Genomic DNA, 46,330 nt, shown 5'->3' with positions numbered 1-46,330 from the left:
AGCCACTTTGCAAGCTTGCGTCGTTCGTCCAGCTTCAGGTGACAGTAGTGGGTTCCCATTCTTCATACTCCATGCAACTCTCTGTATTCGTACAGAATTTGCACTTCGTTTGTGAATCCACCCCCCCTGTGAGCTCACGGCGCGTAATATTTCTTATGTTAAATATTTCTGCTACGGGTTCGGCTATAAAAAAGGCGGGCTTTTTGTAGCCCGCCTTTCACATCTCAAGTCTGAAAAAGACTTAAGGCAGTGTTGTTGTTGTTGTGCCGGTGCCGCCGTCATCCAGAGCAGCTGCCAGAACAATCGCGCCAACGACTGCGCCGGCGACAACTGTGCCAACGGTCAGACCGCCAACCAGTGTGGTTGTGGTAACAGTTGTTGTTGTCGCTGTCGTTGTTGCAACAGCAGTTTCAGTTTGCGCAACAGCAGCAGTGGACGCCATGCCCAGAACAGCAGCGGATGCGATGCATTTTGCGAGTTTCATTTTTATCTTCCTTAATACCAATAGGATCCTGTCGTGACCTGTGAGGCGACCCTATCAAAGGACACCGGTCAGGTCAAAGGCTTACAGGGGCGACCCCTGCGTTGGATATAGTGCAGAAGGCCGCAGTGTCACATCTTTATCCCATAGGCTCCCGGAGCAGCGGGTTTTAAGGGCTCTCTAGCGGTGGTTGAGCACTTCGATCTCGGCGCGGCCGAATTTTTCCGAGATAAACTGGCGGGACTGGCGCACCTTCCCGCTGCCTGATTCGACCCAGTAAAAGTTCTCGAATGCCAGCTTTTTCCCGTCCAGCGCTTCGCCCTGACACCATTCCTTCACCTGCGTCACCCCGTAGCTGCGATCCAGTATGGTAACGGGACCATGGGCCGAGGAGGTCACAAGGCAGGACATTTCAACCGTGGCCAGTTGTTCGTCGCCATCAAGATAGCGGTAGGCGCGGGTGGATTTACCGGCCTTGATTGCAGCCGCCAGCCCGGGTGAGGATAATCCCATCAGGTCAACACCCAGACCCCGCGTTCCCACAAGAACGCCGCCGCGAAACAGCAGGGCAATGCCATCTCCGGTCATATAAGTGCTGTAAGCCCCCTGCCGATCCACTTCGGCAAGGGTCGACATCGCCCCTGTGCCTTCTATCCGCACCCGCAAAAGCGGAACGCCTGCAGCCTCCACATCCGCGCGGCTGACCTGCAATACGGCTTGCTGGCTCGCGGCGACTGCGGCTTTGTCGTTCATCGCCCGCTGGCCCAGCCGTTTGGTAATCTCGGTCAGTTCCAATGCGGATTTATCCGACCCGCAGGCCACCAGCACCAGCGCGAGTCCCACCCCGCAGACCAGCGGCCGCAGGGTTTTTACAGTCATGAAAGTCATCGCCAGACCCTTCCGAAGGTTTCAGAGACCGCGCGGCCGTCCGCTTTGGACACAATGCCGTAAAGCCGGTTTTCCACTTTCAGACGTGCCCCGCCGTCCCGTGTGAGCGGACGGATCTGCGTGTCGATGGTGTTGCGCGACGGGCGCCCGATGCCCCAGGAGAAGGGGATCGACAGGGTGATGCCCTTGTCAAAACTACCCTCGCCAAAGTCCTCAAACGGGATGTCGGTCAGGGTAAAGAAAGCCCCCACAACCCAGCCGTTGTTAAAGGTCCGGTTCAGCCCGAAAGTGGCACCAATATCGCCCGCCAGATAACGCCCCGCATCCAGCTGTGCGGTAAAGCCGTTGTCCATATCGTAATAGGCCGACACATGGCCCGTTAGCACATCATAGTCGCGAAACCCGAAGCGCTGCTCGAATTCCCGTTGCTTGACGTAGTTCAGTTCTGCCCCGAGCGCGAGCTTGCTGTTGGCCGGTTTCCACAGGATCTCTGACGAGACACCGCCATACATGAATTCCAGATAGCCCGCAGAAATCCGCCCGTAGACATCAGGGTGCAGTTTGAACAGATAATCCGCTGTCAGTCGCTCCAGCGCGGGGTCGCCCTCGCTGTAGTAACGCGCTGCATAGGACCGCACGCGGGGCACTTTGGGATTGGCACCACCAGCCCGTTTGATGTTCCCGAGGTTGCCCACAAGCGGTTTGTTTATCGATCCGCTCAGGGTGAAGCCGGGCGCGATGGTATAGCTGGCCTTGGCGCGCACGCCCAGATCAATACGGATCGGGGCATCCGGATCAAAGAAGCTGCTGCGCACGCTCGGGGTAATGCTCCATTTGAAACGGGGGTAGCGCCCGTCTTCATAGACCAGTCCTTCGGGCCGGCGGGCCGGACCGCTGGCGATCGTGCTGCGCTGGTGCAGTTTCTCCGCACCATAAGGGTCATAGGACAGGGATTCCACATCGCGCCGCTGCATCGTCACGCGTGTCACCGGCAGATCCTGTTCGACCAGCACGATATTGAAGGTTTCAATACTGCCCGGCAAACCGCGGGACAGGGCGCGTGCGGCACGGCCCACCGCTTCGGCGGGGGCGATGAATGTCTTGTTGAGCAGGTAAAGCGTGGCCGAGGTGGAAGTGACCTCAAGCCCCTCCATTTCAAGCTGGTTTGCCTCCAGCAGCGGGCGGACCTGCCCGCGAATGATCCGCGGCGAAGCCGGATCAGCCGACCAGTTGTCCGCATAGCGGGTCGCACCGCCCGTCAGGGGCTTGCGCACCAGCACCGGCAGCGGCGCGGATTCCAGACCGCTTGGCGCAGGGGGATCATTGGGATTGAAGCTGAGCGAGGCCATCAGCGCGAACTGGTTGCCGTTCAGATAATAAGCCCCGAATTTCACCGCTTCGTTGTAATCATACTCCAGACCGAAATTGGCCGAGGATTTCCGTTCGTAAACACCCTGATTGACCTCAACCGCATAGGCATCCGAGGAATATTCCGCTTTCAGGCGCAGACCCTCAATCGGCGTGTTCCATTCCAGACCGCCAAAGGGCTGCACCGGCCCGCGGAACCAGTTGCCCGCATCCGGCACCCCGCCCTTGCCGATGTTGATGGTGCGTCCGAGATACCCCTTGCGCCCGCCAAGCCGTCCCCAGCCAATGCCCGCAGTCGCTTTCAGGCTGGGATGCAGGGTCTTGGTGGCAACGATATATTCGCCCGAAAAGACCCCTGTGCCGGCAAAATCCTGCAAACCGATGGTCACGGCAGGCACAAAATCGCTCTCGTCAAAGACCCTGTAGCGGATGTCAAAACTGCGGTCATAGCGGGTGTCGCGCCCCACCGAGTTATAGCCGTCGATGGTGGAATAGCGGAACGAACCGGAAATCCGTGGCGTGATCTGGAAGGTCAGCGTGGTGCGCGTAGACCCGCTGTAACCTGCAACACTGGTGGTGATCTGGCCGGGTTTCTGATGCTCGGCACTGGGCATATCGATCAGACCGGAAGAGCCGAACAGGTTGGTGGAGGGTTCAGAAGCAACCTGCGCCAGTGCCGGAAACGCGACCACACCGGACAGGCCGACCCCCAGACACAGCACATTTGTCATCCGCATGATTGCCAACTTGCTGCTCACGTTATTTCCACCCTTTTTTTCTTACGAAGGCCCTGCGTTACCCGCTTTTACGCGCAGAGGACAACAGACTCAAAACAAATCTGCCGCACCTCTCTTAAACCTTGCAAGACAGGGAAAAACATCAGTTGACCTGATGCCCCAAGCCAGTATCTTGCCAAGCTGTTGCAAATAGGTGCCGTTCGCCTACCCCCACTTAAGGAAGAAACATGTCCCAACGACTGTTTTCCCCGATAAAAAAACTGATTTTACTGGGGGCCGTTTTGGGAATCGTGGTCGCTTGTTCGCTGCCGCGTGGCGCACCTTTGCAACGGGAATTGACCAAACAGAACAAAAACGAACCGGCAGAATTTGCGGTCTATCAGGTCACGAAAAACCTGCTGCCCCAGATTGAACGCTGGCCAAGCGATACCAGCGCAGAGCGGCACTGGCTGCGCGGCGGCGGGGCCACCAGCGTGGCGATTGCCCCCGGTGATATGGTCCGCCTGACGATCTGGGACAGTGAAGTGAACTCCCTTCTGACCAGTCCCGACCAGAAAAGCACAACGCTTGAAGATATGCTCGTGTCCCGCAGCGGCACGATCTTCATGCCCTACCTTGAGAAAATCCACATTGCAGGGCTTTCGGCGGATGCGGCACGCCAAAAAATCCAGCGCCAGATGGAACAGATCATTCCTTCGGCACAGGTCCAGCTGGCGGTCACACCGGGATCGCGCCATTCGGTGGATCTGGTGGGGGGCGTGTCCCAGCCGGGCAGCTATCCGCTGAATGATCCGGACGGGCGGATGACCGTGCTTGGCCTGATCTCACAGGGGGGCGGTGTTGCGGACGGGCTGGACAATCCGCAGGTCTCGCTGACAAGGGGCGGCAGGGTTTATCAGATCGCGCTGAAACGTCTTTACGAAAACCCGACCCTTGATACGGTTCTGCGCGGGCGCGACAAAGTGATTGTCTCCAGCGACGATCGGTTCTTCCGCTCGCTCGGGGCTTCGGCCACCGAAGCCATCGTACCCTTTGACCGCGAGGTGATTTCCGCCCTTGATGCCATGTCGATGATTGGCGGGCTGCGGGAAGGCCGTGCCGATCCCAAAGGCATCCTGATCCTGCGGGAATACCCTGCCTCTGCGGTGCGCAGCGGCGGGCCCGACCACCAGCGGGTGATCTTCTCAGTGGATCTGACCAAAGCAGACGGGCTGTTCAGTGCAGACCGGTTTCTGATCCACCCCGAAGACACTGTAATGGTCACAGAAAGCCCTGTTGTACTGGCAGAAACTATCATTGGCCTGTTCACCAGCACAATCCGCGCCGGCAACACGGCATTCTAGAAAAATTCCGGATCAGGCGGGCCTAGCCTGATCCAAGAAGGTCCCGTGTGATCCGCTCGAAAATAGCGGCCCCCAGCGGGATAATATCGTCGGGAAAGTCGTAATCGGGATTGTGCAACGCGGCATAATCCTCCCCCGGCCCAAGGCACAACATCGCCGCTTTTGCCCCCCAGCCAAAGACACCGAAATCCTCGGAGGCGCGCATCGGCAGTCCCTCCGGACCATGATCGACGCCAAGGGCCTCCATTGCAGCCGCGGCCACATCCACGGCGGCGGGATCGTTCACGGTCGCTGCAAAAGCATCACAGACCGCAAAATCCACCGAAAGGCCCGCCCGCGCCGCCGCGCCCTCTGCCAATGCGCGGGCCTGTGTCGCCATATCCGCCAATGCCGTGTCCTGCGTGGCCCGCAAGGTCACATGGATCAGCGCATCCGCAGGGGCGATGCCAAAGGTGGCTTCACCGATATTCACATGGGTCAGCGTGGCCAGCCGGAAACTATCGTCCAGATCCCCCCCCTGCCCCAAAGCATCAATCGCGGGGATCAGCTCTGCCACCGCCAGCGCGGGGGACACCCCGTCTTCGGGATTGGCCGCATGGGCGGTTTTGCCCTGCAAGCGGATCGCCAACCCCTGAGAGGCGCAATTCATCAGCCCGGCCCGTGTCGCAACTAAGCCGAAAGGCCGCCCCGGTTCCAGATGGATGGCAAAGGCCCAGTCGGGGCGGATCGGCCACCACCGCCCGCGCACCGGCGCCGTCTTCTTCGGAAGGCTGGAACATCAGAACCACACGGCCCCGCGCCACAGGATGGCGGGACAACAAACGCCCGAGCGCCAACAGAATGGTCATATGCCCGTCATGGCCGCACAGATGCCCCTTGCCCGGAACCTGTGACACCCACTCCAGATCGTTTATTTCCTGTATCGGTAATGCGTCGAGTTCGGCGCGAAACAGCACCGTTGGCCCCGCCACACCGCTGTCAAACGCCGCCGCCACCCCGTGGCCACCAAGACCTGTCAGAATGCGGCTGGGGGAAAGCGGCTCAAGCGCGGCCACAATCCGCGCCGCAGTTTCCCATTCCTCGCCAGAGATTTCAGGGTAACGGTGCAACAACCGGCGAAACGCGGTCAGTTCCACCAGATCGGAATTGCTCAGACCGGAATGCATCATGGGCTTCCTTTAATCGTCATCCTCGTCGCCGCCCATGTTTTCCTGATGGGCGGCAATGCCCTCTTCTACGTCATCGTAATAGGTCAGCTTGCCTTTTTCGAGCACGGCCACGGCTTCGCAGAAATTATGCACCGCCCCCATGGAGTGAGTGACAAAAATCGAACCGCTGGCGTTCATCCGTTCCATAAACACCGCGCGGCTTTTCTTTTTGAAATCCGCATCGCCAACGGCTGTGACTTCATCCACCAAATAGGTGTCAAACCGCACCCCCATAGAGACCCCGAAAGACAGGCGCGATTTCATCCCCGAGGAATAGGTGCGCACCGGCAGGTCGAAATGGGGGCCGAGTTCGGCAAAATCCCGCACGAAATCAATCAGACCGTCCGTATCCACACCGTAAACCCGCGCAATGAAGCGGATGTTCTGCGCGCCGGTCAGATCCTTGTGGAAACTGCCAGCAAAGCCCACCGGCCAGCTGAGCGTGCCGTCGATATGGATCTTGCCGCTGTCAGGGGCAAGAAACCCCGAGATCATCGCCAGTAGCGAGGATTTCCCCGCCCCGTTACGCCCGAGCAGAGCCACAGACACGCCTTTGGGAAAAACGATATTCATATCGTTTGCAATCACCTTGCGGCGGCCCCGCATGATGAAGGTTTTGTTCAGCCCCTCCAGACGGATCATCAGGACCTACCTGCGGTCTTTGATGGAATAGCCGATCAGGGTCAGGATCGACCAGGCCAAAAACAGCACCAGTGTCGTCATCACCCAGAGCATGATCCGTTCGGGATATTGCGCCTTTTCCGCACGGGTCGGCCCCACATAAGCCGCAAGATAGCGGCTCTGGCGGTTGGCTTCGATCACCGCGCCGTCATAGGCGGAACGGGCCGCAAGCCAGGCTTTCTCGGCAAACTCCCGATCCACGGTCAGTGCTTCAAACTGGGCCAGCAACGCGTTGAATTCTTCGGAATTACTGCCGCCACCGTCACCGCTCAGGCCAAAGGTCTGGCGTTCTTCGGCAATGCGTTTGCGGATCACCTCGATCTTGCGGGCGGCCTGCACCATACGGGGATCATTGTCCCGTGTGGTGTCGCGCAGGATGTCCTGATCAATCAATGCTGCCGCCAGTTGCGCCTGAAGCGTATTCAACAGCCCCATCTGCCCCTGCACATCCGCCGAAGGATCGACGATCTGGGTTTCATTGCGGAACCGTGTCAGCGCCTGACGGGCCGCTTTGAGCTGGTCTTCGGCGGTTTGCAGTTCCTCGCGGGCATAGCGCAGCGTGTCTTCCCGCGCCACCGCTGACAGCCGGTTGACCAGTACGGTGCTCTGGGCGAAAATCTCCTGGGCGATGTTATAAGCATCATCCGGATCAAAGGCCTGCACCCGCAATTCGATCAACTGGGTGTCCACATCATAATAGACCCGCACCATTCTGGACCAGTAGTCCAGCAGATCCTCGATCGTGCCATCCTGCTGGAAGGCAAAGACCGGATCATTCTGCGGTTTGGCATAAAGGCTGCGCAAATCCAGTTTCTGATCCACCAGAGAGACAAGCTGCTGGCTGCGGATGAATTCATACAGAATATCCGTATCCTTGGAGCCGCCACTGCCCAGTTGGATCGCCCCGCCCAGCACATCTGTCACGGCACTGGTGTCTTCGGTATGCACCACAAAGCCGATCCGCGAAGCATATTGATCCGCCGCCCGTTCGTAGAGATACCAAAAGACCCCGGCCGACGGCAGCACCACGAAAAACAGAAAGATCAGCAGAACGCCGTAATGGCGTTTCTTCATTCTGGCCCGCGGTGCAACATCCGCCACCACAACGGTGGGCGGGGCTTTTTGCACCTCGCGCAGTTCCTGCTTCAGTTTCTTGATCTGGCGCCGTTGTTTCTTGGGTTTGTTATTCCCGCCCCCGTTTTGATCGTCTGCGTTCTGATCATCCTGTGATGCATCGTCAGACTCTGCATCCCTGTTGTTCCGATCTTCCAAATGCCGCCCTCGCGCCCGCGTAAATTTATGTTTGATTGTTTACCTGTGCTTGGCCATAAACCCAAGTACGAATTCCGCCCCAAGCCCTGCCCTGATGGAATATATCCCCGCGCCATGTCCTCCAGTGAAATCCCCGCACCAGCCGCACCGCTCAAACCCCGCCGGCTGAAGACGCCCCGCACGATTCTGGCGTTGATCCTGCGCGAAATGTCGACCACCTACGGGCGCACGCCGGGGGGGTATTTCTGGGCGGTGATGGAGCCTGTGGCCGCGATCACCCTGATGACCTTCGTGTTTTCCGCCGCCCTGCGCAGCCCCTCGCTTGGCACCAGTTTCGGGCTGTTTTACGCCAGCGCGATGATGCCCTTTCAACTTTACATGCAGCTCTCGGGCAAACTGTCCAATGCGCTGAGCTTCTCCAAGCCGCTGCTACGCTATCCGGGCGTGCGCTATACGGATGCGATTATCGCGCGGTTCCTGTTGAATGTTGTGACCCAGATCGCCGTGTCCTATCTGCTGTTCTCTTTGATTATCATGCTGTTTCGGATTGAAACCATTCTCGATCTGCCCACCATCATCACCGCTTTTGCGCTGGCCGCGCTGCTCGGGCTTGGGGTGGGCTGTCTGAACTGCTACCTGATCACGCGGTTTCCCATGTGGGGCACACTCTGGAGCATTATCACCACGCCCATGTTCATTATGTCCTGCATCTTCTTCATAATGGAAGATATTCCGTCCCAGTTCCGCGACATCCTGTGGTTCAATCCGGTGGCCCATATCACTGGTCTGATGCGACGGGGATTTTATCCCACCTATGAAGCGAGTTATGTCTCGGTCCCTTATGTGCTATGCTTCGGACTGATCACGCTGGCGCTCGGCCTGTTGCTGCTGAACCGCTATCACCGTGATCTGTTGAACCTGTAACCCGATAATCCTGACCCCTTTTCCAGAGAGCAAGCTGTCATGTCTACCAAAGTTGTCTATATCGCAGGGGCCGGCCGCTCCGGCAGCACCTTCCTGTCCCAGTTGCTCTCCCAGAACGACGACTGTTTCAATCTCGGACAGATCCGCCACCTGCCGCTCGCCTTGAAACGCAACGAGACCTGTGCCTGCCATCAGCCGATACAGGAGTGCGCCTATTGGGGGCCGTTTGCGACCGAAATGACAGACCGGCACGGGGCCGATGTCTTTGAGCGTTTGAAAACCGGCGCTCCCGCTTTCAAAACCTTTGCCACACAGAACAGCGGCTGGGAAGACGCTGCGGTGCGGGATCTGATCCGGCAGGAAAACGCAGAATATCTGACCCTGCTTGGCGATCTCTATGCAACCGCCGCGCGGCAAGCGGGCGGGGCCGCGCTGATTGACAGTTCCAAAGCCCCCGATGTGGCGCTCTCTCTCAGCCTGATCCCCGAAATCTCGCTTTATACGCTGAACCTGCTGCGCGATCCCCGTGCGGTGAATGCCAGCTGGGCCAAACGGGTGCAAAAGAAAGAGACCCTGCAACAGCGGGCGCGCAACTGGAGCAACCGCGTGCGCCGGATGGAAGCCTTTCAACAGGGCAGCGATGCGCCTTTCCTGCAACTACGCTACGAAGACCTGGCCAGCACCCCGCGCCAGACAATCGAAGACATCCAGACCTGGGCCGGCTTGAAGGTGGGCACCGATTTCTTCACGTCGGAGACCGAGGCGGACATCTCTTGGGAACGCAATCACCTCTTCCCCCCTGCCAATGAAGAAGTGCTGGAAAAGCGGGCCACCCATATCGAAATCAGACCTTCCGAAAGCTGGAAATCCGACGAAAACGCCCCCTATCGCAAAATGGCCGAACGGATCAATTTCCCGCTGGCCAAAAAGGTGGGTTACACGAAGTAATACGGCGTTAGACGTTCCATTTCCTAACTATAGAATATGCAGAGTATGCCGCACTGGGCCGATGCGATGTGTTCGAACTATAAGGGTCTGATATCTAGGCCCGATAAGGTGGGGCGCCTCTAAGCTCCAAACCCGAGTGGTTTACGGGGGATTACTCCACCTCAACACACCCCGTCCCCATTTCGAAATGACGTTCAGCGTCCTGTTTTCAATCCAAATTAACCTTTGCTCCTTACATGGTTTCCACCAACAAGGAGCAACTTATGACGACACAAAACAATTCCAGAAATCTTGGGCAACAGGCCCGTAGCAACACTCTTCGCGAGATTGCAAAAATGAGTCTGATGGGGCTCGACAAACCGTATTACTCTTGTGTTCTACAACGCAGAGATAATACGAAACACCTCGTTTGGCAGGGCGTCATCCAACTGGACGGGTACTGTAAGAAAATACATGTCTCTGTCGCCAATAGACGACACAAAGACATAAATGGAAATTTACAGGATCAATATCAATGCCAGATTTCTGGCCTGAAACCACTTCTTAAAAGGTGTGATTTCGATCTGAAACTGTACACGGATGCCCCTTCGAGGCGGAAGAAAATTTCCGGTTATGTGGACCTCTCTGTTGCACGTTTAATTGTGACCCTCGTGCCCACTACTGACGTTTTTGACGAGCCCATCATCCTGTGTCTTCTTGAAGTCCGGCGTGACGTAGAAAACTTCGACGATGAGTAGTCCTCACCCTCCTTTGGAGGGTGAGGACTACGGCCCCCATCACCCACATTACTGCCCACGTCTCGAACAATGGCTCTACATCCGGATGCCTCATAGGCCCTGAATGTAGTCTCGATTTTATTAAGGAGTTCATTCCAATGACATTATTTCCCATAAGCCAAAGTGAACCGGAGGACATCTTCAAGTTCCTTGGTGCGGACCCTCCTTCCATACCAGAAGAACAGCCCCTCACGGTTCGCGACAGCTTCAAAGCCTACGAACTGGCTTGTCAGACCAGTGCCGTTTTTTCACCGGAAGACCTGGCCATTAGCGGAACCTGGCAAAAGTATGAGAGGCGCGCTGCAGCTCTCGCCCGTGCGCATCATAAGCGCGATCCTTTTGCAAAATTTCTTGAGCGGTTAAGGATGAATGACTGGCCAACACGTAACAGTCGTCAAGCAGACCGATCCGCACTCGTTCGGCTTGCGTCTCGTGACATATTACAATTCGCTCCAATCTATTGGAAGGAGAAGTTAACTAAATTAGAGAGGGATACAGGTACTTATAAGGCATTTGTCGAAGCCATCGAACGGTTCCATTCAGCTGATGTTTGCACACAGATCGAAAACGCGAACGCGCCTCTTTCCGAAGAAGATCGCCACCAATTTAAGATAGCTGTGCATTTTCTCCTTCAGGTGCCGCCCGACCCTTTCCATACAAAACTTTCACAACACCAAAGCCTCATTGATAAGCAAGCCGACCCCAAAACATCTCGTAAAGGGCACCGCTCCGTCAAAAACACATTAACCGCGCTCAACCAGCATGCTCGCCGCAAAATGAATGCCAGACCAGACTATGACTGGCGCAACCATTTCTGGATGACCACCTTAAGGGATTCCTACATTGATGATCATCGCCGCGCCTTTATTGCTGCTTTGATGCTCACGGGATGTCGTCCAGCGGAATTTTCGGAAGAGCTCGGCGTTGATCTTCTTCTTCAAAGCAGACCGGAGGGTAGCACATGTTTATCAATCACGATCGCAGGTGCAAAAACCATGCAGCCCATGACCGGGGAGCTAGCCGGAAAGGGCCAAAACTTTCGGAGCATAAAGTTTAACTGTGCCGCCCCCGAAGGCCAATGGCTCATGGACGCACTCAATCTAGCTGAACAACCACGCATGCGCCTCACCCTGCCCTCCCCGTCTCTCTCGGAAAGTGGCGCTCACCTGCCGACCACCGAGCGCCACCGCCGGATTTCGGCAAGTCTTGGCAAGTTGGTAACACGGATCGGGAAGGCCGCATTTCCACGTTTAAGACACAATGTAACCCCTTACGTGTTTCGACATGCCTTCGCCGCGGATATGAAAACTGCTGGCCATTTTGATTCGGAAATGATCGCCCAAGCTTTGGGGCATCAGAGCACCCGAACACAGGAAAGTTATGGCCTTGTAAGCGGCACACGCGGGCTCTCGACTGCTAGGGCTCAGCAAGTAATCAATGTTACAGCTACAAGCCCAATCCGCTATCCTGATCGAGACAATCACATGAACGGTTCTATTTGCAACGGGAAGATATAGAGAGCTCAATCTCTATAGGCTATTCAGGAAAGAAAGCGTCAACCAGGGGAGCGCCATTAAACCGCTACAGGTACAGAAGACGCGTTGACTTAATTCAAGCCGTCACTAATGTGGCTGTTACGTTATGACCGATGCTCCCTGGCCTGGCCTCGTCGCCTTGTTACAGCTCGGTCTTCTTCTTTCCAGAGATTGTGACCTGTTTGATACCCGTTGAGATATGGGTCCGTCCGCATGCGTTGAGGTGCTCCATTTTAACCGGCAGATCAGTCGGTTGTGTCGAACTCTGGAAACGATCTGCGCTTTTGGATTACCTTTTTCCTCGGCAAAAGGGAAATCTCATCCGGGGGGGCCATCATGCGCAAAGGCTCGGTAGAAATCCTGCCCTGTTGCCAGTCGGGGCTCCGCTGGCTGGGTGCCATCTTGGCCAGCCTGTGCTGACTTCTCTGTCGGGGTGTTCTTCGTCATTTTGGCGGCTCCAGGGTTTAAGCGAACCCCCACAGTGTACGTCTGAATAGGGTTCTTGGCAAAATGTATCCAAATCCACCGCCCCCTCGGGCCCAGCATTCAAACGGGTTGTTTCCAAAGTATGTTCATGCTTAAGTGGCCTTAGTCCACGGACTTAGGACAAATTGCGAGTGTATAATGAAAAGCCAGGACATCGTCATCCTGCTCAAACTGGCGAGCCTTCAGGAGGCTGAGAAGCTTGGCCAATCACTGGGCAAGGATGTCTACTCTGTGAGGGGATTAGGCGCGTCTCTTGGCATCAGCAAGTCGGAGGTAAGCACTTCGATCAACCGATGTTACGCCTCTGGCCTTGCCATCAAGGACCGCGAATTTGACAGGCCAAAGCCGAACCGACGTGATCTGTGCAATTTCATCAGTCACGGGCTGAAGTTTGTGTTTCCAGTCAAGCCGGGCGGTTTAACGCGGGGTCTCCCGACCGGCTTTGCCGCTCCCATGCTGGACAGCCTCCTGATTTCTGGTGGAGAGCATCTTTGTGTGTGGCCCTATGCCCATGGGAAAGATCTCGGGCAATCAGTTGAACCTCTTTTCAAGTCGGTCCCTTTTGCTGTGCAGGAGGACGAACGTCTGTACGAATATCTTGCCCTCATCGATGCCATGAGATTGGGCCGGCAGCGGGAATTCAAACTAGCCGCAGACCGTTTATCAGAGGAGATCTTGAGCCGATGACCAATGTGCTGGGACAACTGCGAGAGATGCTTGAAACGGTCGCCCAAGCGATCGGGCCTGACCTGCGTGAGCGGTGTGTTTTTGTGGGCGGCTGCACTACGGCACTGTTCATCATAGATCCGGTAACTCTGGAAGACGTCCGCGCAACGGATGATGTGGATCTGGCCATAAACCTGTCTGGCTACGGAGAGTGGGTGCAGCTTCTGGAATATCTGCGGGAAAGGGGATTTTCGGAAAACCATGAGGATCAAGTCATTTGCCGGATGCGGTTGGGTGATCTCAAGGTCGACTTCATGCCCGACGATGGCAATATCCTTGGCTTTAGTAATCGTTGGTACCCGCAGGGCATCAAGACAGCTCTGACCTATCCTCTGAACGACCAATTAGTGATCAAACATTTACGACCAGAGATTTTCATCGCGACTAAGCTGGACGCCTTTCTGAGCCGCGGGGAAGACGACCTCCTTATGAGCCGTGATGTCGAAGACATCCTCTTGGTTGTTGATGGGCGAGAGAAGCTGGTAAACGAAATCGATCGTTCTGGGAATGAGATCAAAAGCTTCATCGCCGAACAATTCGGAGTCTTACGACAGCATTATGACTTCGAGGATTTTGTGGCCGGCAACATCAGAGGCCCCGAGGGTCGTGTGGATATCGTGCTGGAAAGATTTACGGCTATATCTGCAAACATTGAAAATACCTGACAGGGGATAAACCTCCTCACGATCTGTTCGGTAATGTCACGCTTGAATAACCGCGTCGGGGGGGCGGTTACAGCATCAGTCCTCGATGAAAAAAAAGGGGGCCGCAGTTTCACACTGCGGCCCCCTTATGTTTTTAATAGTTCGCGGTCTTAGACGAAGTCGAAATCACCCGCGTCGATTTGGGATTTGGAGACGCCTTCCAGCAGGATTTCTGTGCCGCTTTCAAGACTGATCAGCGTATCGGAGCCGCCGCCGGATTTCTTGATGCTCAGCTCGGCAAAACTGGTGTCCGAGATTTCCAGCATATCCTTATTGTTCTTGAAATCGCGAATGGTGTCGCGGCCTTCATTCGCAGAGCCATTGAAGACAAACGTGTCATTGCCCTTCTTGCCCATCAGCACGTCATCGCCGCTGCCGCCGGTCAGCCTGTCGCGGCCACCGCCGCCGTTGAGCAGATCATCACCGGCTTCACCGCGCAGGTCATCTTTGCCGCCTTTGCCGATCAGCTTGTCATCACCGCCCCGGCCGCGGATTTCATTGGCCTTGCCGTTGCCGATCAGCTTGTCATCGCCGTCCCGCGAACCGCGCAGGTCTTCCATGTTTTTGATTTTATGGGTGAACTCCACCCCGTTCCAGATACCCGTGGCTTTGTTCTTGCCCAAATGGGCATCCACATATTCCACGCCGGAACGGTCATAGCGCACCAGATCCACGCCACCCGCGCCATCGGCATAATCATCCCCGCTCAGCAGAATGAAACGTTCATCAATGTTACTGCCCACCAGACGGTCATTGTAAATCGTCCCCTGCAGTTCCAGAAGCCCACCGTTGGAGGTCACGCTAAGACGCTCGTAATTGTCGTAGCCGTCGTTATTGATGATACCCCCCGCGACATCCACATCGGCACCGTCGGTCCCGCCGAGAAATCCGCTGTCAAATGACAGGCGCAGGATTGATCCACTTTCAATGGTCAGATCAAAACTGTCGGTGCCAGCGCCGCCAAAGACAGACATCCAGCCGTTTTTTGCAACCGTTGCCGTGAAACTGTCAGCAAACTGCGTGCCGATCAGCCCGAAACCGCCGATCCCTTGGGGCATATAGGCGGCCTGCATTGGCACATCCACATCCACCAGCGTATCGGTGCCGCTTTTCTTGACCACTGTGCCGGTGCCTGCGTTTCCGTCGATAAAGGCTGTGATCCCTTTGGATTCGGCGGAATAAGTCAGATCCACATAGCCGGTCAGCATATCTGAAAAGACCATCGTATCATCGCCGGCAGAGCTGATGATCTGGTCGTAGGACAGGTTGTCACCGGGGTTCAGCAGGTCATTTCCCGCGCCCCCGTGCAAAACATCATTGCCGCTGCCCCCATACAGGAAATCATTGCCAGCGCCGCCGGCCAGGCTGTCGTGCCCTGCCAGACCAAAGATATGGTCCTTACCCCCCGCGCCGGTCAGGAAATCATTCGGAACATACCCGTACCCCAGTTCGTTCGACCCGTTTTCCCCCACCATCAGGTTCTTGATAAGTGTGCCGTCGAATTTCAGGATGGCATCGCCAATGGTGTCTGTATTGCCAAGTTTGCCTTTGGACTTCAGGATCACTTCCCCGTCGGGGTTGAAAACACGGATGTTGTTGACGCTGAAGCCGGCAATGTCATTGAATTTCAGCCGGCCGCCGTTTCCAACGAAATCGGTCACTTCCATCAGCATCGGGACGGCACCGCCGAAATCGGTCGGGAAGCTGCCGTTCAACTGGTATTTATAGCCCAGCACGCTGATCGAGATGGCTGTCGTTGTTGCGTCAAAGGCCAGTATTTCAACACCTTCGCTGGCAATGCTAAAGCCGGTGATGCCGTAATCTGCAAGTTTGCTCAGCAGGAAGGACCGTTCGCTGGCAGACAGGCTGTCATACTCGGAGAGCCCTTCGGCCAGTTCAGCCACGCCGCTGAGTTCTTCAAGGCTGGTAATCACAGAGCCGGTGATGGAAATCACCTGCGCGCCCGAGGTCAGGGTATAGCCGGATTTAGCAATATCAACGGTCAGGAATTCTTCGTCGTCATAGGCGCTATCCCCCGGATAGCCTGCGTCTTTGGTGGCTTTGAAGCTGATCTTGTTGAATGTCCCCGTGGCCATCCCGTCTGTCAGCGCATCGTCCAGTTCGTCAATGCTGCTGACCGGCGAAATACCAGAACCCGATGCCACAATTTCAAAATCAATAGAGCCGTAGGCATTTCCCGACAGGCGGATTTCCGAAGCGGTCAGACTGACCGGAGCAAGCCCTGAATCCATGGCCCAGCCCAGAGCGCCGAACAGATCGCCGTAAATGCTCTCCATTTCAGGCAGCGCCTGTTCCAGATAACCGGCATCAATCGCCGCGCCAAATTCCGATTTCGCTATAATACGCACCATGATAACTTACCTTTGTAACATTCAATTCCATTTTAACGGGAATCCCCTTGGATAACTTATTAAGTTCGGTATCGGGAAATCAATTGCATAATGCCCGATCTGCCGCATCTTATCTGTTTTCTTTCGGGCTGTTGCTGACGCTGCTGACGGCCTGTGGGGCGGCCCCGCCGCCAAAGCATTCTTTCACGCTCGGCTACGGGCAGGATGACATGTTTTTCATCCCCTCTGCCCTGCAAGCCACCGCAGAGCAATTTTTCACGCCCACACCGAAATCCGTCGCCCGATCCGCCGCAGCGCCACCCGCGGCTGGCGGGCTGGTGGTGGATATTGGCGAAGACACGCTCTCGCCGGACAGCGGAACCCCGTACAGCGCAAAAAAGTCCCGCCAGATCCGGCTCGGGGCGCAGGTTGAACAGCCCCTTGGCGGGGCATTGTCCCTGCATGCGGGGGCAAGCCTGTTTTACGGCAAAAGCCGCTATGTCCTGCCCGAAGGGGCAGGCATTCTGAAAGACCCGACGACAATCCGCTTTACCAGCCACGGAGGAGAGCTTGAGACCGGCGTGATCTGGAACAAGCGCCATTCACAAAGACTCTCTTCGCGGTTCGGAATGGGGCTCGGGCGGAGTGTGGCGCGGACCCGCACACAGATCAATTCCGCCCTGCTGGACGTGGAAAACCGCTCCAGCAGTTCGGCGGGCTTTATCTATACAGATGTGGGACTTGGCCTGCACAGCCCCTCCCCGAAAACCGATCGGGCGCTACAGATGCGCACACGGCTGAAATACTACCCCGACCGCGGCCTGTCCCTGCAAAGCGGCGTTTCTGCGGGATTTTAAGCGCCCTAGGTCTGCTCCGGATCGGGGGCGTCCTCGCAGGCGGTTTCGTGGTCGATGGGATCTGCTGCAACCGACAGAAAATTCCCGAAGGTGGACAGCCCGTCGATATGGTCGCAAACGGTTTTGATCACTGCCAGAATAGGCACGGCAATCAGCGCTCCCGGTATCCCCCAGAGCCAGGCCCAGAAGATCACCGACACAAACACCGCAACTGTGTTCATCTGCATCCGTATTCCCAGCAGGACCGGCGTGATGAACTGTGCCTCCAGACTGGTCAGGGTAAAATAGATCGCAGGCGCCACCATCGCATAGGAGATGCTGTCAAATGTCACCAAAGAAAACGCCGCTACCCCAAGTGTGCCAAGCGCCCCGCCAAGGTAGGGCAGAAAGTTCAGCGCAAAGGCTGCCAGTCCCCAAACCAGCGGGTAAGGGACCCCCACCAGATACATCGCCCCTGCAACCGACAGGCCCAATCCTGCGTTAATCGTGGTGATTGCCAGCAGGTAGTAGGACATCCGCCGCTCGATGTCGTGAATGATCCGCAGGGCGCGCTCCTTGTCACTGCTGCGGGGCAGCGCCTGCACAATCTTGAGGTAATACATGTTCCCCGAAGACAGCAGGAACAGCGCAAGGATCAGCCCCACCACCAGAGAGGTGGAAAATTCCGCCAGACTGCTGACCGCCGCCGTGATCAGGCCGGGCTGTTGCACGACCACTTTTTCGGTTTCTTCAGTGGCCCCGCCACTGGTGACATTGCCCACCTGCTCAGAGGCTTCCTTCACCGTCTGAAGCGTATGGGACAGGTCACGCAGCTTGTATTTCACCTCTTCGGTAATGCGGGGAATATCGTCAAACCAGCTCGTCACTGCCCCGCCGAGCATCGCCACACCGGCGACCGCCAGCGCGGCCAGCCCAAAAGTGGCGAGAATTGCCGCCACAGGCACCGGCACACCAAGCCGCCCGACCGCCCGCACAAACGGGCTGAGCGTCAGCGCCAGCAGCACCCCGAGCACGAGGGGCAGCACCAGATCCTTGGCCACATACAGTACCGCAAAACACAGCACCAATAAAATCGCCCCGAGTATCCGGTTGGTGATCTGCTGCTGGTCTGCCTGCGGCTGGTTCATCTGGGAAAATCCTTTTACCGTCTGCTGTTAATTGTTAACTCACGTTCAAAATACAGGTTCAAAAAAAGGGCCGGGCGTAACGCCCGACCCCCGCACGGTCCTATGAACCGCGCTATGCACCTTTGTGACAGAGGGCTTACCCTTCGTATTCGGCGCGGCCCTCAAGGGATTCCTCAGTGCTGTCGATGTAGACACGCAGGTCGTCACCGGCATCGTTGCGGATAATGGTCAGTTCGCCCATTTCAACAGCAACCGGCTTTTCGCCAATGCCCAGGAAACCACCTACGTCGATAACAGCTTTTTCAACTTTACCGTCGTCTGTCAGGATCAGCTCGCTGATTTCGCCAACATCTTCGTCATTTACACCGTAAACGCGGGCACCTGTCAGGTCTTCGGCTGTCAGGTCATTGGAAACCACAGGCTGGTACCCGTCACGCTCTACAGTTGGCGCCATGATGTCTGCGCGGGGTTCGTCGTTTACCGCTACATCATTTTGTGCGTCTTTGTCTTTCTTCATGGCCGCTTCTTCGTCCATGTTTTCATCCATGTTGCGGGCATTGGATTCATATGCCGGGGCATCGCCCACTGCTGCAACGCTGGCGTTCACAACGAGGAAGTAATCGTCTGCATCGTCACCTTCTTCGGTCACGAACTGCAGTTGGGACATGTCGATTGCCACGTCTTTTTCACCGATACCGGCCAGACCGCCAACGCCAACAATCACAGAAGCAACTTCGCCGTTACGGTTCAGAACGATTTCATTGATTTCACCAATGTCGTCCCATTCTTTTTCGCCACCTTCGGACACGGTCATGTCCTTGTCCATTTCAGCTTCGCTCACATAAACCCGCTTGCCGATCAACTCGGACGCGTTGAGGTTCTGTGTGGCATCAAATGTCATTTCAGGAAAGGCTGCCATGTGGGCTTCGCCATATGCGGTGGTGCCCAGAATCAATGCAGTCGCGGTCGTCATCATAAAATGTTTCACGGGTTTCTCCTTCACAGTTTCAGCCCAGTGTTCCCCCGGGCCCTTGATGAAGAAACAACGAACCATCGGGCGAGAAGTTCCGCGCAAAAGTAAATTTATTTTCACCTGAGCGTGAAGCCGCCGTGAAGACCGCAAAACCGCGGTCCCGGTCGCAAGATGCACACTGGAACCGGCCGACCCCAGAAAACTACGCCTTGTTTTTCACAGCCTTAACACCGGCCTCTGCCAGCAGACGTGACAGGCTGGCCGCACCGCGCGCCTTGTTGACGTGGTTCTTGTCCCGATAATCCTCAGCAGCCAGAACAAAATCCGTATGGGGCAGGATTTCAAAGCCGCCACGGGTTTCCAGATCCCTTATGAAAGGATCAAACCTGTTGTCCGGATTGACCGCGCGCGTCTCTGCAATGCCATCCGCATTCAATGGATGGACAAAACCCACCACCGTGTCGCAAACCTCTTTCATCGCCGCGACCCCGCGCAGGAAAATATCCGCTTCGGCTGGCACCATTTCCGTATTGCCAAGATAGGTTTCCATCACTTCGGTGGCGCGTTTTTTCATCCAGTCCGGTTCACGCGCACTGACATCTTCGGGATCCGAAAGTACCTTTCCCTCTTTTAACCCGATGGTCCCGCCGGTGGCCGGATCCCAGATGTTATTGGGATCGAGGCTTGGCAGTTCGCCCACCTCATAGCCCCCCTTGAGATAGTCTTTTACCACCTCGATTTCCCGCCCTGACGGCAGGGAAGACATCTGCATCAGCTCCACTTCGTAGATCACAAAGGCCACAGGCTTCCCGGCAGCGATCAGCGTATCGCGGACAAATTCCGCCAGTTCCGTGGTCCCCGCATTGGACAGTTTTCCGGTGCCAAGATTGGCCGCCGTCACCGGCATCCCCAATTCGGCAGCCCGCGCCTCAATCACCGGCGCCACGGTGCCCGACATCATCCCGGAAGACCCGATAAACAGGGCGAGCGGGTGGGGCGCTGCCGCGACAAAACCGGGAAACTTGTCCACGCATTCCACGGCACGACGGGCCCGGTAATGGACGGTCTTTTTCACGTCCTGCACGCCTCTGCCCTTTCCCTTGCCGCCTTTGCCCGCTTTACCCTTTGGCCCCTTCTTCGCCATCGGAGTATTTTCCATCCGGCGCTTGATCAGCGGCACAAGATTCTGGATCGACATTTCGGACATCCGCGCCACAAGCATCTGGTTCAGCGCAATGCCAAAGGTTTTTTCCAGCGCAAGGGTGAATTCGGTGAAGGCAAGGGAATCCAGCCCCGCCTCCATCAGATCGGGTGCCTCCAGTATCCGTTCGCGGGAGATGGCCGGATTGATGGCCTGAACCAGTTCGATCACCTGCTTGCGCACCCGTTTGGGCTGGCCCGAAGCGGCCGGGGCGGGATTGGCTGTCACCAAGGTGCCAATGGCACCGCGATCAATCTTGCCGCTGGCATTCTTGGGGAACTGTCCCAGACTGCGCAGGTCGGTGGGCACCATATAGTCAGGCAAAGAGCGTTTCAGATCCTCCAGCACCGCGCGGGTATCCCCCGCCCAGCCTTCTACACTGGCCAGCAGCGCTGTCGGAGTGGCGGATTTCAACGGCAGCGGCGTCACCACCACGGAATGCCCGTCCACACGGTTGCGGATTTCTGCCTCTATTTCCCCCAATTCAACACGATAGCCCCGGATCTTAATCTGGTTGTCGATCCGGTCCACAAAGAAAATCGCGCCGGTTTCATCGGCCAGCACACGATCTCCGGTACGATAATACCGCCCGCCAAATTCCGGCAGGTCCACGAAAGCTGCGGCCGTTTTTTCGGGATCTGCCAGATAACCGTCCGCCAGTTGCGGCCCCGACACCAGTAATTCGCCTGTCTCCCCCACTGGCGCCGCGCTGCCGTCTTCCCGCAGGATAAGGGTCTTCATTCCGGGCAACGCCTGCCCGATCGGGGCCAGTCCGAAGCGTTCAGAGACTGGCGCGCCCACAGCAGGTAGCGCGTAGCGGGTGCAAGCGATGGTGGCCTCAGTCGGGCCGTACCAGTTTTCCACCCCCTGCCCTGTTGCGCCCTGCCAGTTCTGCGCCAGTTCCACCGGCAAGGCTTCACCGCAGAACAGGGATATCCGCAATCCCGCCAGAGTCTCGTGGTTCAGATTACCCCGCAGGGCGATTTTCTGCGCCAGCGACGGCACCGAGAACCACGCCGTCACCCCGTCCCGTTTCACATAGGCCGCCGGATCATCCAGATCCGCCACGCTCGGGACGATCAATTCGCCACCCGCCCGCCAGCAGCAGAACATGTCATGCACCGACAAATCGAAAGTCAGGTCAAAATTCTGCGAGAACCGGTCCTCGGCGCTGTATGGCACCATGGCAAAAACCGCCTCAAGATAGGCGGCAAGGTTGGAATGCCGGATCGCAACCCCTTTCGGCGTCCCTGTGCTGCCCGAGGTGAACAGAATATAAGCATAGCCGTTGTCATGCGGGGCCGGTTCCAAAGGCTCCGGCACCATATCCGCCACAGTAATCAGAGCCGGAGCGCCACCGCCCCCTGCTTGTGTCGTCATCTCTGTCTCGGCCGCCAGAATTGCCTTGCCGCGTCCTTTAGCCCGCGGCGAGGCGATCAGACAGGACGCACCCGAACGTTCAAGTATCAGACGGTTGCGGCTGTCAGGGAATTTCGGGTTCAGCGGTACATAGGCATGGCCACAGCGCAGCGCTGCCAATACCGCGGCATAGGACTGGACACTTCGATCCGCAAAAACCCCCGTGACCGGCGCTTGTTCTGCTGATGTGGCAGCGCGGATCGCACCGGCAAAACCACTGACCATCTCCGCCAGTTGGCCGTAGCTGTACCGCACTCCGTCCACCCGAAGGGCCGGCCGGCCCGGATGGGCTTTGGCCATCGCTGCAAAATCATGCCAGGCACGCCAGGTTTGGTTCTGGGGGGAAACGGTTTGTGCAATCGTCATCTGTTCAATGGCCTTGTAATATCGGAAGATGCCAGCCTGGCCGGCGCATCTCTGTGAAATTTACAGATTTCGATTACACAGTAACCAAAGAAAGTTCCAGAAGTTGTTTCCGCGCCCTTATCAGCAAAATTGGCTACCTTCAGGCACCCAAAATGCCACCCTACCTTTCCCAAAAAGCGCATTTTTGGGGCGGCTTTGGTGGAATAATACTGGAAATCCAGTTTTCGCGCGTTAAGTCTCTTAAAAGTTACCGGATCTAGGAATGTTGCGGTTGGAAAATTACTCCAACTGTGCTTAGATTAACTAATTAAATAAAGTGAGTCTCGGAAGTCTATGTATCAGGCTTCGTCAGTTTTTAGTTTGTAGATCTGCGCAAATGGCCAGATTGGGAAGTTTTACTATGTGGAGTTTTGAATTGAATTTGAAGAACCTGACTAACGGAGCTTTGGCCTTAGGGCTTGGAATGGCTCTTTCGACGGTAACGGCCGGGGCCGCCAGTGTTACCTTTGACTTCACTGCCGAAAAGATGAAACGGGCAAAGATACTCGATTTCACACAGGGCGATATTGGCTTGATGGTCAGTGCCATTAAGACCAACCCCAAAGATGTTACCTCCAGTTCCAAAGTACTGGCCAAGGATTTCGGCTTAGGCGTAAAATCCGGCAAAAACGACAATTCCGCCAAAATTGACTCCAAAGGCGCTGAGGAAACGGTTGTTTTCAACTTTGACACCGATGTGACCATCGAAAGCATCACCTTCAGAAAGTTCAAAAAGCGGGACGACTTTGGATTTGCCACCAGTGGCCTTGAGACCCTGACAGGTGACGTTGTGGAAACCTATACGTTCACAGACGATCACACCTCAAACCGGTTTGATGTTTCGGCCTTGGACTCATTTCTTGAAAAAAAGGATAAGTTCAAGCATTCCAGCTTTGCTATTGCAAGCATAACAGTCCGTTCGGCGGATGCTGTTCCGGCAGTTGTGCCACTGCCTGCGGGTGGAATGCTTTTGCTCGGCGCACTTGGGGCCTTGGGCTTTGCACGGCGTCGCAAACGGACAAAAGCATAAAACGGGCCAAGACATGGACGGGCGTCAGACGCCCGCTCCTCTCCTGTTCCGAGTTCTGGTAGGTCCGGCATTATCCTGATCCGGACATTATCACAGGCCTTCTTTTGAGGAGCGCCCTGAAACATCCTTAGAAATTCTGACGTGTAAGCGTTTTGCGCTATGGCGGGATGAAACTGCGCAAAGCGGTCTGAAGACCCTTCGCAAACAAAGGCGCGCTTTGAGCGGCCCAAAGGATGAAACAAGACGTTTGGCGCAATGCTGCATGTGTGATCTAATAACTTACTCCAGATCGCGTAGCAGTCCCGCTACTTTTCTGTCTCGGGACGGCTCCCTGCGCGGCAAGACCCCAATTTGACGAGTGTTTCAAAGATGCCCGCGATCCATAAACAAAGAACGTTTTCCGCTCTGAATGGGTATTTCCACGCTGGCACTTTCTGGCTGGTGATCGCAACACTTGCCGCGCTGTTGTATTTTCAAGAGGGCGTTGCCGCGCTGTTAACCGCATGGGAACGCCCCGAGTACAGCCATGGACCCCTGATTCCGGTGTTGTCCCTGTTGCTCTTTTTACGCCAGCTTAAAGATGTCCCCGTCACCTCCGATCCTGTTACCGACCGCGGCGCGGGGATCGCCTTGCTGGTCTTTGCACTACTGATCGGGGCCGTGGGCAAACAGGCGCGGATTGACGATATCGTAGCCTATGCGCTGATTCTCTGGGTGGGAGCGATGTTGCTGATCTCTTGGGGCTGGCAACAGGGCAAGCAGTTTTGGCCACCGGTGGTGCATCTTGTCTTCATGCTGCCATTGCCGGGGGTCATTTATTATAAAATGTCCACCATCCTACAGGCCTGGTCGTCAGAACTTGGCGTCTGGATGTTGCAACTTATCAATGTACCTGTCTTTCTTGAGGGCAACATCATTGATCTCGGGGTTTACAAACTGCACGTGGCCGAAGCCTGCTCCGGCCTGCGTTATCTGTTCCCCATCATGTCGTTCTCCTACATATTTGCAGTGCTGTTTCGCGGTTCCATCTGGCATAAAACCGTCCTGCTTCTGGCGGCCGCACCGATCACAATTGTGATGAATTCGGTGCGCATCGCCTTTGCCGGCTGGCTGGTGAACTATCTGGGGCTGGAATATCTCGAAGGCTTCAGCCATTTCTTTGAAGGCTGGGTCATCTTTATGATTTGCGTGGTGATCCTGTTTCTTCTTGCCTGGGTCATGCTGCGGTTTACAGCTGAGAAAATGCCGCTTCTGGACGCGCTGGATCTGGACACCTCCGGCTGGGTGACGCAGGCGACCCGCATCCGCTTGATCGAGCCGTCAAAGGCTCTCATTCTGTCAGCCGTCGTGCTGTCGCTGGCATCGATAAGCTGGCAGGCCCGCCCGCAGATAGACACCGGCCCGGTTGATCGCGAACCTTTTTTGCTGTTTCCAAAAAATCTGGGCCCTTGGAATGTCGGCACTCCCGAAGTTTTAACTGAAAATGTCGCACAGGTTCTGGGTGCCGATGACTACCTTGCGGTCCAGCTCGCCCGTTCTGATGCCGCAGCACAGGTAGGACTGTTCATTGCATGGTATGACGATCAAACCCGAAATGGCACCCACTCCCCCGAAATCTGCCTGCCAGGTGCAGGCTGGGAGATCGCTTGGCTGGAACGGTTCGATGTCGCCCCGCAGTCCGGCCTGGCAGGGACTTATAATTTGAACCGCGCCGTGATCCAGAAGGGCGAATCCCGAATGCTGGTCTATTACTGGTTTGAGCAGCACGGTCGCCACGTGGCTTGGGATCTGGCAGCCAAAATCTATCTGCTTTGGGATGGGTTGACCATTGGCCGGACTGACGGCGCGCTCGTGCGTTTGACCACCCCGATTGCAAAGGACGAAACAGACGCCGATGCAGAGGCACGCCTGCAAAATACCTTCCTCGAGCTTACCTCCGTGATGCCCCGTTTCGTCCCGGGACTTTAGCGCCGGCAAGAGAATCCCGCCAGCCTCGGCAGGGCCTGACCGCTTCCTTTGTCACGCCATATTATCAGAAGAATCTCCGGCGGGGATTCCTATCAGAGCCATTCGCCAGATATTCCATTGATGCGCCCAAAACAGGGCAGGCCATGCAAAATCAGTAAGTCTTTGTATAAATCCCGACGCTCTGCCCTCTGCCCTTGCAACAGACTCGCCTTCCAAGTGTCTTTGGCCCCGACCGGGCGGCTGGCCGGAAACTACCCTGAAGGGAATTTACGCGCAGGTCTCAACCGGACATGCAGTCCGAACCCCGTTACGTAACGGAGGCTATTTATTCCAAGAACAGGGCCGTTTAGGGATATCAGCGATGGGACGACTTCAACAGGTCGCATCTGATGCAGCGTGGGTACGCCCTCGGCGCCCCTGTTGATAAAATCCCCTAGAAGTTGCATTCAGAACAAATTTACAATTTACACTAATTACCACCTAAGGTATTGTGTTTAAAAAAGCACACCGCCCTAGGATTGAGCCTCACTCCGCCAGTAAATTCGTAAATGTGGTTACAATCCGCTCAAAAAAGACATAATTAGTTCATGAAATGGACATGGGAGTGACGTTTCTTTTAAGAAGACATAGTAATTAGGAATAGCAGATGTTTATTGTCTACATCACTCTCGGAATAATCTCAGGCATCTTGACTGCCATTGTGACGTTTGCGTCAGGGGCAGGTCTCTTGATGGCCATTGCAGCTTATGTAGTGGGAGGGATCGTTGGCGTCAGCGCAGGTGCGCTCTGGTTTACGCTTTCCCGCTACGGCTTCGCCCGACACCCCTCGCCTGCAGCCCACCCGAGCCCCCAGCGGATTCCGCAAAGCAGATACGAGCAATAACATTTCAATTTGATGTCCTGCCGCAGCGCGCGGATGACGTCCGATACCCCCTGACAGTCATAATCCCCACTGTGTTTTGAAAGATGTGTCACGGCTACGCGTAACATCCCGATCCGGTGGTGTGCAGGACCCACGCTGCCGGTTGGCTTCGGGGCTCGCACATTTGCGTCTTGTCAGGCAAAAAGCACAAGCCCCTGACCTGAATCGCCGGAACAGACCCAGCCGGAATCTGTCACGCGCCAACACCGCGGGCTGTCGCGATAGCCACAACCGCCCCCTATTTTAAGCCATAATCTGCCTACCGCTCCCAAATGTGGTAATATTCCGCCTGAAATGGTCATGCTCAAAACATCGAATAGACACGGGGGGAATAGTTTTTATGTGTTGGCGCGAACTTCTCTGCCGTCGGATTTCTGGTGCCCTGCCATTCATTCTCCGGCTCATACTGGGACTCTATATAATGGCTTACGAATCCGAACTGGCACAGGCCGAAACAGCACAAGGACTGGACAACCCGACGCTCTCGTTCAATCTGGCTGGGGCTTATGACTACAATCCGGGACTGCAGTTTCTTGACCTGACAAAAATGATGCGCCCCTGGATCGGGCATGTTGACGGCGGTTGGGGTGGCATGACCACCGACGAGTTGCGCGATGGCGGCTATCTGGACGCCGATGGCTGGCCGACCGAAATCCCCGCCGGACTTGAACGGATTGGCACAATCTGGGCCTGGAGCGATTTCCGTGAAAACGCCGGAAACGACCATGCCGGCGTTTACGTTTTGGAATACCAAGGCGAAGGCACCATCGAACTGCGCGGCGATGCCACGATTATTTCTTCCGAGCCCGGGCGCATCGTTTTTGAAAATACCGATGCCGCAGACTTCCTCATGAACATTATGGAAACGGACCCCAGAAACAACGGGAATTACATCAAGAACATCTCGATCGTCGCAGAAGAGCACAAAGACCTGTACGATGCGGGGGCGGTGTTTAATCCCGACTGGCTTGCCTTGGTCGAAGATGCCCGCGACTTGCGCTTCATGAACTGGATGGAAACGAATAATTCCGAAGTGACCTCCTGGGATGACATGCCCTCCGTTACGGGGCCATTCGGCAAGCAGGGCATGCCGGTGGAATATATGGTGCAACTGGCCAACGAACTGGGTGTGGATCCATGGTTCACAATGCCCCACCTTGCCGATGACGAATATATCCGCAATTTTGCGACCTATGTGCGGGACAATCTCGACCCAGAACTGACGGCACGGGTCGAATATTCCAATGAGGTCTGGAACCTTTCCTTTGAACAGGCCCGCTGGGTCCGCGATCAATCCGAAGCCGAATGGGGGGAAAGCGCCCGCTTTGATTACCATGTCAAGAAAGCTGTTGAGACTGCCCTGATTTGGGAAGACGTCTATGGTCCGGAGGCAGACGGAGGGCGTTTGGCGAATGTGCTGGGGACAAACGCTGTAAACCCCTGGCTGTCCGAACGCCTTCTGGACGCCGCCATCTGGCGCGAGAACGAGCCGGAAAATTACGTCGACCCAACCACAGTCTTTGAAGAACTGGCCACAACAACCTATTTTGGCGTGGCCACAATGGGCCATAACGACCTCAGAGACGATCTGATCGCCGCAATCAGCAACCCGGCGATAGATGCCAAGCAATGGCTGGCAAACCGGCTGCAAGATCCCAACTACACCAACTCGATCCCGCAAATAGCAGGATCCCTCAAAGAGACCGCAGCCGTTGCCCATGACAATGGCCTCAAGCTCGTCGCTTATGAGGGGGGTCAGCATGTGCACCATTCTTTCGCAGTAAGCGGTCTGACCGAAGCCCACATTGCCGCCCTGAACGACTTCATGATTGAGTTCGTGCGGTCCGAAGAAATGGCCGAGCTCTACCAGCAGATATGGGATGCCTGGACTGAGCATGGCGATGGGGCCTTTATGCAGTTCACCGATATTGCCACCCCCTCCAAATGGGGGTCATGGGCGCTTTATGACAGTCTGGATGATACCACCCCGCGATCAGAATTGCTGGAACGTCTCAACGACAGGACGTCTCCCTGGTGGTCCGAGGCCGAGGGCGGGGAGTTCCGCCAGCAAGGTGTTACCGAAACAGGCACCAATGCAAACGACGTCATGATAGGCACCCCTGAGGAAGACTATCTTATGGGCGGCCGTGGCAATGACACCTTCATCGCCGGAAAGGGCAATGACGGCATCAACGGCGGCCGCGGGACGGATCGCGTGGTTCTGTCGGGCAGCCCTGCAGATTACTCCCTGCGCATCGAGGGCGACGGCTACCGGATCAACGGCCCCGATGGCAGCGACTTTATCATCAATGTGGAAGAACTCGCCTTTGGTACGGGCGAGGTGGTCATTCTGGCAGACTTGAAAGTCAATTCCGATGGTGTGTTGGAACTGACCGAAGGAACCGGGCCGATCAATCCGACCGATCCCGACGCCGATGTGATCCGTATCAAGAAAACCGAGGTCATTGACGGCGAGACACTGGACGAGGTCAAGCTTGGTAATCTGCGCAGTGCAGGCGAGGGTGTCGTCATCAAGGCAATCGACCACGGTTCGGCTTTGGGAACACTGCTGTCTCTGGATGAATCCGGAGAGAAACCCAGCTATATCTTTTATGCCTCCAACACTGACAATCCCGAAGACGCACTGGACGGCAGCTCTGCCTCGCTGGATCTGAACAACGCAGCTATCACTGTAGGTGCGCCGACGATCACAGCAACCAAGGAAGACGATATCCTTCGGGGCTCCGGTATGGAGGACCGCGTGAACGGGGCCGGCGGTGATGATGCGCTTTACGGACGGGGCGGCGATGATTACCTGCGCGGCAAGGCCGGTAACGACCGGCTTTACGGTATGAACAATGACGACGTCCTGCACGGGAACAAAGGTAAGGATAAAATTTTTGCCGGTAAGGGCGATGACACGGTAAATGGCGGGTCCGGGGCAGACACCCTCAAAGGGGGCCGTGGTGCCGACAAGCTGTCCGGTCAAGCAGGCAACGACATCATGACCGGCGGTTTGGGCAAAGACGAGTTCGTATTCAGCGCGGGCAGCGGTCAGGACATTGTGACCGACTTCTCAGTCAAGGACAGCCTGAGCCTCAAAAACTTCCTGTCCGACGGCCAAAGCATTGATGACGCCGCCAGCATGGCAGACGGCAATCTGGTGCTTAGCAATGGAGATGACAGCATCACGCTATTAGGTTTGGGCATGGATGATTTTGACTGGGTTAAAGACAGTATCGCCTGACCCGATTCATCCCGTCCCAGAGCAGGTCGCGCCGGAACAGTTCAACCAAAGCGCCGCGACCTGCCCAGTAGAGGCGCAGTTCTGACAGGAAAACTGTCCGGTAACTCTCTGAAGTCTCCGGCTTCGGAGTGTTACATATTATACGTAAGGTCGTGATACGTCCGCCACGGTGCAAACGGTATAACTGTGATATTTGGCACTCAATCTGAAAGCTTCACAAATTAACAATACCCATTTAGTTTCTATCCAGACGCTAACAGGGGATAATCATGAATACTTTGACCACCCGCGACATTGTATTCGTGTATGGCGCACTGCGGTCAGGCACAACAGTGTTCCGGTTGATGCTGAACGCCCATCCCCAAATTGCCAATCCTGGCGAGATGGATTTTCTGTTTGACCATCTGCACCCCGACCCGACCCATCCAACCGGCTGGCGTTATGATCTGGCGGCGCTCACGCTGAACCGGATTTTTCAGGTTCATGGCATGACCCTCTTGCCCGGTCTGGACGGACTGGACCTGTTAGAGGCTTTTCTGCGGGAACTTAAAAGCCAACATTCCGAAAAAATCCTGTCGATCAATATTCACCGTCATGTGGACCGGATTATTGCCATCCTGCCCCATGCACCGCTGATACATTTGCTGCGCGATCCTCGCGATGTGGCGCGGTCCTCAATTGTCATGGGGTGGGCAGGAACAACCTATCATGGGGTGGAACACTGGCTGAACACCGAAGCTGCATGGGATGTCGTAGAGAGCGAAACATCCCCCCCGCCCGTCTTCACACTGAAATATGAAACGCTTCTATCCGACCCTGAAAACCAGCTTCGGGACATCTGTAATTTCCTCGGGCTTTCTTATGATCCGCAGATGATGGATTACTACCACGGGACCACGTATTCGGCTCCGGATCACACACTTGTCCAGCAATGGCGTCACAAAGCTGACCCGAGAGATATTGCCATATTGGAACACAGGGCCGGTGCGATGATGCAGGCGCGCGGCTATCTTCCCGAAATGGCACCCGTCAAACCTGGCATGATGGAACGCTTTCTGCTTGCCCTGCGTAACAAGAGCCACGTCTGGGCATTTCGCCACCGCCGCTACGGGGCCACAAATTTTTACTGCGAAAAGCTGACCCGCTGGCTGCGTATAGCGGGGCTTCACCGTTACTTTCGCCAGCGTATGAACCAGATTGACCAGGGGGCTGTTAAATAAAGGCATGCCCGCCTGTGTCGCCATCCCCCCCGACACCCCGCAAGGATGTCGGGTCTAGTTATAGCCCCCATAGCCGTCGTTTTTCTCCATGTAGCGGCATTTGTTCAAAAGCACACCCAGCACATTCGTCTGGGCCGCCAGATCACGCTCACATACATCAACTTCGCGCATGGACGTGGTGCCGGCCTCTGCCACCAGAAGGACGCAATCCACCTGTCCGACAAAGGCAAGCGTATCATCGTTAACCAGCATGGGTGGCATATCAAAGATCATCAGATCAGGGGTATAGGTCGACTCTATTCTGGCCAGTGCGGGCCCGATGGTCGGGCTCTGCAGAAGTTCAGCAGGACTTTGAGCGCGAGAATAATTCAACCCGAAGGCCAGATTGGGGCGCGGGCGCACAGCCATGGATGCAAAATCCGTCTTCCCCTCAATGACAGTGTCAAAACCGGTTTTCCCCTTGATGCCCAGCGTTTTTGCCAGCGACGGACGGCGCATGTCCAATTCAGCGACAATGGTGTGCACATCCTTCTGTTTGGCCAGAGAGAAGGCAAGGTTCAACGTGACCGTGCTTTTACCACAGCCTGCTCCAGGGGATGTGATTGCCAGCCGTTTCCAGCCGTTGGCCCGCATTTCCCGCAACACTTTGGTGCGCAATACGCCAAAGGCTACCTCCCCGGGCAGGGATTGCCCGCTGGTGGCAAAGGTTACGATCCGTTGTCGTGCCATCTGGCGCGCTTTGGGGGCAAAAGTAGCGAGAGGTCTCCACGCCTCGGCCCGCTGCTCTGACCCTGTTGATTGGGATGCGCTGGCCGGGTCCGATGCAAACTGCGATGTCGGGGGCGCAGACGCCGGATCTGTGGCGGTCGCGGCGGCCCGTGCGGCACGCGCTTTACCAATGGCGGCTTGTATTTTATCCATCTGTCTTCCCTACCCCAGTCCGGTTCGTGCAAGCAGCGCATCAAGAATGGGCTGTAACGAACGGATATTGGCATCAATATACCACAAGCCTGCCGGTATTCCGACCAACACGACCAGTGCACTTGTTAAAATGATCAACCAACGCCGCCATATCTGACCCCGCGTGCGCATATAGGGCAGAGTGACAATCGGCGTTATATCCAGTCCGTTGACCAAATCCGCAGGGCGGCGCACGGCCGTGTTCAAAAGCTCCAGCAGGGCGATGAAGCCGAACCCCAGCCCCAATCCTGCGGCGACCCCCATTGCGGCGATCTTTTTGCGGTTGGGACTTTGCGGCTTGGAGGGCGCAATCGCCTGCTCGATCACGGTAATCCGTTGGCCCTTGGACAGCGCCTCGATCATGTCGCCTGTCTCTGCGCGGGCGCGGTTGGCCACGGCCTGATCATATTGCAAGCGCAAGTTCTGAAGGTTGCGCGTCAGCGTATCAAGCGTCAGCGCATTTCCCGGCGTGGCGGCGATAGAGGCTTTCAGGGCTTCAAGTTTGGAATTGATCTGCTGTTTCTGCTCTGCGATGAACTCCATTTGCCCGTCAATATCCGCAAGCTGGAGTTCATAAGGCGTCAGCTGGGTACCGTCTTCATTCACTGCGGACATCGCGAGCGCGGCCTGCTGCTCAGCGACAACCTCCTCAAGGGCCGCAATCTGCGCCCGCAGTACCACCACGCGCGGGTTATCCAGCGACAACACCGCCACCGAAGTGGCCAGCCGGTCCTTCAACTCCTGCAACTGCAGTTCCTCAGCGGTGCGGACGTCTTCTTCGACTCGCCCGATATCACCGGTTCTCTCATAGAGAGCCACCATCCTGTTGCGCCGGTCACGCAACTGGTTTTCCTCCCGCTCAAGTTCGAGCAAGCGTTCCTGTTCTGCTGTCTGTTCGTTGCGCCGAAAGCTCAGGCTGTCGGGCAGGGCATCTTCATTGGCCTCCTGGAATTTCAGAATCTGCCCGCTGGTCTGGGCGAGGCTCTGTTCCAGTCGGGCCACTTCCTGGGTGAAAAAATCCAGCGTCTGTCCGGACACCGTGGTGCGCATCTCAACGTTTTCTTGCAACATCAAGGTCACGATCTCATTTGTCACCGCCGCCGCCATCTGTGCTGCCGGAGCCTCAAAGCCCACAATCACGACTGTGGCGGTGGATTGCCCCCGTTGGACCGACCCGCCAAAGGTACGGATTTGCACCCGTTCGCGCAGGTCACGCACTTTCTCGTCCGGGGTCATCGGGTTGGCAGGCGTCCCTGCGCCGCGATAAATGCCCAGCCTGTTCGACATCTCAAGCAGTTTGTCGCGGGTCATGATCCGCTGCTCAATGATCTGAAGCTGTTCCGAAGCATCGGTCTGGACCGTAGACTCCGCCAGTTTATCGGGGATCTGCTCGGATTCGACCACCAGCCGTGCCTCGGCCACATAAACCGGAGGCAGGAGCAAGGCGGCTGTCACCCCTGCCCCGATGCCCAGACACAGCAGAATGAAAAAATAGGGAAAGCGCCGCCAGAAAACCAAAAGGTAAAATTTAAAATCCATACTCAACCCGTTATTTCAAACTGCGCGGTGTAAATATATAATTGTCCGGTGCCACAGAGGTTGTGCCGCCGCCAAAAAAGACGCCATCATCCAGTACCTGTTGCACGACAGTCGCGGTGACCATTTTGCGATCGTCAGTATAGGCGTAAAGCAGGGACAAATCACAAAGCTGATTGATCAGGCGGGGAACACCTTTGGTCGCGGTGTAAATCGCATTGCTCGCCTTCGGGCTGAAAAGCTCGGTCGTCGCACCGGCAATCTGCAAGCGGTGATCAATGTAATCGCGCACCGTAACCGCATCAAGCGCGGACAAGTGGAAGCTGGCCGCGACCCGCTGGGCAAACTGTGTCAGATCGGCCTGATGCACGACATCGCGCAACTCGGGCTGGCCAACCAGAACCAGTTGCAACAATACATCCTTGTTGGAATTGATATTGGTGAACATGCGCAGTTCTTCCAGGCTCTCACGGTTGAGATTTTGCGCTTCATCAAAAACAAGAACGACCCGGCGCCCTTCCGCATATTCCGCGATCAAAAACTGCTCGAACGTCCCGAACAGCTCTACATAGCCAGCACTGGAGGGACACTCCTGATCCAATGCCTGCAACACCCAGCGCAACAGTTCGTCGCGGGTGCCGTGCGCGTTCGAAATCAGACCCACTTGCAAATCATTCCCGAGCGAATTGAGCAGATGATGCAATAACGTTGTCTTACCCGCCCCCACATCCCCGGTGATGAGGGTGATAGGCGCACTGGTTACGATCCCGTATTCGAGCATCGCAAAGGCGCGCCGGTGGGCCGGGGACCAGAATAGGAATTCCGGATCCGGCACCAGATTGAACGGCCGTTCGCGCAATCCGAAGTAATCAAGATAAATGTTGATCGAGTAATTCATCAGTGTTCCAAATTAAAAATCAGTAGCCCGCTATAAAGAGGCAATTTAAGTCAAAGAGTACTACAGACACCATCCGTTACAGGATGTGCCGAAGCGGTCCTGCTTTTCGTAATTCTGCTTGGTTTGAGTATGCGGTGTCTGGCATGCGCTTATCAAGGGTCGTGTGGGCGTTCTTGGAAGTATGATCACGCCCCGGGGGATACCGCCAGATTGGGGCCGACACCCGGCTTCGAGATGCAGTTTCATAGCCGGAATTCTACAAACCGGCGGGCCGCAGGCGGGCAACATAACTTTAACAGAGGAGACAAAATGGATTAGGGACCCTATTATCCGAATAATCCGGTTTGACAAGCTTGTGGCACTGTTCTGCAAAAGAACAGACTGTTTCTGAGTAGAAACAATAAATAAAAGTATTTCCAAGCAGTTACTTAAAGTCCTTTGTGTAAAATAATCTTGTCCACCGCAGGCTATATTTTTTGAAAAAAATTAGTTAATATATTTTTAATAACTTAATTACGATTCTTAATATCCAAATATTCGCTTCTGAATAATTCCAGAAGTCAGGCGTCTTGAGTGACTTTAATTTAGTATGTGAGAAACCTTAATTATGACGACACATTATAGTAATATCCCAAATGATACCAAGGCGGTTCCTATCGCTTCGTGTCTGCCCAAACGCGGCCTTTACGAAACCGTTTTCAAACGCGGGTTTGATATTTTTATTGTTCTTCTTGCCCTGCCCATTATCCTACCAATCATTGCTGTACTGGCGTTTTTAGTGGCCCGCGATGGCAGTGGTGCCTTTTATTGTCAGAAACGCGTTGGTCGTGGTGGCGAAATCTACCGGATGTGGAAATTACGCACGATGGTCGCCAACGCAGATCAGCAGCTTAAGGACTATCTGGCCAGCAATCCTGTCGCCCATGCAGAGTGGACAACAACCCAGAAGCTTAAAAAGGATCCCCGGATCACCCCGATTGGCCGGGTTTTACGCAAATGTTCAATGGATGAACTGCCCCAGCTGTGGAATGTCCTGATCGGGGACATGAGCCTTGTAGGCCCGCGCCCGATGCTGCCTGAACAACAGGAACTTTACCCCGGTCTGGCATATTACAACCAGCGCCCCGGCATCACCGGAATCTGGCAGGTGTCCCAGCGCAATGAATCAACCTTTGCGGATCGCGCGCGGTTTGATACGGATTACAGTGCGAATATTACTTTCACAAACGACGTAAGGTTACTGCTCGCCACTGCACAAGTCGTTGTTCGCGGTACGGGCTATTGATTGACCGGACTTGCACTCTTCCACATCAAGAGTGTGAATCCTTCAATGGCATATAACGAAGTTGCGGCCCCAACCGCATAAAACGGAACACGAAGTAATCCAATGCTGAGATATATGCGTGTTTGTCTGGCGTTTATCACTGTTGTGACTTTGGTTGCCTGCCAAAGTCCCGAAGAAAAAGCCGAATCCTTCTATCAATCGGGTCTGTCCTTGATGGAGGCGGGGGATCTTGATCGTGCTGCAATCGAGTTTCTTAATGTTTTCCAACACAACAACCTCCATAAAGACGCCCGCCGCAAACTTGCGGATATCCGGCTGGAACAAGGCAATTTGGGCGCAGCCTACGGACAGTATCTCCGTCTGATAGAGCAATATCCGGACACGCCGGAGGTCCGGCTTATTCTGGCACGGGTCGCGTTGGACACGAACAACTGGGACGAGGCCCGCCGCCACGGCGAGGCTGCCATCGCCCTTGTTCCCGAAGATCCCGAAGCACAGGCGCTGGCGGCAGCCTTTCAGTATCGTGACGCTAAGGATGCCAAGGCGCGGGCCCGTGCAGCCGGCCTTGCCTCGGATCTGCTGACTGCGGATGCCTCGGACGAAGTCTCGCGCCGGGTGGTGATCGACCACCTGCTGCGCAGTGACACGCCCTATGACGCGATGGCCGAAATTGACCGCGCACTGGAACGCGACCCTGAAAGCTATCCGTATCATACCCTGCGCCTGAGACTCCTGAACCAGATTCAGGACACTTCGGGCGTTGGCCAGCAGTTAAAGCGCATGGTCGCGCTCTATCCGGACGATCAGGATTTGTCGCGAACCCTTATTCACTGGTATCTCGCACAAGGCAATCTGACGGAAGCCGAAGACTACCTGCGCCAGCTTGCCGGTGACATCACCGCCAATCCCGCCGGACATATATCTGTGGTCCAGCTTATCCAGAGCAGCCAGGGCCCCGAAGCCGCACAAGCCGAATTGAACCGGCTTGCCAAAGCCAATGCAGACAATGCCAACGCCGATATTTACCGCACCCTGTCTGCAATGATCACTTTTGATAACGGGAACCGCGATTCCGCCATCAGCATTATCGAAGATATTGCAGCCAATGCAGAACCCTCGGAACAGACCTGGAGAATTCGCAACATTCTCGCCCGTCTGCTGATCGCCACGGACAATCGGGTTGGCGCCAGAGCACAGGTCGAAACCATCCTCAGCGAAGATTCTTCAAATGTGGACGCCCTGAAGCTGCGTGCGGCCTGGGCGATCGACGACGACCGCGCTGCCGAGGCGATTGTGGATTTGCGAACCGCTCTGGGCCAAGAACCCCGGGATGCGGAAATCCTGACGCTTATGGCGCAAGCCCATGAACGCGAGGGCGCCTTGGCTCTCGCGGGTGAGCGTCTCGCTCTGGCCGTGGACGTCTCGGGGGCCGGCCCTGAGGAATCCTTGCGATATGCCGCCTTTTTACTGCGCAACGGCCGCACCCCCGCCGCCCGCAGCATTCTGACAGACGCCCGCAATGCCAATCCGGGCAATGTTTCCGTGCTGACCGAACTCGCCAAACTTCTGCTTGCCGAAGGCGCCCTGGTTCCGGCCCAGGATCTCGCCAATGATTTGCGCAGCCTGAATGACCCTGCCGCCCAGCAAGCGGCTATTTCCCTGCAAACCGCCCTGTTGCTCAGCCAGAACCGGAGCCAGGACGGGATTGTTTTCCTGCAAGAGCAAATCGCCCAAGGCAAAGCAGACACCACGGCCATTGCACAGGTGGTGCAGATCCACTGGCTGTCGGGCAATATCGATGCGGCGCGCACCTATTTGGAGGAGGCTCTGTCAAACGATCCGCGCAACGCGACCTTGCGGATGCTCAGCGCAACGCTCCATGCTATTTCCGGAGAGTTTGCAGCCGCCGAAGCGGGGTTTCGCGACCTGATTGAGGAATACCCCCAATCCGAAGAGCCGGTGCTGCGCCTCTACAATCTGTTGATCTCTACCGATCGCGCCGAAGAAGCCGGTACGGTCATTGACGCTGCACTGGCCGTCCAGCCCCGGTCCCTGAACCTGCGGTGGGTTCGCGCCGATGAACTGGAAAAATCCGGCAACATCGACGGGGCCATTGCCCTTTATGAAGAAATCTACGCGGCCAATACCGATGCAGTCACCATCGCCAACAATCTCGCATCGCTCATTGCAACCCATAAAGATGACACCAACAGTCTGGAACGTGCCGCCACCATCGCCAAACGCCTGCGCGATTCCGACCTGCCGCCGTTTCAGGACACTTACGGCTGGATCGCCTTCCGGCTCGGGAATTTTGAAGAGGCCAGATCCTATCTGGAGCCCGCAGCCCTTGGTCTGCCCGATGATCCTTTGGTGCAATTTCACCTTGGCATGACTTATGCCGCCCTTGAAGACGTGGATCAGGCGCGCAGGGTGCTGTCCCGTGCGATTGATCTGGCAGGCGACAGCGCCCTGCCCCAATTCGATACCGCCCGCCATCAATTGCAGGAATTGGGTGGTTAATATCACCCGAGCGGTCTTCTTCCGTGCCTTACATCTTTTTTGTATTTTGATATTGGCCAACGGACGCTAGACTGACCTTTACAACACGGCTTCTGCCTGTTTCACCATATTGTCAAAAGGCCACTTCATGTTCCGAATTACCACACTTCTTGGCTCTTTTCTGGCCCTGATCCTTTGTGTAACGACCGCCACAGCGCAGAATTACCGGGTGCGCCCGGGCGACACGCTCCGGATTGAGGTCATTGAGGATTCAAATCTGGATCGCACTGTCTTGGTCGCACCGGACGGGCGAATCTCTTTACCTGGTACAGGGCAGGTCCGCGCGGGCGGACGCACAATGCTGCAAATTCAACGAAGCCTGACCGCGCAACTGGCCCCGAACTTTGCCAACCCGCCCAACGTACATGTCTCGCTCGAAGAACTGCGCCCCACCGTGCCTTCCCCCCCCGCCGAAGATCCGGTCACGGCGGTCTTTGTTGCCGGTGAGATCAAAAATGCAGGTCGGGTGGAACTGGAACCCGGCACCACTTTGCTACAGGCGATTGCCCAATTTGGAGGCTTCACCAATTTCGCCGCCACCAAACGTGTCCAGTTGCACCGCAGTGCCAAGATTTACACAGTCAACTTTGATGCAATACTCAAAGGCACCAGCCCCAACGGGTCCGTGCGATTGCGGGAAGGCGACGTGATCATCGTTCCACAGCGCCGTTTGTTCGAATAATTCTTCAGAACGATGGCCGGGAGTGCTGCGTCAAATGAATCATTTCTTCAGAATTGTTATTCTGACCGGCCTCTGTCCGGCTGCAGGTTTGGCACAAGACGGCGAACCGGGGGGGCTCTCTTTTACGTTTGGACTGAGACAGCAGTTTGAGGCGTTTACCGACCGAAGCCTGAGCGTTGCGGGCAAGGATCCCGGAGGACGCAGCACCACGATCCTGACCTTTGGCGCACTGAGCGAAACGCGTCAGGACCGGCTGGAACTTGAGTTCGGCACCCAGCTGAGCGATGGTCTGACACGCACGGACACGACCGCCGACCTGTCCTACCGCCGCACAAGCGCCAATGCGGTGCTCGATCTGACGGCGGAATGGGTCCAGTCGGATTTGGCCTTTCTGCGAAGCGCCTCCAGCTTTGTCGACGCCGACGGGATCGTTGTGCTGCCGGATGATCTGGGACAATTGACCAGCACAGGCACCCGCACTGCAACCACATTCGGCGCCTCTTTACGCTGGGGCGAGCTGCGGCCATTGGGGGCGTCGCTGGAGTTGCGCCACCGGATTCAGGACTATGACAATGCCCGTGCAACCCTGGCGGACGGCACGACGACGACTCTGTCCGGCGGGTTGCGCTTCAACATCAATCCGGTCACGACCGCAAACCTGAACCTGCGCTATAACATCATTGATGACGATGGAAGTGCCGTCGAAAACAGCGCTATCCTAAGGGGCGGACTGACCTTTGACCGGCCATCGGGCCGGTTGGTGACGCAAATCTCCGTTGCCCATAACGATGACAGCGAAACCCGTTGGGCCGCCTCGGTCAGTCGCCAGTTTGAACTGCCCCGCTCGGATCTGGATATCACACTCGGGGTTGCACAGGATGACAGCGCAACTGCGCAACTGGTCGGGCGGGTCGCCTATGGCTATGATCTGCCCGAGGGCCGTATTGAATTCAGCGCGGGCCATGACCTAACCGCGGGATCAGACCGGCGCAACACGACGCTACAGGCCAGCTATACCCAAGAGCTGACCCCGATCAGCGACCTGCGTCTGCTGCTCGACTATGCCCGGGCGCGCGATACGGATGAAGGTGCAGATATAGCGGTTGGCACTTTTTCTGCCAGCTACGGACTCCAGCTGACCCAGGACTGGTCCATTAATTTCGGGGCCCGCTCTGATCTGCGCAAGGATTCAGGCACTGCGTCACGCTCCAACGGTGTCTTCATGGTATTGGGGCGCAGTCTGACCTGGCGTCCATAAGACCGGATGTCCTATGCGCCTCACGCCCCCCGCGGGGCGCTTATTGCAATCCTGACCGTACTCATCTCCAGCGAGGTTGCGCTGCAAATGGCGGATCTGGGATGGATCGGATCCCCCCGCTGGCGTTCGCTGGCCTATCAGTACGGGGCGTTCTGGCCCGGCCTTTTAGACAGTTGGGCACCCAATTATGCCGCCCAGCCCGTCACCATGTTTGTCTCCTATGCCTTTCTTCACGGCGGCTTGGGACATCTGGCGGGCAATGCGCTCGCACTCTGGTTTCTGGGTCAGGCTGTCGTGGCCCGTATCGGACAGGGCGGCTTTCTGGGGGTCTTTGCAATAACCTCCCTCGGAGGTGCTGTGTCCTTTGCCGCCCTCAGCGCGGGCACTACCCCGATGGTTGGGGCCTCTGGTGCGCTTTTCGGGCTGGTCGGGATCGGGGTTGGCTGGCGTTTTTTCGACAGCACAGCCACCCCCTTGCGGCGCACCCGTCACGTTCTTGGCAGTATCGCCCTGATGGTACTGCTGAATATTCTGTTGAACTGGTGGTACGACGGGCATCTGGCCTGGCAGGCCCATCTGGGGGGCTTTGCAACCGGATTGGGGCTGGCAAAATGGCTTGGCGCCCGGCCCCGAAACGTCAGGACGCCCCAGCGCCAGCGCCAGCATCATTGATCCACGTCTCCAGCGCAACTGTGTTCCGGGGATTCAGCCAAGTCCGGCACGCCTGATGGTCTGCGCGGCATGCCCTTTCAAGGGTCTTGCCCTGTGCCCTTGATGATGTTGGCTTGCGCATGAAATCCATATGCACCCCAAACCAGCGGTTGGCCGTCTCTGTGTCGGTTTTTGCGTGATGCAGTGCCGATTTCAGCGCAAGACAGGCAAACCGGCTGTTATCCGACAGACGCCAGCGGATTCCCATATAGCGCGCGTATAGTTTGTCCTGCCAGCGAATTTCGGGAGGACGGGTATAGGTAGCAGGCGCAAAATCCGCGCAGAGTTCTGCGATATCTGCTTGCTGGTGCGCCTGCCAGAACCGCTCAATTGCAGCCCGGATGAAGCTGCGATGCCAGCCCCAGTAATGCAGCACCTCCTGTGCGCAGGTTTCCACCTTCGCTTGCCCGCTCAGGGCCACACCGGTGGAAAACTGGTCGAGACTGAAAACAGGATCCACGTCATAAAGCACATTTGCAATATCAACCGAGCGACACAGACTGTCGTGATGTGCCTCGACAACTCCGACAATCCCCGAGTTATACATGACAGAGTGGCGCGAAAGCATCCGGCCGCAAATTTCGCGCCCCTCCCCAAGCCATGCTGCAATATCCGACCAGATACCGTGGCCTGAAATCGGGCCCTCATTCGCATGCATCAGAGCCGTCTCAGGCGAAAGGCGGGCGGCCAGATGTTCCGGGGGCTCCAGAAACAGCGTATCCGTATCAAAATAGATGACCGGCCCGTGCCCTTCTTCCAAAACCTGCCGGACAAGATGCAATTTGACGAGATGGGTGACGCCGGCCCCCCGCGTCCAGTTCTGCCAATCCGCTGCAGATATAATCCGTTCCGTTACCGGCAGGGGGAAATCACCAAGGGTCCGGTCAGTATAGACCACGATCCGGGTGTCGGGATCGGTGCGCAATTTCAAAGCGCTGAGTATGCTGCCGAAAAGTTCGACACGATAGGGGCGCGCATCGCCGTATATCACGGTGACAAGCGTCAACACGACGGATTACCCCCGATCAACATTTTTTTGATCTTTTCGGGCCGGCTTTGCCAGCGGCAGTTCTTTTAACGGGGATGGCGGGCCGTCTAGAAGCTTTCGGACCTGCGCAATGCGGGCTGCGAACTCCTTTTCAAAAGTATGTTCGGTGGCAAAGGCCAGCGCTTCAAAACTGGCACGGGAAAGCTGTTCGGGATGTGCCTGCAAATCGGCAATTTTCTTTGCCAGTTGTCGGGCATCATTTATCGGTGTCGTCCAGCCAATTGCTCTGCCTTTTGTCAAACCGCAAAGCGCGTCATTTGCATAACCGACCACCGGCACACCACAGCCAAGGGTCTCAAGGTAGGTGCAGGAGGGGTCTCCCTGACGATGGCAACACACAAACAGGTCGATGTGACTGCGCACCGCCGGAAGCAACTCTGTCGCGAAATCAACGACACCATGCAGCCGCACCCTGTCCCCAAGACCATACGCGCGGATGCGTTCTTCCATGATCGGGCGCAAGTCGCCTTCACCGTAGATATCGAAGCTGAAGTCCAGCCCCGCATTTTTCAGGTGACGGGCAACTTCGATCAGATCATCCCCCCCCTTGACTGCGGTCAGCCGGCCCGAATAGGCGATCCTGAGATGTGTGTTGCGGTCCATGTCTGCCAGTCTCGCAGCGACAGCTTTGCGGTCGGCCAACATATCGACGGTCATCCGGTTGTCAAAAAACAGCAGGGTATTGCCGTTTATCTTGCGGTAGATGTCATAAGTCGGCGTGCCATTGCACTGCACCGCATCAGCAGCCGTTATCCCCCGCAGGTTGCGGCGCTCCTGATGCCAAGCCCAAAGATACCTTCGATAGCGGATGACCGGATTTGTGACTTCTGCATCAATGATCTGTAATCTTGTGCGAAGCGAATATTCGGTCACAAATACCGTCTTTTTCCCTTGGGACCGGCACCATTGCGTCAGATTGGCAAGCCGGTGATCGCCGCCCAGCATAACCGCATCGGCATCGGCAAGTGCGGTATAAATATGGTTTCCCGTATAAGGAACGATACGCACGGAAAACGGCAACTGGTCCAGGTCGAATTCAGCATCGTCCAGATTTCCCGTCGATGCAGCAGTGTGCGGGCGCATGATCGCCACGACCGGCCCCCCCCACAACATTGTCATCCGCGCCATGCCATCAACAAATTTCTTCGTCAGCAACACCCGCCCTTCTGCCACAGAACGTGCCGGCAATGAGGGGATTATGGCAAGCATGGCCATTGTTCAGCTCAGGCCTGTCTTTGTCTCGGCAATGACCTTTACGATGCGCTGTTGTTCCTCCGCACCGAGATCCGGCGAGAGCGGCAGGCACAAGATACGTTGTGCAATATCCCGTGCGACGGGCAAATTCTCGGGCTGTGCCGAGGGCTGGTGACGATACATGGGCATGTCCGAGATCAATGGATAGAAATACCGCCGCGCGTAAATACCATTGGCCCGAAGCCGCTCGTATAGTGCATCCCGTGTGAAACCGGCATCCGGTTGTACCAGTATGGGGAAGCTGTATTTATTTCCGGTCTGACCAGAGGCCAGAGGCAGGCAGCGAACTTCGGGAACCTGCGCCAGCAAATCACGGTAACGGGCATCCGCCTGACCTCTGCGCTCTGTGGCGTCATCAATATATTTCAGTTGCAAGAGCCCGAGCCCCGCGCTGAATTCGTTCATTTTTGCATTCATACCCACACGGGACACGGTTACTTCATCAACAATTCCGAAATTGCGAAGCTCGTCTATACCTTCTTTCGTGGCAGCATCCCGACTGATAACAGCGCCTCCTTCAAAGGTGTTGAACACTTTGGTCGCATGAAAACTCAGCACTGACATATCCCCGTGGCGCAGTACACTTCCCCCTGTGTCACGCACGCCAAAGGCATGGGCGGCATCGTAGATTAATCTCAGGTTGTGGGTATTGGCAAGGGCCTCAAAGGCCGCTGTATCGCATGCCCGCCCGAAGACATGCACGGGCATGATGGCACTGGTCTGCGGGGTCAGAGCTGCTGTGACAGCCGCCGGATCCAGATTCAGCGTGACCGGATCAATATCCGCAAAGACCGGCTCCAGACCGCTCAGCGCCAGCGTATGACTGGTCCCGATAAAGCTAAAAGGCGTGGTGATAACCTGTCCCTGCAGGGCACATTGCTGCAACGCCAGCATAAGACCCAAAGTTGCATTCGCGACCAGACTGACATGTTCAACCCCCAGATAATCACCAAGCGCTGCTTCGAATTCCTGATGATAGCGACCGCCATTACTCAGAATCCGGCTTTCCCACAGGTCTTCAAGTATCGGTATGACTTCCTGCAATGGGGGCAGTGTCGGACGAGTGACGTAGAGCGGACGGCCTCCAGCCATAAGCGAATACCTTTGTAATTATTGTCTTCAATAGAATAAGGCTTCCTGTTTGAATACAAAAGCCGTGCAGATCAACGATTCTCCCTGCCCCGCTTCGTTGCGCGTTCTGTTAATGGCATTTCCGCCCCTGAAGCGACGGGCGGCGGGACAGGAAAAATATAATACTTACATAAACTTATCAGTCATGAAACAGGGGTAATGATTTCTTGCAAGTGGCCTGACACACCCGCCAGGGGCAGCACGTCGCAGTGCGTTTAATAAACCTTCTTTTGCGCGACGTGCCCCTGTCAGTGCCTTTGTGCAATCAGACGATTACATCACTTGCATCAAAGCCGGTGATCCCGCCAAGCTCTATGACAAGTTCCGAGGCACCGTCGCCATCTATATCAAGCTGCAGGAATGTATTGCCCCCTGACACTTCAACGCGCAGTTCCCCCTTGCCACCGGAAGTATATTCATCCGTGCCAACGAAGCTGATACCCCGTTTGAAACCGGAGAGGTCCACAACATCCTCACCTCTGGTGAAGTCCCCGATAAAGTCGGGGTCGTCTGTCGACGACTGGAACGCGCGGGAAAAGACAAAACTATCCTCGCCGGCACCACCGTAAAGAACATCCCCCGCAGCCCCGCCAATAAGAATGTCGTCACCGCTATCGCCGTAAAGAGTATCGCTGCCGCCGTTGCCGCGCAGGATATCCTCATGGGCATCACCATTGATTATATCAGAACCCTTGCCACCGAAGAGGACATCATTACCGTTCCCCCCTTTGATGCTGTCAGAGCCTTTACCGCCTTTAACTGTGTCATCTCCGGAGCCGGCCCAAATACGGTCCGCGCCCTTATTGCCTTTAATGACGTCATTTCCGCCCCCGCCATAAAGCGCGTCGTCACCTTTTCCACCGCGCAGCATATCGTCGGCGCGCGCGCCAAACAGGGTGTCGTCTTCTGTCCGGCCTAACAGGGTATCATTGCCCCCCAAGCCTTCCAGAATGTCAGAACTGGTACCGCCCACAAGCAAATCATCCTCCGCGGTCCCTGTGACAACATCCGGATCGGGGTCAGGATCGGGATCCGGTTTGGGGTCAGGATCAGGATCCACAACGCCATCCAATCCCAGTTCCTCGGCCACAAAATCAAGGATCAGATCATAGTTTGCAACCACTAGCGGATGTACACTGGAGGGGATGGTGAAATCCTCGGGAGGCAGGGTGCCATACATCGCGGAATAGGTGATGACGCTGGCCAGAAAATAAAGCGTCTCTGTCCCGTGCGGTGCAATATCCTGATAAAGCGCCTGAACGGGAATTCCCGACAGAGGCGTTTCGGTCAGCAGTTGAGAGATAATCGGTCCGACCGGAATGGAGATGATATTGACGTCCGGACGGGCCGCTGACAATTCATCGTGGTATTCATCAAACCAGGCGGCATGCTCTGTCAGTGTCAGATTATGATATGCCGCCAGTTCCGCTGTATTGGCCGGGAATACATTGTCATCAATCACCCGCCGCATATCCGGCCAGTTTTCGTAGATATAGATGTCAATTCCGGGTTCCTGCGTGACCGCATAATCGATGATTTCAAGCGTGTAGCTGACAGCAGAACGGGGCAGGCTGTAAATCGGATCATTCGGATCGAGATTTTGGATGTAATTCGCCGGAGTGATCAGGATCGAGTCAAAATCTGCTTCGGCAAAGGTCTCCGTAGAGGAATTCCACGCCTGATCCACCCCGTCAAAACGCCACGACCAGGTCGCCTCCGGGGGCAGGTTTCTGACGTGGGTTTGAAGCTGACCAAACTGGCCTGACACAGAAAAATCCGTCCCTGCTGCATCCGCGAAGGCGTCCATCCAGTAAGGCACAATGGTCTGATCGGACCCCCCGTGCGCTTCGTGGTGGTAAATCAGGCTATGTCCGAAAACAAATGTCGAAAGTTCGGTTCTGTTAACCAGCGTTTCATCAGTGGGCATGTGTGACTCCGTCTAGGGAATTGGGTTGCCGTCAAGGAGGAACCTCCGGGATGGTCCTGTGAACCAATATTCCGAAAGTATGACGTATTATATTCAGGTATTATATTGGGATCTTGTGTTGGCGTTTGGATATCGCCCAGATGTTGCCTGTTCAACATGCTTTCTGAATCTCGGCAATTGCTTGCGCACGCGCACTGCGCGGTCGGCGGATTTTCACTTCCTACTTGGATAACCCCAGTTCTTCAGAGACGAAATCAAGGATCAGATCATAGTTTGCGACCACC

33 protein-coding genes and 1 pseudogene are annotated in these 46,330 nt (G+C 56.0%); 17 read left to right on the top strand and 17 right to left on the bottom strand.

The genetic code is table 11. The features are described from left to right. Positions 1-241: 241 nt before the first annotated feature. The 3 genes from BFV97_RS14790 to BFV97_RS14780 form a co-directional block, all read right to left on the bottom strand. The gene (locus BFV97_RS14790) at positions 242-484 is read right to left on the bottom strand and encodes a hypothetical protein (RefSeq protein WP_069301169.1); all 243 of its coding nucleotides are present in this window, start codon (positions 482-484) and stop codon (positions 242-244) included. Positions 485-661: 177 nt separating this feature from the next. Then, a complete protein-coding gene (locus BFV97_RS14785) occupies positions 662-1,369 on the bottom strand; it encodes a YjbF family lipoprotein (protein ID WP_069301168.1) in 708 nt (235 codons plus the stop codon). Further along, positions 1,366-3,495: a YjbH domain-containing protein gene (locus tag BFV97_RS14780; RefSeq protein ID WP_083225668.1), complete on the bottom strand. Its 2,130-nt coding sequence runs from the start codon at positions 3,493-3,495 to the stop codon at positions 1,366-1,368. Before BFV97_RS14780 ends, BFV97_RS14785 begins: the two co-directional genes overlap by 4 nt. A gap of 206 nt (positions 3,496-3,701) precedes the next feature. Between BFV97_RS14780 and BFV97_RS14775 the strand changes: the two genes are divergently transcribed. After that, complete coding sequence (locus BFV97_RS14775) at positions 3,702-4,817, top strand: polysaccharide biosynthesis/export family protein (RefSeq protein ID WP_083225667.1); 1,116 nt, start codon at positions 3,702-3,704, stop codon at positions 4,815-4,817. Positions 4,818-4,839: 22 nt separating this feature from the next. Here BFV97_RS14775 and BFV97_RS14770 read toward each other — a convergent pair. The 3 genes and pseudogenes from BFV97_RS14770 to BFV97_RS14760 form a co-directional block, all read right to left on the bottom strand. Beyond that, positions 4,840-5,983 (bottom strand): annotated as a pseudogene (locus tag BFV97_RS14770) (amidohydrolase). A gap of 12 nt (positions 5,984-5,995) precedes the next feature. Then, positions 5,996-6,667 carry an ABC transporter ATP-binding protein gene (locus BFV97_RS14765; protein ID WP_069301167.1) on the bottom strand — a complete coding sequence of 224 codons (672 nt, stop codon included), beginning with the start codon at positions 6,665-6,667 and terminating at the stop codon, positions 5,996-5,998. A 6-nt stretch (positions 6,668-6,673) separates the two neighbouring features. Further along, positions 6,674-7,978, bottom strand: a complete 1,305-nt coding sequence (locus tag BFV97_RS14760; protein WP_245667760.1) for a KpsE/RkpR family capsule polysaccharide export protein — start codon at positions 7,976-7,978, stop codon at positions 6,674-6,676. Positions 7,979-8,092: 114 nt separating this feature from the next. On the opposite strand from BFV97_RS14760, the gene BFV97_RS14755 reads away from it, so the two are divergent. The 6 genes from BFV97_RS14755 to BFV97_RS14730 all read left to right on the top strand — a co-directional run bounded on the left by BFV97_RS14755 (position 8,093) and on the right by BFV97_RS14730 (position 14,038). Beyond that, a complete protein-coding gene (locus BFV97_RS14755) occupies positions 8,093-8,902 on the top strand; it encodes an ABC transporter permease (protein WP_083225666.1) in 810 nt (269 codons plus the stop codon). A gap of 39 nt (positions 8,903-8,941) precedes the next feature. Beyond that, positions 8,942-9,850: a sulfotransferase gene (locus BFV97_RS14750; RefSeq protein WP_069301166.1), complete on the top strand. Its 909-nt coding sequence runs from the start codon at positions 8,942-8,944 to the stop codon at positions 9,848-9,850. A gap of 263 nt (positions 9,851-10,113) precedes the next feature. Next, positions 10,114-10,587, top strand: coding sequence for a hypothetical protein (locus tag BFV97_RS14745; RefSeq protein ID WP_069301165.1), 474 nt, complete (start codon positions 10,114-10,116; stop codon positions 10,585-10,587). Between the two features lie 137 nt (positions 10,588-10,724). Continuing rightward, positions 10,725-12,143: a site-specific integrase gene (locus tag BFV97_RS14740; protein ID WP_069301164.1), complete on the top strand. Its 1,419-nt coding sequence runs from the start codon at positions 10,725-10,727 to the stop codon at positions 12,141-12,143. 642 nt (positions 12,144-12,785) lie between these two features. Then, the gene (locus BFV97_RS14735) at positions 12,786-13,334 is read left to right on the top strand and encodes a hypothetical protein (protein ID WP_069301163.1); all 549 of its coding nucleotides are present in this window, start codon (positions 12,786-12,788) and stop codon (positions 13,332-13,334) included. Continuing rightward, positions 13,331-14,038, top strand: coding sequence for a hypothetical protein (locus BFV97_RS14730; protein WP_069301162.1), 708 nt, complete (start codon positions 13,331-13,333; stop codon positions 14,036-14,038). Before BFV97_RS14735 ends, BFV97_RS14730 begins: the two co-directional genes overlap by 4 nt. A gap of 149 nt (positions 14,039-14,187) precedes the next feature. Here the strand turns inward: BFV97_RS14730 and BFV97_RS18795 are convergent, their stop codons facing one another. Further along, a complete protein-coding gene (locus BFV97_RS18795) occupies positions 14,188-16,449 on the bottom strand; it encodes a calcium-binding protein (RefSeq protein WP_069301161.1) in 2,262 nt (753 codons plus the stop codon). A gap of 83 nt (positions 16,450-16,532) precedes the next feature. Between BFV97_RS18795 and BFV97_RS14720 the strand changes: the two genes are divergently transcribed. After that, positions 16,533-17,285, top strand: coding sequence for a hypothetical protein (locus tag BFV97_RS14720; RefSeq protein ID WP_069301160.1), 753 nt, complete (start codon positions 16,533-16,535; stop codon positions 17,283-17,285). A gap of 5 nt (positions 17,286-17,290) precedes the next feature. Here BFV97_RS14720 and BFV97_RS14715 read toward each other — a convergent pair whose 3' ends face one another. From BFV97_RS14715 to BFV97_RS14705, 3 genes are all read right to left on the bottom strand, one after another. Then, positions 17,291-18,412: an AI-2E family transporter gene (locus BFV97_RS14715; RefSeq protein WP_069301159.1), complete on the bottom strand. Its 1,122-nt coding sequence runs from the start codon at positions 18,410-18,412 to the stop codon at positions 17,291-17,293. 136 nt (positions 18,413-18,548) lie between these two features. Then, positions 18,549-19,400 (bottom strand): PRC-barrel domain-containing protein, encoded by an 852-nt coding sequence (locus BFV97_RS14710; protein ID WP_069301170.1) that lies wholly within the window; start codon positions 19,398-19,400, stop codon positions 18,549-18,551. A gap of 187 nt (positions 19,401-19,587) precedes the next feature. Then, positions 19,588-22,371 (bottom strand): non-ribosomal peptide synthetase, encoded by a 2,784-nt coding sequence (locus tag BFV97_RS14705; protein ID WP_069301158.1) that lies wholly within the window; start codon positions 22,369-22,371, stop codon positions 19,588-19,590. A 376-nt stretch (positions 22,372-22,747) separates the two neighbouring features. Here BFV97_RS14705 and BFV97_RS14700 point away from each other — a divergent pair, with 376 nt between their 5' ends. The 4 genes from BFV97_RS14700 to BFV97_RS14680 all read left to right on the top strand — a co-directional run bounded on the left by BFV97_RS14700 (position 22,748) and on the right by BFV97_RS14680 (position 30,797). Next, positions 22,748-23,440, top strand: coding sequence for a VPLPA-CTERM sorting domain-containing protein (locus BFV97_RS14700; RefSeq protein WP_083225665.1), 693 nt, complete (start codon positions 22,748-22,750; stop codon positions 23,438-23,440). 351 nt (positions 23,441-23,791) lie between these two features. Further along, on the top strand, positions 23,792-25,408 hold the full coding sequence (xrtD, locus tag BFV97_RS14695) for a VPLPA-CTERM-specific exosortase XrtD (protein WP_245667758.1): 1,617 nt from the start codon (positions 23,792-23,794) through the stop codon (positions 25,406-25,408). A gap of 1,343 nt (positions 25,409-26,751) precedes the next feature. Further along, entirely contained in the window at positions 26,752-29,577 is a 2,826-nt protein-coding gene (locus tag BFV97_RS14685) for a calcium-binding protein (protein ID WP_069301154.1), read from the top strand. Positions 29,578-29,846: 269 nt separating this feature from the next. Next, positions 29,847-30,797 carry a sulfotransferase family protein gene (locus tag BFV97_RS14680; RefSeq protein WP_069301153.1) on the top strand — a complete coding sequence of 317 codons (951 nt, stop codon included), beginning with the start codon at positions 29,847-29,849 and terminating at the stop codon, positions 30,795-30,797. 54 nt (positions 30,798-30,851) lie between these two features. Here the strand turns inward: BFV97_RS14680 and BFV97_RS14675 are convergent, their stop codons facing one another. From BFV97_RS14675 to BFV97_RS14665, 3 genes are read right to left on the bottom strand one after another with little or no spacing between them, the layout of a single operon-like run. Then, positions 30,852-31,718 (bottom strand): CpsD/CapB family tyrosine-protein kinase, encoded by an 867-nt coding sequence (locus tag BFV97_RS14675; protein ID WP_069301152.1) that lies wholly within the window; start codon positions 31,716-31,718, stop codon positions 30,852-30,854. A gap of 9 nt (positions 31,719-31,727) precedes the next feature. Continuing rightward, positions 31,728-33,296, bottom strand: a complete 1,569-nt coding sequence (locus BFV97_RS14670) for a GumC family protein (RefSeq protein ID WP_069301151.1) — start codon at positions 33,294-33,296, stop codon at positions 31,728-31,730. A 10-nt stretch (positions 33,297-33,306) separates the two neighbouring features. After that, positions 33,307-34,191 (bottom strand): ExeA family protein, encoded by an 885-nt coding sequence (locus BFV97_RS14665; RefSeq protein ID WP_069301150.1) that lies wholly within the window; start codon positions 34,189-34,191, stop codon positions 33,307-33,309. 607 nt (positions 34,192-34,798) lie between these two features. On the opposite strand from BFV97_RS14665, the gene BFV97_RS14660 reads away from it, so the two are divergent. From BFV97_RS14660 to BFV97_RS14640, 5 genes are all read left to right on the top strand, one after another. Further along, positions 34,799-35,476, top strand: coding sequence for a sugar transferase (locus BFV97_RS14660; RefSeq protein WP_069301149.1), 678 nt, complete (start codon positions 34,799-34,801; stop codon positions 35,474-35,476). Between the two features lie 102 nt (positions 35,477-35,578). Then, complete coding sequence (locus tag BFV97_RS14655; protein ID WP_083225664.1) at positions 35,579-37,996, top strand: tetratricopeptide repeat protein; 2,418 nt, start codon at positions 35,579-35,581, stop codon at positions 37,994-37,996. 127 nt (positions 37,997-38,123) lie between these two features. Continuing rightward, positions 38,124-38,717: a polysaccharide biosynthesis/export family protein gene (locus tag BFV97_RS14650; RefSeq protein ID WP_069301147.1), complete on the top strand. Its 594-nt coding sequence runs from the start codon at positions 38,124-38,126 to the stop codon at positions 38,715-38,717. 34 nt (positions 38,718-38,751) lie between these two features. Then, positions 38,752-39,975 (top strand): TonB-dependent receptor, encoded by a 1,224-nt coding sequence (locus tag BFV97_RS14645; RefSeq protein ID WP_069301146.1) that lies wholly within the window; start codon positions 38,752-38,754, stop codon positions 39,973-39,975. Positions 39,976-39,981: 6 nt separating this feature from the next. After that, positions 39,982-40,647 carry a rhomboid family intramembrane serine protease gene (locus tag BFV97_RS14640; protein WP_069301145.1) on the top strand — a complete coding sequence of 222 codons (666 nt, stop codon included), beginning with the start codon at positions 39,982-39,984 and terminating at the stop codon, positions 40,645-40,647. Here BFV97_RS14640 and BFV97_RS14635 read toward each other — a convergent pair. From BFV97_RS14635 to BFV97_RS14620, 4 genes are all read right to left on the bottom strand, one after another. Continuing rightward, positions 40,613-41,695 carry a hypothetical protein gene (locus BFV97_RS14635; RefSeq protein ID WP_069301144.1) on the bottom strand — a complete coding sequence of 361 codons (1,083 nt, stop codon included), beginning with the start codon at positions 41,693-41,695 and terminating at the stop codon, positions 40,613-40,615. The genes BFV97_RS14640 and BFV97_RS14635 overlap by 35 nt on opposite strands. Positions 41,696-41,701: 6 nt before the next feature. After that, positions 41,702-42,889 (bottom strand): glycosyltransferase, encoded by a 1,188-nt coding sequence (locus BFV97_RS14630; RefSeq protein WP_157888340.1) that lies wholly within the window; start codon positions 42,887-42,889, stop codon positions 41,702-41,704. Positions 42,890-42,952: 63 nt separating this feature from the next. Next, the gene (locus BFV97_RS14625) at positions 42,953-44,080 is read right to left on the bottom strand and encodes a DegT/DnrJ/EryC1/StrS family aminotransferase (protein WP_069301142.1); all 1,128 of its coding nucleotides are present in this window, start codon (positions 44,078-44,080) and stop codon (positions 42,953-42,955) included. Between the two features lie 304 nt (positions 44,081-44,384). Beyond that, on the bottom strand, positions 44,385-46,046 hold the full coding sequence (locus BFV97_RS14620; RefSeq protein WP_069301141.1) for a M10 family metallopeptidase C-terminal domain-containing protein: 1,662 nt from the start codon (positions 46,044-46,046) through the stop codon (positions 44,385-44,387). Between the last annotated feature and the right edge of the window lie 284 nt (positions 46,047-46,330).

It is taken from the genome of Neptunicoccus sediminis (assembly GCF_001719615.1).
Taxonomy (GTDB): Bacteria; Pseudomonadota; Alphaproteobacteria; order Rhodobacterales; family Rhodobacteraceae; genus Amylibacter; species Amylibacter sediminis.
This window is presented reverse-complemented; position numbering and strand designations above follow the sequence as displayed.

Coding starts and splice junctions, on each gene's coding strand:
- BFV97_RS14670 (WP_069301151.1), bottom strand. CDS start 33,296: ATGGATTTTAAATTTTACCTTTTGGTTTTCTGGCGGCGCTTTCCCTAT.
- BFV97_RS14715 (WP_069301159.1), bottom strand. CDS start 18,412: ATGAACCAGCCGCAGGCAGACCAGCAGCAGATCACCAACCGGATACTC.
- BFV97_RS14750 (WP_069301166.1), top strand. CDS start 8,942: ATGTCTACCAAAGTTGTCTATATCGCAGGGGCCGGCCGCTCCGGCAGC.
- BFV97_RS14675 (WP_069301152.1), bottom strand. CDS start 31,718: ATGGATAAAATACAAGCCGCCATTGGTAAAGCGCGTGCCGCACGGGCC.
- BFV97_RS14705 (WP_069301158.1), bottom strand. CDS start 22,371: ATGACGATTGCACAAACCGTTTCCCCCCAGAACCAAACCTGGCGTGCC.
- BFV97_RS14620 (WP_069301141.1), bottom strand. CDS start 46,046: ATGCCCACTGATGAAACGCTGGTTAACAGAACCGAACTTTCGACATTT.
- BFV97_RS14755 (WP_083225666.1), top strand. CDS start 8,093: ATGTCCTCCAGTGAAATCCCCGCACCAGCCGCACCGCTCAAACCCCGC.
- BFV97_RS14645 (WP_069301146.1), top strand. CDS start 38,752: ATGAATCATTTCTTCAGAATTGTTATTCTGACCGGCCTCTGTCCGGCT.
- BFV97_RS14655 (WP_083225664.1), top strand. CDS start 35,579: ATGCTGAGATATATGCGTGTTTGTCTGGCGTTTATCACTGTTGTGACT.
- BFV97_RS14785 (WP_069301168.1), bottom strand. CDS start 1,369: ATGACTTTCATGACTGTAAAAACCCTGCGGCCGCTGGTCTGCGGGGTG.
- BFV97_RS14650 (WP_069301147.1), top strand. CDS start 38,124: ATGTTCCGAATTACCACACTTCTTGGCTCTTTTCTGGCCCTGATCCTT.
- BFV97_RS14700 (WP_083225665.1), top strand. CDS start 22,748: ATGGCCAGATTGGGAAGTTTTACTATGTGGAGTTTTGAATTGAATTTG.
- BFV97_RS14775 (WP_083225667.1), top strand. CDS start 3,702: ATGTCCCAACGACTGTTTTCCCCGATAAAAAAACTGATTTTACTGGGG.
- BFV97_RS14740 (WP_069301164.1), top strand. CDS start 10,725: ATGACATTATTTCCCATAAGCCAAAGTGAACCGGAGGACATCTTCAAG.
- BFV97_RS14625 (WP_069301142.1), bottom strand. CDS start 44,080: ATGGCTGGAGGCCGTCCGCTCTACGTCACTCGTCCGACACTGCCCCCA.
- BFV97_RS14660 (WP_069301149.1), top strand. CDS start 34,799: ATGACGACACATTATAGTAATATCCCAAATGATACCAAGGCGGTTCCT.
- BFV97_RS14730 (WP_069301162.1), top strand. CDS start 13,331: ATGACCAATGTGCTGGGACAACTGCGAGAGATGCTTGAAACGGTCGCC.
- BFV97_RS14640 (WP_069301145.1), top strand. CDS start 39,982: ATGTCCTATGCGCCTCACGCCCCCCGCGGGGCGCTTATTGCAATCCTG.
- BFV97_RS14790 (WP_069301169.1), bottom strand. CDS start 484: ATGAAACTCGCAAAATGCATCGCATCCGCTGCTGTTCTGGGCATGGCG.
- BFV97_RS14685 (WP_069301154.1), top strand. CDS start 26,752: ATGGCTTACGAATCCGAACTGGCACAGGCCGAAACAGCACAAGGACTG.
- BFV97_RS18795 (WP_069301161.1), bottom strand. CDS start 16,449: ATGGTGCGTATTATAGCGAAATCGGAATTTGGCGCGGCGATTGATGCC.
- BFV97_RS14735 (WP_069301163.1), top strand. CDS start 12,786: ATGAAAAGCCAGGACATCGTCATCCTGCTCAAACTGGCGAGCCTTCAG.
- BFV97_RS14680 (WP_069301153.1), top strand. CDS start 29,847: ATGAATACTTTGACCACCCGCGACATTGTATTCGTGTATGGCGCACTG.
- BFV97_RS14745 (WP_069301165.1), top strand. CDS start 10,114: ATGACGACACAAAACAATTCCAGAAATCTTGGGCAACAGGCCCGTAGC.
- BFV97_RS14765 (WP_069301167.1), bottom strand. CDS start 6,667: ATGATCCGTCTGGAGGGGCTGAACAAAACCTTCATCATGCGGGGCCGC.
- BFV97_RS14665 (WP_069301150.1), bottom strand. CDS start 34,191: ATGAATTACTCGATCAACATTTATCTTGATTACTTCGGATTGCGCGAA.